This window comes from Siminovitchia fortis (assembly GCF_003605365.2).
Lineage (GTDB): Bacteria > Bacillota > Bacilli > Bacillales > Bacillaceae_C > Siminovitchia > Siminovitchia fortis.
This window is the reverse complement of sequence record NZ_QYTU02000007.1, coordinates 57,672-99,799: the sequence shown is the minus strand read 5'-3', so window position 1 is coordinate 99,799 and position 42,128 is coordinate 57,672. Positions and strand designations below refer to the sequence as shown.

The following is a 42,128-nucleotide window of genomic DNA, read 5'->3' as shown; positions in this document are numbered from 1 at the left end:
TTCTTTTGAAGTTGTAGAAAGACTTTTTTTCATTGCGGCCAACAACAATATACCACTCGTTAGGCTCTTTAGTTTTACTCCTTATTGCGCAGCATCCAATGTACAGTTATTCGAAGTAATTCTGAGAAAATATCCATTCGGATCTACAATCTTAAACCTCCCCTCATATCCCAAGGATATTTTTCCACATCAACTACGATTGGATAATTATTATCAAGACATCTCTGATACACTTTTTCTAAATAATAAACTCAAAACCGTTTCAAATCTATGATACAAATCCGCTCATTATAAATTTTTGAACGGTCAAAAATAAGCCCCAAACAACGATTCCAAATAAAATCGCTATTGCTAAATGAACGGAATGTTTTATTCCTATGTAAACCGCCAGCAGCATGGCAGCGGCCGCCGGAAAACCAGCTAGAACCCCAACGGTAAACCGGGCGATACTCTGAGTGGATTCACCTTGAATGGTCAGCCATATAATACTTAAAATACTGATTAACGGCAGGGCAGCTATGATGCCTCCGTATAAGGGGAATCGCCTGGCTAATTCAGTGACAAGGCCGATAATGGCTGCGGAACTGATAATTTTTATGAACAAATACATTATTTTGATGCCTCGCTTAATAGCTCCAATGCTTTAACTACCTGTTTTCTTTCATTGATTGTTAATCTATCAAGTGCAGCCTGCAGCTTTTCTTCATCTAACTCTGTATTCTTTTTTAAAATCGTTGAACCGGCATCTGTTAAATGTAAATACACTTTGCGTTGATCCTCTTCAGACCTTTCTTTATACACCCATCCTTTATCCACTAATTTTTTCACATGTTCGGAAGCTGTGTTGTGTGAAACTGATAATCGCTCGGCAATATCACGGATCATGACATATTTTCTTTTTTGAACCATTTGTAAAATACGGACACTTTGATGTGAAATGCTTTCCTCTTGTGATTGATGCAGATTGAAATAAATATCAGTATAGTATTGATTAATTTCTTGAATCATTTAATAAACCCTCCAAATACATCGGTTAATTTGATTATATCGTATTACACGATACACATTCAACGAATGTGTTGAGAGTTCTGTTAAAAAGAAAACGAATACGCAATGCGCAACACTTCATAAATCATTTAAAAGATTGTAAGATTAAGTGATAAACAATTGGAAATGCCCTCTTACGGTAAAACGGAAAACAGGGCCGGAGCACTGTTCGGGAGTTTAAAGATAAATGCGACAGTGCTGCCGGAAATTTTTTTCACATTTTTACGGACATAACCGAGGAGGGAGATGCCAATACCATCTTTATTAGGACGGCTCCGGATTTTGCCGGAGCAGCAGACAAGGAGAGTATTTGATGAATAAGTTTGGATTATTATCATTACTGATGGTTGCCATCAATGTTGCGTTGTTTTTTATTTTAAGAGGCCCCAATGCAAATTTGACTTTAGGGGTAATCCTATTTGGTTCGCTTTCGATCATTGGGGTCATTTTTGCCATCATGTCCAGGAAAGCTTGGTCCATTACAGCAGGCCTCATCCTTAATGGCTGTGTAATTGTTTTTGCCCTTCTCCTGTGGACAGCAATGGGAATTAGTGAACCATAAGGTTAAGTGAACAAGGCCGGCTGGAAATGATTTCTGCCGGCTTTTAATTTTTAAAAAAAGTTTGCCTCCGGCAAACACTCTTTCCACCTCCTTACAATGAAGGCTTCTCCCAACAAGGTTGCTGTAGACCCACTCGCCTTTGGATTGATATCATGGATGTACAGAGCTTAGTGGAGGGACATCAATGGTACAATCAAAGGTCAATGATCTGAAAATGGGGGAACGCGGAGCGATTCTCAGCATTTTTGCCTATATATTTTTATCGGCTTTGAAACTGGTGATTGCCGACATGACAAATTCAGCAGCCTTAAAGGCGGACGGCATGAACAATGCAACTGATATTGTGGCTTCGATCGCTGTTCTGATCGGTCTCAGGTTTTCACAAAAACCGGCAGATAAAAATCATCCATACGGCCATTGGAAAGCCGAAACGATTGCAGCTTTGGTTGCATCCTTCATCATGATGGCTGTCGGTCTTCAGGTATTGTATGAAGCTGTGTTATCCGTCTTTGAAGCAGAACAAGAGTCTCCTGATATGATCTCCGCGTTGACCGCTATTTTTTCCGCGGGAGTCATGTACCTGGTTTACAGATATAATCGGAGTTTGGGCAGAAAAATTAATAGCCAGGCTGTAACGGCGGCGGCTAAAGATAACCTGTCCGACGCATGGGTGAGCATCGGGGCGGCGGTTGGTATCGCTGGTTCCCAATTTGGCCTTCCTTGGCTGGATCCGGTGACAGCAGTAATAGTAGGCATACTTATATGCAAAACGGCGTGGGGTATATTTAGGGAATCATCTCTCGATCTGACTGACGGTTATGATGAAGAAAAGTTGGCACTTTATAAGGAGTCGATTCTGGGTATATCCGGAGTGAAAGGCATCAAGGATATCAGGGCAAGAAGATATGGGAGCAATTCCGTGGTCGATGTTGTCATCCTAGTAAATTCCACGCTGGGTATCCAGGCCGCCCATCAGATATCGGATCGCGTAGAAGAGGTTTTAATGGAAGAATATCGAGTGTTTGATGTGCATGTCCATGTGGAGCCGAATTGATGGGCAAAGCCTGTCAAAATTCTTCAGTTTCATCAATGTCGTAGACAGCCCTCTGATTAAAAAATAAGGTTTACTGGTCTTGGTGGGGTTTAGGCACAGAATTGTGTTATTAAACCGCTCAATTTGATGTTTAAACCAATCTGCGAAAAAGTTTTATGATTGTCTAAAGGCCGGGGGAAACTTCCTCTTTTCACACGGAATTATGAAATAAAAGAAGGATTATAGCAAACTTTAGCGAATAATATCACCTAAATATGTAAGAAAGGTGATGATGTTATTGAAGGTTCAGCATCCAAATTATGACCATTTGTGGAAGGATGTGATTACCGAACTGTTTGAAGAGTTTCTCCTGTTTTTCTCACCTGAGCTGTTTGAGCTTGTAGACTTTGCCACCCCACCTGAGTTCCTCGAACAAGAATAGAAAAGCGCAGGGCGACGTTTAGCGACGTACAGACTGGAGCGACTCCGACGAGATAAAGGAAACACGGCGACGAAGGAGCCGATGTTGACTTATCGTAGGAGGAGGAGTGAAGTCTGCTAGTCGCTGGAGCCTGGAGCTAGCCAGCTTCAAACGATTTTACCCGAATCCGAGAGCAACAAGCGTGTCGCCGACAAACTCGTTAAGCTTCAATTAAAAAATGGGAGCGAACAATGGGTGTACGTCCATATCGAAGTGCAGGGCGATCACGAAAAGGTTTTTCCAAAGCGGATGTTCCAGTCCTTTTACCGGATTTTGGATCTGTTTGATCAAAGGATCTATGCGCTTGCCTTGTTTACAAGCGAAGACGCCAAGTACAACGCCAATCAATTCCACTATGAATTTTTAGGCACAGAACTGACCTACCATTATAACACCTACCGAATTGCTTCCCAGTCGGAATCCACACTTATAGAATCACAAAATCCCTTTGCGTTGGCTGTTTTGGCCGGACTATATGTCATAAAAGTAAAAAAGATGTTGATATTAAGTACCAATACAAGCGGAAATTGATGAGATTGCTTTTCCAGGATAAAATGATAAGCAAAGAGATGAAGAGAAAATATATTCAGAAGCTGTTTGTATTCATCGACCATATTCTTCGTCTGCCGGAGGATGCGGACTCGCGATTAATCAGGGACATGAAACCAATTTTGGAAAAGGAGGCAGTAATGATGGGGTTGTCTTTAAAGGATACATCGTTTGCAAGGTATTATTTGGAAGAAGGGAAGAAGGAAGGGAAGAAAGAAGGATTAAAAGAGGGAATAAAAGAAGGAATTAAAGAAGGAATAAAAGAGGGAAAGACTGAAATTGCATTCAGGCTCCTGGAAAAAGGACATTCGATAGAAGATGTGGCAGAAATTACAGGTTTCTCAATCCAGGAGATAAAAGGGCTTAAGGAAAGAAAGCCATAAAGGAAACGATATGCCCATTGCAATAAGGCTGCCCGGAAAGCCAGTTTCCTCTAATTTTTACTAGGCAGCCTTTTGATTTGAATATTGTTGGATAGTTTGTTTAATCATCTCAATCGAAAGACTCCCCGTGACTGGTCGCCTCCAATTGTAATGAAAATATCCGATATTGGCTGCAAAAATGGCGGCGGCATAAGTATCTGTCCCACAATTGAAATAATCCCTCCCGCCATATCGATTATTTTTTCAAATGAATGATCTGTATACGCTCGTTAAAAAGAGATGGATATGATAGAAATCCGAGCATGACGCTTGATATGGCTGCGGTTGTCAATAATAGAAACACGATCAGCAGTTGGAACATGACGGCCTGGATTGGATCTGCGCCTGCAATGATCTGCCCGCTCATCATGCCCGGCAATTGGACAAGCCCCATTGTTTTCTGGCTTTCGATTGTCGGGATCATGCTTGCCTTAATGGACGAGATCAATTGTGTATGAATCGCCTGCTTCGGAGTTCCGCCGAGTGAAAGGATCAGTTCCGTTTCATCTTCGTGTGCTTCTATTTCTGCCGTGAAACGGTTCAAAAACAAAATGGACAGAACCATTGCGTTTCCAATGACCATCCCGCTGATTGGAATGATGTATTGTGCGGTTGGAGGCGTGATGTTCAGCCCGATCAAAATTCCCTGCGTGAGAATCTCGATAAAGATGATGGTCGCTCCCACTTTCCATGTAATTCCTTTGATAAACAATCCTTTTTTACGGACGTTTTCGACAGCTGCTCCAATCATTAGCAGGACCATCAGCAAAATATAGACGGGATGCTCCGCCTCAAAGACGAATTTTAAAATATACCCGACAATCATCAGTTGGATGATGGACCTTACAGTAGCGATGATTGTGTCTTTTTCAAGTCCAAGGCTGAGCGTTTTCGATAATATAAGCGGAAGGAGGACGAATATAAGCGTCATTGCCAATGCTGTAAAACTCATGCAAATCCCCCCTCGACGAAGCGCCTTACTTCATCAGTTTTTGGTGATTCGAGCAGGCTGCTTTCTCCTGTTTCTGCCACTTTGCCTTTAATCATCACCCATGTGTAATGACCGATTGTCCGGGCTTGTTCAAGATTGTGTGTAATCCACACCATTGTGACATTGTAGCGCTGGTTGATTTTTACAATGAGCTGTTCAATCTCCTTGGATGAAGTCTGGTCCAGCGAAGCGGTGATTTCATCAAGCAATAATATGCGCGGGCGGTTTACAAGCGTCCTGGCAATGGACACTTTCTGTTTTTGTCCGCCTGACAGCTCTTTGCTGTCCCTTTGTAAAAATGACTCTTCCAAACCGACATCTTCCAGAAATGTAACGGCTTCCTCCTTGGTGAGCTTTTTTCCGGCAAGCTCCAATGGCAGAGACAAATTGCGGTAAACACTGCCCTTTACCATCGGTGCGTTTTGCAGGGCAATGCCGACCGTGCGGCGTAATTCCACAGGTTCATATTCACGGATATGCCTGCCGTGAATATAAATGTCGCCTCTAGTTGGTGAAATGAGACCATTGCATAACTTGAGCAAGGTTGTTTTCCCGGCCCCGGAAGGTCCGGCCAATGTTGTGATTTTTCCATCCGGAAAAGAGCCGGTCACCCCTTTTAAAATGGTCGTTTCGTCAATTGAATAATCAACACCGCTGAAATGGATAGCAGGTTTGTATTGTAAATCAGTTGTAATCGCTGATACACTTCCTTTGTGATTTGTTCAATGAACATTATAGTACAAAAGTGGAAACATAGTTTGAAAATTTGTTGTCGTTTAATTGGACTTTTTCAAGGGAAATTTAATAAATAATTTCACAAGGGAGGGATTATGATGAATGCGGCTTATGAAGAATGTATAAAGGCTTGTCTGGAATGTATGGAAGCCTGTAATCATTGCTTTGATGCCTGCTTGAAAGAAACGGATGTTCAAATGATGGCGGAATGTATCCGTCTTGATCGTGAGTGCGCCGATATGTGCGCATTTGCCGCCAAAGCGATGCAGGCAGACAGCCCGTTTGTCAAGAAGATTTGCCAATTATGTGCGGACATTTGCGAAGCGTGCGGCAATGAGTGTAAAAAGCACGACCACGATCATTGCCAAAAATGTGCTGAAGCCTGCTTAAAATGTGCAGAGATCTGCAGAAGCATGGCGGCGTAGAAAGCTTAAAACAGCCTGTGGGCTGTTTAGGCTTTCTTTTTGTTGCGATGGCGGCATGCTTTTTCATCACCGCCTTTTCAAAAAATTGATGGGCCATGAGTTCCATGGCCCTGTTATCAATTCCCCGACCCTGAGCTCGTAGCGGCTGCAGATGCTGCTATAGACGCTGTCATGGTCGCTTGCTGCGCCTGCAGAATGGTTTCGATCGTTGTATACAGGCTCGTTTCTATCAAAGCGGACTGTTCCAATTTGTCTTTGACATAAAAGCTGGCGGCAAGGGTTGCGTTCAAATCCTTTTGCCACTTGAATTGCTTTGTCTGATTCAGGTGTACGTATGCCTGATAAACTTCCTGCATATTCAATTCCGCAGGGGGGATCATGGCGAGCATTCCCATGACCGGGTAATTTAGCGTTTTTTGTTTCATACCGGCCTCTTTGAATTTATCAAACACTTGAATCGCCCGGTTTACCAACACTTCGGGGCTCTCCACTTCATCGAGCGTCAATATATGGCTCAACATTTGCAAATGGTTCCCTTTTCTAAAACCGTTCCGGTTCAGGTCATCGTAAAAGCGCTCGTTGCGTTCAATGACATCATCTGCTCCTCTCGCGGCGAGCAGCATTGCAAGGGGGTAATCTTCAGTGGATGTTAAAAAGAGATGTTCTTTTTTCATACCGTCGTATATTTCTTTTGCTCTTGTAATGACTGGACGATAATCGTTTTGGTCAGACCCGGAATTTTTGATTAATACAGAAGCAGCGATATAAGTAAATATTCCTTTTCTGAATTTAGCGCCGGTCAATTCATCGTAGGCGGCGAACAATGCAGGGATTTGCTTTTCGGGATGTTCGAAGCCGACATCCAGCATGGCCGCGGCGATATAACGGGATTCCGATCTGATGGAAGAGAAAATGCCGGCCTGTTTTTTGATTCCCTCCGCAATCATCAGATAAGACTCCATTTCAAACGGTTTTTGATTCATTGCATAAAAGGATGCAATCGTCATTAATATTTTATTATCCGTCACTTTCCACTTCATCTTTTTCCTGAGTTCCTCATAGACTTCAATATACTTGTTTATGTATTGCTGCACGTCAATGCCCCCTTCCTGAACTTGCCTTTATCTTTTCATACGGCTTTCACAAAATAAATGTTTCATTTTTTTGTTTGCGTCCATATATTCGGTAAAATGGCACAGTTCTTTCACAATCAAGCCGATTGTTTTTGATAAGGTGGATGTATATGATATAAAATGAGGCTGGTGATCAAAAAATGCAGCAAATAAACATATTTCTTGCTTTTGGAGCGGGGTTTTTATCTTTCATATCGCCTTGTGCGCTTCCTTTATATCCGGCATTCCTGTCTTACATCACTGGAATGACTGTGAATGAGATGAAGGAAGAGCGGGGGATATTTAGAAAGAAAGCCTTTATACATACGATCCTGTTTTTAGTTGGGTTTTCCATCATCTTTTTGGCCCTGGGTTTAACGTCCACTATCTTTGAAGAGATTTTTCTCAAGTATCAAGACCTTCTTAGACAAGTAGGGGCCATCGTATTGGTATTTTTCGGATTGGTATTGACGGGTATCTTAGGTTTTAATTTTTTGAATATGGAAAAGAAGATTCAGTTTCAAAGCAGGCCGACAGGTTATTTGGGATCTGTCCTGATTGGAATTGCGTTTGCCGCTGGCTGGACCCCGTGCACAGGACCTATTTTAGTGGGGGTGGCCACGATGGTCGCTCAGAATCCTGGAAAGGGACTCATTTACATGGGAGCCTATGTGCTTGGCTTTTCCATTCCATTTCTCCTGATGTCCTTATTCTTGGACAAAATGACGTTCCTGAAGAAAAACGGGCAGCGCTTTATGAAGATTGGCGGTTACTTGATGATTATCATAGGAATTTTGTTGTTTTTTGATTGGATGCAACTGATTATCTCGATTTTGCAACCTTTATTCGGCGATTTTAAAGGGTTTTAAATAAGTCACGAATTTTCCAATATTTAAAGCAAGTCCCGCAAACGTGCGGGGCTTTTTCTATGGTACGATAAAAGAAAAAGGGGTGCTTCTGATGACTGCTATTCAGAGAGACCGCCGATTTTATTTTCTGCTGTTTTTGCTTTTTCTCGTTCTTGGCTCCAACACGTTATTGTACCGCTCACCTCTGAGCCCGCTCGTTCTCCCCGCTGATGCAAATTGGGTTGTCGTCGGCTCATTGATTGACTTGGCCGTCGTGGCACCGCTCCTTATTTTGTTTTTGAAGCGCGGGAAAAAGATTACGGTAAAATCATTCATTGGCTGGATGGTTTCCGGACTTGTATTTGCAAGGTTCCTTATTCCGAGTGCTTATTTCGAGCCGTTTACTTACGTTCCGCTTGCAGCTATCGGTGTTGAGGTTCTCATTCTTTTGGCTGAGCTGGGCTTGGTTGTATTACTCGTCTGGCGCCTGCCCGGTATCATCCGCTGGATCAAATCACATAACGAAAGCCTATTGTTTTCACTTCCGTCCGCTGTGGAGAAGCGGGTGGGAAATCACATTCTTCTGCGAATTCTTGCCGCGGAGTTTGTGATGTTCTATTATGCATTCGCTTCCTGGAAGAAGAAAGCGCCAGCAGGAGAACCTTATTTTTCACTGCATCAAAAAACAAGCCTCATTGCATTTTACATCATGCTCATCCATGCCATCATCATAGAAACGGCGGCCATCCATTGGCTCATACATGAAAAGTCGGTTATTGTTTCGTTAATCATGCTTCTTTTAAATATATACACCGTCATATTTTTTATCGGGGATATTCAGGCAATAAGATTAAGCCCTCTGTGTGTCCGGCAAGATAAGATTTATGTTTCTCTTGGGCTCGCCAAACGGATGGTCATTCCGATGGAAGAAATCAAAGAGATAAAGTGGGGCCGGGAAGCGGAGGAAGAGAAAATCAATTCCAAAGAGACGATTGAGTTCATCGCAAAGGACTTTGAAACACTCCCGCCGCATTGCATCATCGAATTCAAACGCCCTCTTGCCGCAAGTCTATTTTTAGGCTTTAAGAAAAATTACATGAAAACGGCGATCCGTCTGGATGAACCGGACCGGTTCCGTGCGCTGCTCGATAAAGAACGCTGATTGTCTGTTAACGTATTTCAGCTCACTCTGTACCTTGATAAACACCACACTCTGTTTTTCCCATAAACGTAATCATCCCAGCCAATCTAATGGATTGACCGGGATGATCATTTTTTAATATCAGTAAAAGCATACAGCTCCAATGATGATAAGCAGGATGAACAGTACTACGATCAGCGCAAAACCGCCGCCGTATCCAAAACCGCCGCCATATCCGCAGCCGCCAAAGCCGCCATATCCAAACAAATGACTCACCTCTTTCCCTCAATGTCCCGTAAGCAAGGCATTTAGGATCAACCTTTGCTGGGCCTCACCATAAAATATGCATTTGTTCCGCTTGTGGAAGGGTATTCACCCATTTTTCATTTTTTACTGCGATTATTTTAACGGGTATCTAATGAACTACTCCGCTTCACTGCTGCTCTCTTCCTGTGCGGGTACCGGACGCGGTCTTCCCATAAGGAATTCCCATGGATCCCTTTCAAGTGGCTCTCTTTCTCTTTGGCGCTCCCGAATGAAATCGACATTTTGGGCATGGATCACCAAATTCTCTACCTTAATGACCTTTTCTTTTTTTTCTTTAGACATCGCTATCCTCCTCTCTGCCAGCTGGGTGATTCTTTTTTATTCTATTCAGATGGTTTTTTTGTGTATAGGCGGAAGAAAAAAATTACTCAACAAAAAAACGCCCGAACAATTGGACGCTTCCATTAACATGCTCAGGCTGAGAAGGCAGCTTCCGAACAGGAGACTGCTGATATTTTCATTGTTAAAACAAACCTGCTTCTAGTGCTGCATCAAAGCTTTTGCGGGTAAACTGGAAAGGATTGCCGACATTTTCCCAGTGCATGTACATCAAACGGGGCCGGTCAAACAACCAGTGGTTGTGAACGGCTGTTACAATCAATCCTCTTTTTCTCAAGGCTGTCATAAATCTGTTGATTTCGCTTTGAAGGATGACCGTTTCACCAAGATTCAAAGTCTGTCCGCCCTGGTTATTTTCAAAAGAGAGTGCAAAGGGAAGTGCTAATGGTGATCGTGTCTTTCGATTCAAAATGGAGGCGTTAATGTTTCTTAGCCTTTGTACGACGCAGACCGGTGCTGCTGTGATGACCTCTCCGCCGATAATATCCGCCAAGCGCTGACAAGTTGACATCTTTTCTTCCTCCCTTCGATTTGTTGCTGCATTATATGCGAAGGAGGAAGAGCTTGTATAGATTTCAAACTAATAGAGAAGCAAGTTGGATGATTGAAACAAAAAACAGGGGCGAAAAGTGATTGTCACTTTCGTCCCCTGATTTTTATTGGAATATTATCTGTTAGCGTAAAACTCCTTCGCTTTTTCCATGTATATATTATCCTCCGGAAGCAATTCTTCTTCATGGTAGATTGCTTCTACAGGACAAACGGCCTGGCACGCGCCGCAGTCAATGCAAATGTCCGGATCAATGAAGAACATTTCTTCTCCTTCTTCGATACAATCCACAGGACATACATCGACACATTCGCCGAATTTTTCACCGATACAAGGAGCTGTAATTACATAAGCCATTTAATAACCACCCTTTACTAATGTATGAAAAAATATAGGCATATGCGCCAATACTTCAGTTAAAAATCAAACTACTGCTAATATAGCAGAGATGGACATCAGTTTCAATGTATCAAGACCGATTGCCACAAAGTATTCGATGGGAATTTTATGAAAGAGGGAGCAGATTGGGTGCTTTCGCTTGACAAATGCTGAGTTATTCCATACATTAAAATTAATACATGAGCATATGATCATATAAAGAACGGAAGTGGGAAAAACCTATGGATAATGATTTGAAAAATGACTATCCTGGTGAATTGGATGAAGAAACATTATTGACTGTTTCGCAAATTTTCAAAGCGTTGGGGGATCCGACAAGGATCCGGATTTTGCATCTGCTGTCAGAACGGGAATTTTCGGTAAGCGAAATTGCTGAAAGCTTGAGTTTGCAGCAGTCTACGGTCTCTCACCAGCTTCGGACGTTGAAAAATTTGCGGCTTGTGAAATATAGAAGGGAAGGTACGAGCATTTATTATTCCCATGATGATGAACATGTCATGAATATACTGGAGCAGACAATCAATCACGCAAAGCATTGAGCATCTCGGATGGAGGTTTTGAAAATGGCTGAATACCGGCTGCAGGGGCTTTCATGCGCGAATTGTGCGAGGGAGCTTGAAGAGGAAATACAGAAATTGAATCATGGGGAGGATGCAAAAGTCCTGTTCAATTCAAGTAAATTGGTTGTGTCAGAGGAGATTGAATTAAATAAGGTTGAAAAGATTTTGGCGGGAGACGGGGCCTCGATTGTAAAAGAAGAAGAGCATGACCACGATCAGGGAACCGGACGCAAGCTGTTATTTTTGATCGGCACTTCTGCTATTTTGTATTTTGCAGCCATGATTTTTGAAAAAGCATTGCCGGGGTGGCCGGCTGTCGTCCTTTATGTGGCTGCGGCGGCATTGAGCGGATACTCGACGTTTTTAAAAGGATTGAAAAATCTTTTTAAGTTCAAATTCAATATCGATACACTCATGACGATCGCATTGATCGGGGCGTTTGGAATCGGCGAGTGGAAAGAAGGGACCCTTGTTGCGATTCTGTTCGGGATCAATGAATACTTGGAAGGCCTTGGAATGGAAAAGGCCCGAAAATCAATGGAAACACTTCTGGATGCAGCGCCGAAGGAAGCGATTGTCCTTATAGGGGGACAAGAAAAAGTATTGCCTGTAGCAGAATTGAAAACAGATGATATCGTTCTTGTGAAATCGGGCCAAAAAATTCCATCGGACGGAGTTGTCATTGACGGAAGCAGCTCTGTCAATGAAGCTGCCATAACAGGAGAGTCCATGCCTGTCGATAAAGCAGCAGGGGAGCCTGTTTTTGGCGGAAGCATCAACAACGAGGGCGTTTTGAAAGTGAGAATTACTAAATCTTACGAGGATTCTTCGCTTGCGAAAATTCTCCATCTGGTGGAAGAAGCACAAGAAACGAAAACCCCGACAGAGCAGTTCATCAACAAGTTCGCCAAATACTATACCCCTTTGATCATGGTGGTCGCGGCTGGCGTCATGGCGGTTCCTCCGCTATTTGGCGGTGACTGGGGAAGCTGGTTTTACCAAGGACTTGCCGTATTGATTGTCGGATGTCCATGCGCTTTGATCATTTCTTCTCCGATTGCGATCATCTCGGGGATTACACGCAATGCCCGAAATGGAATTTTAGTGAAGGGCGGAGTCTTTTTAGAGCAGCTCGGACAAATTGAAACAATCGCTTTCGATAAGACAGGGACTTTGACTAAAGGCGAGCCTCATGTGGAAAAAGTGATTGCTTATCACGAAGAGGAATTTTTTAAAGTGGCGGGTTCCATTGAAAGATCCTCTTCTCATCCTTTGGCTAAAGCAGTCATGAAAGAAGTGGAAAAACATGATATTTCGTTGGAAGAGCCTGACAATATCACGACGATTGCCGGGCAGGGAGTCGAAGCCTTCGTATCGGGCAAACTATATCGTCTTGGCAATGAAGCGAGCATTCCTTCCGGTGCAGTCAACGGTGAAATTCGTGCGGATATCGACCAGTTGAAAAATGCAGGATATACGCTTGTAGCCGTTTCAGATGATTCACGTGTTCTCGGATTGTTTGGGATCGCAGATGAAATACGCCCCGAGAGCAGAGACGTAATCCAGCAATTGTATCAAGCGGGTGTACAGAAGACGGTTATGTTGACAGGAGATCATGAAAAAACGGCAAAAAAAGTGGCTGACGCCGTCGGATTAACCGACTTTTACGCCAATTTGCTGCCCGATCAGAAAGTGGAGAAAATCAACGATCTGATCCATGAAAGGAAAACAGCGATGGTTGGGGATGGCATCAACGACGCTCCTGCTTTGGCTGTCGCCGATCTTGGAATTGCGATGGGCAAAGGGACCGACAGCGCTATTGAAACTGCTGATATCGTATTAATGCAGGATCACTTGAGCAAGCTGCCGAGCGCCATCAAAATTGCCAAACGGGTAAATTCCATTATCAAGTTGAATATTTCTTTGGCTCTTGGCTTGAAGCTTATCGCCCTGCTGTTGACCATTCCAGGCCTCCTCACATTATGGATCGCCATCCTTTCGGATATGGGCGCCACGATCATTGTCACGCTGATCAGCCTGACGATTTTGATTGACAAGACAGGCGGCAGCGTGCACTCTAAATCAGGAGGCTTGTGAAAATGGAACGAATTCTAGTTGTGGAAGATGAGCCGTCAATTGTGACATTGCTTCAATATAACCTGGAAAAGGCAGGTTTCTCCGTGCTGACGGCTTCGGACGGCAATGAAGGGTTGAAAAAAGCCATGGAAGAGCAGCCGGATCTGATGATTTTGGATTTGATGCTTCCTGGAATGGACGGAATGGATATATGCAAAACCCTTCGCCAGGAAAAAGTGGATACCCCTATTTTAATGCTCACAGCCCGTGGCGATGAATTTGATAAAGTGCTCGGGCTCGAGCTCGGGGCGGATGATTATTTGACAAAACCTTTCAGTCCGCGTGAAGTCGTCGCACGGGTGAAAGCTATTTTGCGAAGGACCAAAACATTCGAAGAAGGCAGCGCAGCATCGGACAAGGATCCCGAACCAGTGGTGGAATTGGGACAGGTTACGATTTACCCTGAAAGGTACGAAGCATTGCTGGATGGGGAAAGACTGGAGCTGACTCCAAAGGAGTTTGAGCTTTTATTGTATCTTGCTTCAAATGAAGGGAAAGTATTGAGCAGAACGCAGCTTTTGGATGCCATCTGGAATTACGACTTTGTAGGGGATTCCAGAATCGTCGATGTCCATATCAGCAATTTGCGGGAAAAAATCGAAGAAGATACACGGCGTCCTCGCTATATTAAAACAATCCGTGGATTCGGCTATAAAATGGAGAGGCCTTAAGAATGCATAAGCTTTGGGTGCGCATTACGTTCTCTTTTTTGCTGCTCATGTTTTTCGCCTTGCTCGGATCCGGCCTCTTTTTGGCCAACACAATGAAAAATACATACATGGATTTGAAAGAGAGCCAGCTCAAACAAACAGCCCATCTTATTTTACAGGCATTGGAGCTGGAAGGAATTGAGCAGGAAGGCCTGCAGTCAAAAGTTAAGGAATTATCCGCACCGGTGACATCACGGGTGACGGTCATCGACCGTAATGGAAAAGTATTGGCTGACTCGGAAGACGACCCTGCGTCCATGGAAAATCACTTGGACCGTCCTGAAGTCAAGCAAGTCATAGACAAGGGGAAGGAATCCGGCATATCAACGAGATACAGCCACACCCTCGGTTACAGTATGATGTATGCGGCCATTCCCGTGGAAATCAATGGAGAGGTTGAAGGCGTTGTAAGGGTGGCCCTTTCTCTCGAAAACATTGAAAAAGCAATCAGGCATTTAAGGAACACATTGACAATCGTTCTTTTAGCCGCACTGCTGCTGACAGCATTGATTGGAATCAGAATCGCCAAAGGCATCGCAAAGCCCATTGAAGAAATGATGCTTGTATCCGAAAAGTTGAAAGACAAGGATTACACCGCGAGGGTCAGGATGCAGCCCAAAGGGGAATTGGGGCAGCTTGCCAATGCCATCAACGTACTTGCTGCCAGTCTGAAAAGCCAAATGGAAAAAATCCAGGAAAACGAGCAGCAGCTTTCAGGAGTTTTACGGAATATGATGAGCGGCGTGCTTCTTGTGGACAAGAACGGAAAAATTTTATTGGCTAATCGGGCGATTGGCTGCATGCTTAATGCGGATCCATTAGCATTTACAGGAAAGCAGCATGTGGAAATCGTCAAAAATGCAGGCCTGAGCCGGCTGATCGATCGCTGCCTGAATGAACAATCGGAAATCAGGGATGAAATACAATTTTATTATCCGGACGAACGGATACTGGATGCGCACCTTGCGCCATATGTTGGAGAAAACGGCGAGCTAAAGGGGATTGTGGCGGTACTTCATGACATAACAGACATCCGCCGCCTTGAAAAAATGAGAAGCGAATTTATCGCTAATGTTTCCCACGAATTGAAAACGCCGATTACTTCCGTCAAAGGTTTTACAGAAACATTGCTTGACGGCGCAATGGAGGATGAAGAGGCGCTGCACCATTTCCTCGGCATCATTCATAAAGAAAGTGAGCGGCTCCATCGTCTGATCAATGATATCCTTCATCTGTCGAAGATCGAACAGCATATGATCCCGCTGGAGATGGAAAATGTCAATGTGGCGGAAGTTGTGGATCGTGTCGCTGATACAGTCAGAAAAGATATCGAGAAAAAAGGATTGGAACTTCTATTGCCGGCAGAACGCGAGATTTGGGTCGAGGGGCAAAAGGACCGGATTCAGCAAATCATTCTGAACCTGGTCTCAAACGCAGTCTCCTATACTCCGGCTGGCGGGAAAATTACTGTTTCGATTACTGACAGGGGAGACCGGATTGCAATCAGCGTCAAAGATACAGGAATCGGAATCGCCAAAAAAGATTTGCCGCGGTTGTTTGAGCGTTTTTACAGAGTGGACAAGGGGAGATCCCGGAATTCGGGAGGAACCGGCCTAGGCCTGGCGATTGTGAAACATCTGGTGGAATCACATAACGGAAAAATTGAAGTCGAAAGTGAAGAAGGCAGCGGAACGGAATTTACTGTTATCCTGCCGAAGAAACAATGATCCTCGCACCCGGAAAGGGAGCGGGGTTTTTTGTCAGGAACATGCATGGAATCTGAAGGAATGAGGGAATGCATGGGATTCCGGGAAGTCTACTAAATATTCACCCCCATTTTTAAAATCATCTTTACATAATCTTTACATTGCATTAATCGAAAGTTGATATAGGGAGAGTAATATATTCATTGAAATCGAACAAAGAATATTAGGGGGAAAATGACGAATGAAATGGAAATCCGCGTTTGCGACAGTCGCCTTATCTTCAGCTCTATTATTTGCCGGTTGTGGAAATGGTGACGGCAGTGCTAAAGGAAATGAGAACAATACTTCGAAAGTGGAAGAGACATCCAATGATAAGTTGACGGGTTCCGTCGGCATTGATGGATCTTCGACTGTTTTCCCGATCATGGAAGCAGTATCTGAGGAATTTGCTGCGGAGCAGCCGGATGTCAAGGCGCCGGTGGGAGTTTCAGGAACCGGAGGCGGATTTAAGAAATTCATTGCAGGAGAAACGGATATAAGCAATGCCTCACGTCCGATAAAAGATGAAGAGGAGAAGCTGCTGGAAGAAGCGGGCATTGATTATACAGAATTCGAAATCGCCTATGACGGTATATCTGTCGTAGTAAACAAAGATAACGACTTTGTCGATCAGCTGACTATTGATGAATTGAAAAAAATGTGGCTGGAAGACGGTAATGTGAAAACATGGGCAGATGTCCGTGACGGTTGGCCAAAAGAGCCGGTGACTTTCTTCAGTCCAGGTACAGACTCCGGTACGTATGATTACTGGAATGAAGTGATCCTCGAAGATGGGCAGATGAGAAAAGACGCTACATTATCTGAAGATGACAATGTGCTTGTACAAGGTGTAATGGGAGACAAAGGCGGAATCGGATTTTTCGGCTTCTCGTATTATGTTGAAAATAAGGACAACCTAAAGGTTGTGCCGATCGTCAACAGTAAAGGAGAGGCAGTCACTCCTGACCATGACACGATCATGAATGGCGTATATGAGCCGCTTTCCCGTCCGCTATACTTCTATGTTAGCAACGAAGCATTAACAGGGAAACCGCAAGTTTACGAGTATGTGAAATTTGCCCTTGAAAATGCCGGAACCCTGGCTGAAGAAGTTGGATACATCAGCCTTAAAGACGATGAATATAAGGCCGCACTTGAAAAATTGGAAGAAGTTTCAAAGTAATATGATCAGGCGAGGGGGAGTCCCCTCTCCCTTTACTATGAAAATAGTGAGGAGTTTTCCTTATGGAGTTAAAAGCGGAAAGAAAATCAGTTTCCGTACTCATTGAAGAAAATAAAAGAAAATCCAGGTTTAAGCAAGGGATGATTGAAAAATGCGTTCCTATTTTTCTTTTTATAATGGCAGCTATTTCCATTTTAACTACGATTGGGATTGTCATTACATTACTGGTGGAAACCATTACGTTTTTTGAACGTGTTCACATAATAGAATTTCTTACCAGCAAAGAATGGTTCCCGTTTTTCGAAGCTGATCCTCAATATGGTATAGCGCCACTGATTTCAGGTACCTTGCTTGTTGCTGTCATAGCCATGGTTGTTGCGGTTCCGATCGGTCTTGCGACAGCCGTTTATTTAAGTGAGTATGCCAGTGATCGGGTCAGGAAAATCGTTAAGCCCATTTTGGAAGTCCTCGCCGGAATTCCAACCATCGTATATGGTTTTTTTGCTTTGACCTTTGTCACGCCTCTTTTACAAAAAATTATACCGGACTTGCAATTTTTCAATGCATTAAGTCCGGGAATTGTTATGGGCATCATGATCATTCCGATGATTGCATCCCTTTCCGAAGATGCGATGAGCTCAGTTCCGCGATCCATAAGGGAAGGCGCGTTGGCGCTGGGGTCAACCAAATTGGAAGTGTCGCTAAAAGTGGTCTTGCCTGCTGCATTATCCGGAATTGTCGCTTCGTGTGTATTGGGGATCTCCCGTGCGATCGGTGAAACGATGATCGTCACAATTGCAGGCGGTTCTAAACCGAACCTGACCTTTGATCCGACGGAAACGATTCAGACGATGACGGCCTATATTGTGCAGGTGAGTCTGGGGGATGCCTCATATGGCTCCACCATTTACTACAGCATTTATGCGGTCGGAATGGCGCTGTTCATTTTTACCCTCGTCATGAACATCATAGCCCAATGGATCTCCAAGCGCTTTAGGGAGGAATACTGATGGAATGGATAAATGATGAAAAGATAGCGAAAAGGACCGGCTTCCGCCTTATGAAAAACCGATTGTCAAAGTGGCTGTTCATGCTTGCCGCATCGGTCGGATTGCTTGTATTGGGAATATTGATTTACCGGATATTTTCCCAAGGATACAGCTATTTGGATCTTGATTTCTTTACTAGCTTTGCTTCACGCAGGCCTGAAGAAGCGGGCATCAAAGCTGCTATTTTTGGAACGATTTGGCTGATGGCCATTACAGGTCCTGTTTCTATCGTGTTAGGCGTTGGGTGCGCCATCTATCTCGAGCTGTATGCGAAGAAAAGCAGGTTTACCCGCTTTATTCAAATGAATATCTCCAATTTGGCAGGTGTTCCGTCCATCGTTTTCGGTTTGTTGGGATTGACTGTATTTGTCCGGATGATGGAAATGGGAAGGAGCGTTCTTGCCGGTGGATTGACCATGAGCCTTTTGATTCTTCCCATTATTGTCGTAGCTTCGCAAGAAGCAATCCGCGCTGTCCCTAAAGAATTGCAGGAGGCGTCATACGGAATGGGAGCTACAAAATGGCAAACGGTCCGCCATGTCATTTTACCGGCGGCGATTCCAGGCATATTGACAGGAGGAATATTGGCATTATCACGTGCAGTCGGGGAAACGGCTCCGCTCATTATGATCGGGGCTTTGACGTTTGTTGCCTTTATACCCGAAAGTATTTGGTCAGGGTTTACCGTTATGCCTATTCAAATTTTCAACTGGACCAGCAGGCCTCAGGCAGCATTTCATGATGTAGCGGCAGCCGGAATCATCGTACTGCTTCTCATGCTGCTTTTGATGAATTCCATAGCCATTATCATAAGAAATAAATTTTCCAAGCGTTATTAATAGGAGGGATGATTTTGATTACAACATTGGCCAGGGAAGAACAAACAGTCAAACCGGATATCCAGGTCCAGAAGAATCATGTTTTTCAAGCGGAAAATTTTAACCTCTGGTACGGAGAAAAGCAAGCCTTGAAAAATATTGATTTTGACATTGCGGAGAATGAGGTTACAGCTATCATCGGACCATCCGGATGTGGAAAATCAACATTCATCAAAGCCCTTAACCGGATGGTAGAGCTTGTTCCTTCTGTGAAAATGTCCGGCAGGCTGCTGTATAGAGGCAGCAATATTCTGGACAATCAGTTCGGAGTCGAAGAATTGAGGACAAAAGTGGGGATGGTGTTTCAAAAACCAAATCCGTTTCCAAAATCCATTTATGAGAACGTTGTTTATGGCCCTCGGATCCATGGTATACGGGACAAGAAAATCTTAAATGAAATTGTGGAAAAAAGCTTGCAGGGCGCTGCGCTTTGGGATGAAGTGAAAGACCGGCTGAATGAAAATGCCTACGGACTTTCCGGGGGACAGCAGCAGCGGCTTTGTATCGCAAGATGCCTTGCGATTGAACCGGATGTCATTTTGATGGATGAACCGACTTCGGCTCTTGACCCGATCTCCACTTTAAAAGTGGAAGAGCTTGTGCAGGAATTGAAGGAAAACTTCAGCATCATTATTGTAACGCATAACATGCAGCAGGCGGCACGCATCTCGGATAAGACCGCCTTTTTCTTAAATGGGGAACTGGTTGAGTTCAACAAGACATCGGCCATGTTCTCCAATCCGGATGACAAAAGGACGGAAGACTATATAACAGGCCGATTTGGATAGATCAATATAAAAAGGAGGCTGGCAGATGGCAGTCAGAAACCAATTTGATGAGCAGTTGCAAAACCTGCACCATCAGCTGCTTACAATGGGAATGCTGGTGGAAGAGGCCCTTCATCAAGGGGTGAAGGCATTGGTTGATAAAAATGTAGAGCTTGCTCAAGAAGTGATCGACGGCGACAGGGAAATCAATGATGCGGAAATGGACATCGAAAGAAAATGCTTTACATTGATTGCTTTGCAGCAGCCGGTGGGAAGCGACCTCCGAAGGATTGCGACCACTCTTAAGGTGTCAACAGACCTTGAACGGATAGCGGACCATGCTGTGAGCATCGCCAAAACGACCGTAAGGCTGCAGGGAGAAGCTTACGCAAAACCACTTATCGATATTCCGAAAATGGGGAAACTGGTTCAGGAAATGGTCCGTGACGCGTTGGACGCCTACATCCGGATGGATAAGGATGAGGCAAAAATCATTGCGAACCGGGATGACCAGGTGGATGCTCTGTATAAAAAGATTTTTACAGACCTTGTTGGACTGATGACGCACGATCAGTCACTGATCAATCAAGCAACGCACCTTCTGCTTACTGCACAATATTTGGAACGGATCGGCGATTATGTCACCAATATTTGTGAGTGGATCGTGTACATGGAATCGGGCAATAAAGTGGAGTTGAATCAATAGCATTGAAGGGCTTTTTCCGATGGGAAAAGTCCTTTTGATTTTAAATGCGAATGCCTTCATGATACAATCTTTCGAAATAAGAAAGCAGCAGGTGATTCAAATGGGGATCCATCATTATTTTAAAAGTTTGTCTGATTTGGAGAAAATCTACCGTTGCCCCGGAAAGTTCAAATTTCAGGAACATTCCGTGGCCAGCCATTCATTCAAAGTGACGAAAATCGCCCAGTTTTTGGGAACTGTCGAAGAAATGGACGGCCAGACAGTTGATTGGCGGCTTTTATACGAAAAAGCGCTGAATCATGATTATGCCGAACTTTTTACCGGCGACATCAAAACACCGGTTAAATATGCCTCCAAAGAATTGAAGCGCCTTTTCAATGAAGTGGAGGAAGAAATGACAAGAAAGTTCGTGGAGAAGGAATTTCCGCCGGAATTCCAGAAAATTTATTTGGGACGCTTCAAGGAAGGGAAAGATGATACGCTGGAAGGGCGGATTTTGGCGGTTGCAGATAAAATCGACCTTTTGTATGAATCGTTCGGAGAGATCCAGAAAGAAAACCCGGAGCCGCTGTTTATGGAAATTTACGAAGAGGCATTAAGCACAATTCTCTTATTCAAAGATATGACGTGCGTCCAATATTTCCTTGATGAGATCTTGCCGGAAATGCTCCGTGAACGTTTCATTGAGCAAAGTGAATTGACGGCCATCACCGAAAGAATGATTGAAGAAAGCAGGAATCAATGAAAAAGGGACTTGCACTTTTCGGCATTTTCGGAAAAACTAATAGATAAGACTCGGAGTTTATACATGGGGGATCGCCATGATAGATAAAATCTTATCCGCAATATTTTTGCCGGCTCTAATGATGATTTTCTTCGTACGGATAACTTACAGCCGCCTTGTTTCCTTTCTTTTGGTCGTCGCGTTGATCATCGTTTCGGCATACAACGGATACTTGCATAAATGGTGGCTGATCATCATTGAGGCGGCTTCTCTCACATTAGGACTGTTTATCGTCAATCAAATGAAAGAAAAAAGAAGAAAGAATGACACTTCATGACCTGGCGTGCAGCTGGAAATGGGAGTGTCTTTTTTTCTGAGTAAGAAAGCATAAGATGTTTTAGCTTTAAAATTTTGAACAAAGCCATTTGTTGTCTAGCTCCAGCGCCTATCGACTAGCAGACTTCGCACCTCCTCCTACGATAAGTCAACATCGGCTCGTTCCTCGCCGTGTTTCCTTTATCTCGTCGGAGGCACTCCAGTCTGTACGTCGATGGGCAAGGCGCTTGCGCTTTTCTTAATGGGGGATTGCGGAAGCTTGTGTGGAAAATAAATTTCTTTGAATCTATATCAATGTCCAACCATTTCATATTATAATGTAAATGTTTTGATATTTCGATTTTCGAAGCAAGTGACTGGGGGGAGGCTCGTGAGGCCAATTTTGTTAGGTGTGGTAGCTGCATTCTTTTTTGCTTTCACTTTTATTTTTAACCGTGCAATGGATTTATCGGGCGGGAGTTGGATTTGGAGTGCCTCGCTTCGTTATATATTCATGGTTCCTTTTTTATTGGTGATTGTAATGGTCAGGGGCAACTTTCGCAGGCTGATCCAGGAGATGAAGGCGAACCCGGGGGAATGGCTTCTTTGGAGCACGGTAGGATTCGGCTTGTTTTATGCTCCACTCACATTTGCGGCAGGATATGGGCCGGGATGGCTGATTGCGAGCACGTTTCAAATAACAATCATCTCGGGATCGCTGTTGGCACCGCTTTTTTACGAGACCATTCAGACTTCTTCCGGCCGGATTTCTGTCAGAGGAAAAATCCCCTATAGGGGGCTGGCCATGTCGCTGATTATTTTAGTTGGGATTGCTATGATGCAATTGGAGCATATGAACGGACTATCACTAAAAAATGTATTATTTTGTGTCATTCCGATTATAGTGGCTTCCTTTGCATACCCGCTCGGAAACCGAAAAATGATGGGGGTTTGCGGCGGCCGTCTGGATACATATCAGCGGGTTTTGGGCATGACGCTTGGAAGCATGCCATTTTGGCTGGTCCTTGCCGGCTGGGAACTTGCAACGGGTTCCCTTCCTTCACAGGAGCAGACGTTTCAGTCTCTTCTTGTCGCCATTTCTTCCGGGGTAATCGCTACTGTCTTATTTTTCAAAGCGACAGATTCCGTCAAAGACAATATGGGAAAACTCGCGGCTGTCGAAGCTACGCAATCACTGGAAGTGCCTTATGCTTTGTTGGGGGAAATTGTTGTGTTGAGCGCACCTATGCCTGATCCAGCCTCCTTAATCGGTATGATGCTTGTTGTGGCGGGGATGGTGCTTCACAGTTATGTTTCCCGTGCAAAAGAAATGAGAAGTGCCACCCAGTAATGTTTTGAGAAAATGAGGGGTTTAATGATGGAAGCAGTCGTTTTTGATTTTGATGGTTTAATCGTAGATACCGAGTCGGTCTGGTATGATGCTTTTCGCCAAGTTTTCCGTAATTTGGATTATGGTTTGACGATAGATGAATTTGCACTCTGTATCGGAACTTCCGATGATGTGTTGTTTGAGCACCTGAAAAAGAACGTTTCTTTTACAAAAGAAGCTGTTATAAAAGAAGCCGAGTCAATATATAAAGATCGATTACAAGGTTTGAAGCTGAGAGATGGAGTCTTGGAATATATCAGTTCAGCGAAAAAGCTCGGACTTAAAATAGGCCTGGCCTCGAGCTCCAACAGGAATTGGGTGGAGGGCTTTTTGGAGCGCTTTGAAATTAAGGACTATTTCGATGTTATTAAAACAGCGGATGATGTGGTTAATATCAAGCCGGATCCCGAGTTATATTTAGCGGCCATCAAAGATTTGGGGGCTGCTCCTGAGAGGATAATAGCCTTTGAAGATTCGCAAAATGGTTTGAGGGCGGCTTTGGCTGCCGGCCTGAATGTGGTAGTTGTTCCTAATAAAGTGACAGGCCACTTGAACTTTGAAGGCCATAAATTGCGCTTGAATTCAATGGCGGATCTGCCGTTAGAAGATCTGATTCTGTCTATCTCTTCTTCCGGAGAAAAATTAATTCGTGGATAGTGAACCTTTCTGCCTCGCCGTTTGTATTACTTAACGAAGAGACAGGAAGGGAAGTGTTTTATATGCCGGTGACAGGATGGGTGGTCAGCAGTATAGTGGTCGCAGTGCTTGGCTCCGTTTTTGCTGGAGTTATTGCTTCGATGAACAAGAAGGTTGTCCGTGATAAATGGGGGAAAATTGATTTTACGAAGACGGATTTCTATTTTTATTGGACCCGCTGGGATACAATTATTTTGATAGCTGCCATTTATACTTTTTTAAACATAACAGGGCTGCTGGTATTCCTGTTAAGAGGGGATAATATCAACAGCCCGATCATCCAATATTTCATTCATCAGACGGTTGTGTTCAGCCTGATTACATTTCTTTGGATGATTACAAAGCTGGTGTATGTTTTCAAAGGAATCAAAGAGCGGTGGCCAAATGAGTTTAAGTAGGAAAATCCAATTGGAAGACGGATCCTCGGAAACGGTTGAAACGCTTTATGAGATATACAGGGAGCCGCTTTACAAGTTTGTTTTCAGATACAGCGGCGATCAGCAGTTGAGTATTGATACGGTTCAGGATACGTTTGAAAAATTGCTTAAAAACCAACGATATTCACCCGAAAAAGGAAAGTTCAGAACGTACCTTTTTCAAATTGCGTACAACACGATGGTTACAAAGTTGAAAAGAAGGAAAAAATTCTGGACGTTGCTGCCATTTGTGGCGGCCGACAGGACAACGGACATTACAATGGAAGAAAGGCTGTCCGTCCAGAAAGCAGTGCAGCAATTGCCTGAACTCCAAAGGGCAGTCGTATTGCTGACTTATTATCATGATTTGACGCAAACGGAAACGGCGGATATTTTGGGGATCCCGGTTGGGACGGTTAAATCAAGGCTGCACAATGCCATGAAAAAATTGAAGGATGATTTGGAGGTGGACGGAGATGAAAAATAAAAGCGATGAAAAACTGTTTCAAAAGCTGGATGAATTTGTTGTGGAAGTGCCCGATTTTCCCATGGAAAAGTCATGGATGGAAAGGGCGGCGAACTGGCTATTCGATTCAGTCCGCCTTCCGGAAGTTGAATTTACTGAAAGAGGAATGGCACTCTTACTATTTCTGCCGGTTTTGATTTCAGCCATCTCCGGCATCCCGTTCATATTTTTATAAAGGAGCCAAACCATGTTAATGCCTAAGCTTTCCTTAGAGAAAAAAAGAAAAATGATCCAGGAAATCCAGGAATTTTTCCTGAAAGAACGCGGCGAGGAAATCGGTGAATTCGCTGCCGAAATCTGTTTTGAATTTATTAAAGACAGGCTCGGTCCCGTTTTTTACAACGAAGGCATCCGTGACGCGAGAGAAGTGGCGGAACAAAGGATGCAGTTGCTGGAAGAAGATTTATATGCGTTGGAAAAAAGGTTATCAGACTGAAAAGCCGTCTGTATTCATACACGAATACAGACGGCTTTGTTTATTTTTTATTAAAACCTATTTACAGATTTATTTATCTGATATACTATTATGACAGACAAAGTAATATTATATGTATAATAATCGGCCTGACATTGGGTGGTGAGAAAGTGAAAGGGAAATTATCTTCTGATTTATTGCGGGGACATACGGATACGATCGTGTTGAGTATTTTACAAAAAGGAGACAGTTATGGTTATGAAATCTATAAGACGATTTTGGAAAAGACGGATGATCAATATGAGCTGAAAGAAGCCACACTGTACTCCAGTTATCGAAGGCTGGAAAAGGAAGGTCTTATTGTCGCCTATTGGGGGGACGAATCTCAAGGGGGGAGACGAAAGTATTACCGGATTACCGAAAAAGGGAAAACACAATATTATCAAAATAAGTTAGATTGGCAGTTTACCCAGGAAATATTAAATCGACTGCTTGAGGGGTGATAAAATGAACAAGAAAGTAAAAACGTATGTGGAAGATTTATTCAGGGGATATGAGGAAACGGCTGAGTTGCAGGATTTCAAAGAAGAAATCATTTCCAATTTGCTTGAACGGATCAAAGACTTTGAAACTGAAGGCATGGATTATGATGCCGCTTTTACAAAGGCCATTGGAGAATTAGGCGATATTACGGCAATTGCGGATGATATCAGCCGCCAAAAACGAAATGAAGTGATTGGACAGATGTATTTTCAGCACAAAGTTGAGGTAGGTTTAAAACATGCTATCGGGTACGTCATCGCGGGAATTTTATTTTTGTTTGGGCTGACAGTCGGATTCATCACATATTTTTCAACGGATGTAATATCTGAAGGCATTTCATCCTCGCTTCCATTTATTGTGATTTCCGGAGCCGCTTTTGTCTTTCTCGGTTTGACGCAAGAGACGGCCAGTGACTATCCGATGTCTTGGGGCCGCGCCCTCATTTATGCCATTGCTGCAGGCGGAATCCTTTTCGGCTTGATCACCGCCGCATCCTTGTACTTCATGGACAATATGGGGATTCATGCCGTTCTCGGAACATTGCTTCCATTTGTCATTCCGGGGGTTGGAATATTGGCCTTTTTACTTTTAACTGAAAAAAGCCGCCACAAGCCATGGGTCATTGAGGAGCAAAAAATTTGGACGGAGCGCTACATGAAGAAGGATCCTCAGCGAATGGCCCAAGGAGGCTTGCTGTCCGGCGCGTTATGGGTTTTTGCCATTGCCATGGTCATCCTTGCGGGATTTAAGCTCGGGATCATCTATGCCGTCGTTGTATTTTTAACGGCAATTGCCCTCCAGCTGTTCATTGAGTTTTGGGTACAGGGGAAAAGTTATGATTGAAGGGGGTCAGACCCCATTATTCAGGCTGTCGGGAAGGAACCTCTCGGCAGTCTTTTAATTATTTAGAATTCTTTAATTTTACACCGCGCTCATTTGTTATAGTACAATAACAATGCATGGTGGTGATAAATAAATTTTTTGTGGTAAAGTAACAAAAAAGGAGGTCTTTATTTCGGTCTGAATAGAGGCAAATAAAATAAATAGAAATTTTGTTTAGATAATGTAATCGCTTCACTAAGCGGGATAGCTGAAATGTTTTTGCATCCGGGATACTTGAACAATTTCACGAATCCTAAACAGTTAGAGAGGTAATTTTCATGCAACAAGAAAATCTATCAAGGGGTTTAAAAAACAGGCACGTACAATTAATTGCCATAGGTGGGGCGATCGGAACGGGATTGTTTCTCGGAGCGGGGAAATCCATCCATCTGGCAGGGCCGTCTATTTTATTTGCATACCTGATTACAGGCGTCATTGGCTTTTTAATCATGCGCTCGCTGGGAGAAATCCTGCTGAGCAATTTAAACTATCATTCTTTTGTAGACTTCGTCCAAGACTATTTTGGTGATACGGCAGCCTTTATCACCGGATGGACTTACTGGTTCTGCTGGGTCACAATCGCAATGGCCGACTTGACGGCGGTAGGGATCTATACACAATATTGGTTCCCAAGCATCCCCCAGTGGGTACCTGGCTTCATCGCTTTGATTTTATTGTTGTTGATCAACCTTGCTGCCGTAAAATATTTTGGAGAAATGGAATTTTGGTTTGCCCTGATTAAAGTCATCGCCATCTTAGCGTTAATTTTAGTCGGGATAATTATGATTTTGAAAGGTTTTTCCACAGATGCAGGCCCTTCCAGCTTCAAGAACCTATGGAGTCATGGCGGCATGTTTCCGAATGGGATGACCGGTTTCATCCTTTCCTTTCAAATGGTCATGTTTGCGTTTGCAGGAATTGAGCTTGTGGGACTCACTGCTGGTGAAACAGAAGACCCGGAAAAGGTGATCCCGAGAGCAATCAATAATATTCCCATCCGTATTATCATTTTTTACATCGGTGCACTGCTGGTGATCATGAGCATCTATCCTTGGACAGCGGTTAAGCCGAATGAAAGCCCGTTTGTCCAAGTCTTTGCAGCGGTCGGTATTTCAGCCGCGGCCGGCATTGTCAACTTTGTCGTCCTGACGTCAGCAGCATCGGCTTGCAACAGCGGTATTTTTAGTACAAGCCGGATGGTCTACTCGCTTGCAAAAAATGGACAGGCGCCAAACAAATTTAAAAAGCTGACATCTCACCGTGTGCCTTCCGCTGCTTTGTACTTTTCAGCTGTTATTATATTGATTGGTGTTGTTCTGAACTATATTATGCCGGAAGGAGTATTTACGCTTGTATCAAGTATTGCTACTTTCTGTTTTATCTTTATTTGGGGGATTACAGTTCTTGCCCATTTGAAATATCGTAAAACAAGGCCTGAATTGGCCAAAAAGAGCAAGTTTAAGATGCCGCTCTTCCCGTATACCAATTACTTAATCCTTGCTTTCTTCGGATTTATTTTGGTAGTGCTTGCACTCGGGGAAGACACACGTATTGCGTTGTTCGTAACTCCTGTGTGGTTTATTCTTCTGTTTGTCATATATAAAATCAGGGCAATGAAAAATGAAGGATGAGAAACAGGCGTAACTGCAAACTGGCCGGTTGTATGAAAGTACAGCCGGTCTATTTCATTTTAATCTGTGGATTATTCTTTTTTAGTATCTCGATAAATCTATCTGTATCTTTGGGAGAAATTGAAATAGTTTCGTATTTTCCATAGTTAATTTCGATTTTATGTATGGACAGGGCAGGGGACGTGAATGGATTCTTCGCAAAACGAATGGATTTGATGCTTTGAATGACTATCGTTTTTTTTATAGGGCCAAAATGTATATTGAGCATGCCCCCTTCAATTTTGTATTTGGTATTAAACCATATCGATCCTGAAAAACAAATCATACTTGCTGCAATCACCAGCCCTAAAATATCAAATTTCACGAAAAGTGATTGATAGAATATCCAAACGAAGGCACCGATACAACCCCAAATAATCACACCCATCCACAGATCTTTTCTTGATGAAAACTCCATTTGATCAACTCCATGACTTTTATACGGATAAACGCCTCCAATTGTTTCATGAATTTTGCACAATGTCGAAAATACGTTCGCATATTTCTGGTTATGAAAGGGCCGTTTGTGGTAAAATGACTGTATGGCTATTTTAATAAAATGATGGAAAAACATAGATATAGTAAGAAAAACGGGAGGATGCCGGTGTGAAAAACCAGTTTGAAGTAGTTTCGAAATATAAGCCTGCTGGCGACCAGCCAAAGGCGATCGAGCGTCTTGTTAAAGGTTTCCAATCAGGAAAGAAGTATCAGACGCTATTGGGAGCGACAGGTACCGGTAAGACGTTCACTGTTTCAAACATGATCAAGGAAGTGAACAAGCCGACGCTTGTCATTGCCCACAACAAGACGCTTGCAGGACAGTTGTACAGTGAATTCAAAGAGTTTTTTCCGAACAATGCCGTCGAATATTTTGTCAGCTTCTATGATTATTATCAGCCGGAAGCGTATGTACCGCAGACGGATACGTTCATTGAGAAAGATTCCAGCGTAAATGACGAAATCAACCGGCTCAGGCACTCGGCGACTTCCGCTTTGTTTGAGCGGAATGATGTCATCATCATTGCCAGTGTCTCCTGCATTTACGGCCTTGGTTCCCCGGAAGAATACCGGGATCACGTTCTGTCACTCCGCACGGGGATGGAAATAGAAAGGAATCAGCTTTTACGCAGGCTTGTCGATCTGCAATATGCACGCAATGACATCGAATTTACGAATGGAACGTTCCGCGTTCGCGGGGATGTCGTGGAGATTTTCCCTGTAGCCCGTGAAGAACAATGCATCCGGGTGGAATTTTTCGGCGATGAAATCGACCGCATCCGGGTAGTAGACGCTTTAACCGGGGAGATTGTCGGTGACCGCGAGCATGCGGCCATCTTCCCTGCTTCCCACTATGTGACGGGTGAGGAGAAGCTGAGGATCGCTATTCAAAATATTGAGCTTGAATTGGAAGAACGGCTGGCCGAATTGCGGGCGGAGGAAAAACTGCTGGAAGCCCAGCGGCTCGAACAACGAACGAGATATGACCTGGAAATGATGAGGGAAATGGGCTTCTGTGCAGGGATTGAGAATTACTCCCGCCATTTGACCTTAAGGCCGCCGGGCGCCACTCCTTTTACGCTGCTGGATTATTTTCCCGACGATTTCCAAATCGTCGTCGATGAGTCGCACGTCACACTTCCGCAAATCCGCGGAATGTACAATGGTGACCAGGCGAGGAAGCAGGTGCTGGTCGATCACGGTTTCCGCCTGCCGTCAGCACTTGATAACCGGCCGCTCATGTTCGAAGAATTTGAGAAACATATTAAACAGATTGTGTTTGTATCTGCGACTCCCGGACCGTACGAACTGGAAAAAACACCGGAAATGGTCGAGCAGATCATCCGTCCGACAGGATTGCTTGATCCAACGATCGATGTCCGGCCCATTGAAGGGCAAATTGATGACCTGCTTGGTGAAATCAATGATCGGATTGAAAGAAACGAGCGTGTCCTTGTGACGACACTCACGAAAAAAATGTCGGAAGATCTAACGGACTATTTAAAAGATGTCGGGGTAAAGGTTCAGTATCTGCACTCTGAAATCAAAACCTTGGAAAGGATTGAAATCATCCGCGATTTAAGGCTCGGAAAGTATGATGTCCTTGTAGGAATCAACCTTCTCCGGGAAGGGCTGGACATACCGGAAGTGTCCCTGGTGGCCATTCTCGATGCGGATAAAGAAGGTTTCTTGCGTTCCGAACGGTCGCTCATCCAGACAATTGGCCGGGCAGCGCGAAACGCAAACGGGCATGTCATCATGTATGCCGATAAAATCACCGATTCCATGGATATGGCCATCAAAGAAACGAAGCGGAGACGCTCGATCCAGGAAGAATATAACAAAAAGCATGGCATTACGCCGACAACAATCCAAAAGGATGTCCGCGACGTCATCCGTGCGACGGTTGCAGCGGAGGAAACAGAAGAATACACTTATGAAAATACGAAAAAATTAACGAAAAAGGAAAAAGACAAGCTGATCACTTCAATGGAGAAGGAAATGAAAGAAGCGGCAAAAGCGCTTGATTTTGAACGGGCGGCGCAGCTTCGCGATGCCATTTTGGAGTTGAAAGCGGAAGGATGAAACAGCGATGGCACTAGAAAAAATCATTGTTAAAGGCGCACGTGCCCATAACCTAAAAGATATCGATGTCACGATTCCAAGGGACCAGCTCGTTGTGGTCACGGGGCTTTCCGGTTCCGGAAAGTCTTCGTTGGCGTTCGACACCATTTATGCGGAAGGCCAGCGGCGCTACGTTGAGTCGCTGTCAGCATATGCCAGACAATTTTTAGGGCAGATGGATAAACCGGACGTTGATGCAATTGAAGGGCTGTCTCCGGCGATATCAATCGATCAGAAAACGACAAGCAGAAATCCCCGTTCGACTGTCGGAACGGTGACGGAAATCTATGACTATCTGCGCTTGCTGTTTGCCAGGGTGGGCCGGCCGATTTGTCCTGTCCACGGGATTGAAATCACGTCCCAGACGATCGAGCAAATGGTCGATCGGATCATGGATTACCCGGAAAGAACGAGGATCCAGGTTCTTGCACCTGTCATTTCCGGAAGGAAGGGCGCCCATGTCAAGGTGCTTGAGGACATTAAGAAGCAAGGCTTCGTCCGCGTTCGGGTGGATGGTGAGATCCTTGATCTCGGCGAAGACATCCAGCTTGAAAAAAATAAAAAGCATTCCATCGAGGTTGTCGTTGACCGGATTGTGATCAAAGAGGATATAGAAACACGATTGGCGGATTCGCTCGAAACAGCGCTTGGCCTCGGTGAAGGAAAAGTCATGATCGATGTAATCGGCGAAGAGGAGCTGCTGTTCAGCGAACATCATGCGTGTCCGGAATGCGGTTTTTCCATCGATAAATTGGAACCGCGGATGTTCTCGTTCAACAGCCCGTTTGGTGCCTGCCAGGAGTGTGACGGCCTCGGTTCGAAGCTGGAAGTGGATAAGGATCTAGTCATTCCTGATGATTCCCTGGCATTGAGTGAAGGGGCGATTGTTCCTTGGATTCCTGTCAGTTCGCAATATTACCCGCAGCTTTTAAAAACCGTGTGCAAACATTATGGCATCAGCATGGATGTTCCGGTGAAGGATTTGCCGAAGGAGCATTTGGATAAAATTTTATACGGCTCGGGGGCGGATCTGATCCGCTTCCGCTATCAAAATGATTTTGGCCAGGTGAGGGAAAGCAGCATCAGATTTGAGGGTGTTCTCCGGAATGTGGAGCGCCGCTATCATGAAACAAGCTCCGATTATATAAGGGAGCAAATGGAAAAATACATGGCGGAACAGCCGTGCCCGCGCTGCAGCGGGTACAGGCTGAAAGAAGAAAGCTTGGCCGTCAAAATCGAAAACAAGCATATCGGCCAGGTGACAGAGCTGTCTATCCAGGATGCTGCACAGTTTTTCAAAACCATTCACTTAACAGAAAAAGAGATGCAGATCGCGCACATGATTTTAAAAGAGATTGATGAGAGGCTGAGTTTCCTTGTTAATGTCGGCCTGGATTATTTGACATTGAGCCGCGCGGCGGGGACGCTTTCCGGAGGGGAAGCCCAGCGGATCAGGCTCGCCACGCAAATCGGCTCTCGCCTGACAGGGGTATTGTATGTACTCGATGAACCTTCCATCGGGCTTCATCAGCGGGATAACGACCGCCTGATTGGGACGCTGAAAAATATGCGTGACATCGGCAATACGCTCATTGTTGTGGAGCATGACGAAGATACGATCCTGGCAGCGGATTATTTGATTGATATCGGTCCCGGGGCAGGCGTGCACGGCGGGGAAGTTGTCGCCTGCGGTACGCCGAAAGAAGTGATGAAGCAGCATGATTCATTGACAGGGCAATATTTGTCAGGGAAAAAATTCATTCCGCTTCCGCCGGAGCGCCGTATTTCTGACGGAAGGTTCATCGAAATAAAAGGTGCGAAGGAAAACAATCTTAAAAATGTGAATGTCAAAATTCCGCTCGGTGTATTTATTGCTGTAACAGGTGTTTCGGGTTCGGGAAAAAGTACATTGATCAATGAAATTTTACACAAATCCCTTGCGATGAAACTTCACAGGGCCAAAGCAAAACCCGGCGCCCATAAGGAAATTAAGGGCTTGGATCACCTGGAAAAAGTGATTGATATCGACCAGTCACCGATCGGCCGGACGCCGCGTTCCAACCCGGCCACGTATACCGGCGTGTTTGATGATATCCGTGACGTGTTTGCTTCCACCAACGAGGCAAAGGTCCGCGGTTATAAAAAAGGCCGCTTCAGCTTCAACGTCAAAGGCGGAAGATGCGAAGCATGCCGAGGTGACGGGATCATCAAGATTGAGATGCACTTTTTACCCGATGTGTATGTACCCTGTGAAGTGTGCCACGGCAAAAGGTATAATCGGGAAACGCTGGAAGTAAAATATAAAGGGAAAAATATTGCAGATGTTCTGGATATGACCATTGAGGATGGATTGGAGTTTTTCGAAAACATCCCGAAAATCAAACGAAAGCTGCAGACGATTGCCGATGTGGGGCTTGGCTATATGAAGCTGGGACAGCCGGCAACAACACTTTCCGGAGGAGAAGCACAAAGGGTGAAGCTCGCATCCGAGCTTCACAGGCGTTCAAACGGCCGCTCGATCTATATTCTGGATGAACCGACAACAGGACTGCATGCTGATGATATTGCACGCCTGTTAAACGTTTTGCAGCGGTTAGTCGATAATGGAAACACAGTTCTCGTCATTGAACATAATCTGGATGTGATCAAGACAACCGATTATATCATCGATCTTGGACCTGAAGGCGGTAATAAGGGAGGAACGATTGTTGCAACGGGCACGCCCGAAAAAATCGCGGATTCCCCCGAATCCCATACGGGCCGATATTTGAAGCCGATTTTAGAGCGGGATAAAGCCCGCATGAAACGGTTGATCACCCTGAAGGAAACGAAAGAAGAAGCCATTGCCAAGTAATTTTTTCCGAGAGTGAAACATTTTTCCCGTTCATCTCGTATTACATGACAGATGAAAAATAGGAGGATTGACCATGAACCAGGATCGAAAACGAATACTTGAAATGGTGCAAGAAGGAAAGCTGTCGGCTCAGGAAGCAATCATTTTGCTTGATGCATTGGAAGGCGGGGATGCCGAAGGTACAGCAGCAGAGCCTTCCAGCCCGGAAACTTCTTCAAAGGCCGGGTCAAAAGCGGAGTCCACTGCGGGATCAAGCGGTGATTCAACATGGAACAAGCAGAGCCAATCGAAGGAATCGGGTTCAGGCGATGATACTTTCTATTCGCAGATTGAGCAGGCCGGCGAGCGGATTTTCGATTTCGTCAACACGGCGCTTCGGAAAATCAAGGATATCGATTGGCAGATTACCCAGTCAGTCGAAGTCCCGCATGTGTTCCAGCAGGCGGATGAACAAATTGAGCGGATCGACATTGATATCGCCAATGGGCCTGTCCGCCTCATTGCTTGGGACCAGCAGGAAGTCCGCGTAGAATGCCAGGCGAAAGTTTACCGGGTGGAAGACCGCGATGAAGGCCGCAGCTATTTCCTTGATAATACGGTTTTTTCCCAGGAAAACGGGCTCCTTTGTTTCGCGACGAAATCCAAATGGATGCGTGTGGAGACAACGGCTTATATTCCAAGAAAAATTTATAAAAAGATGGCGGTTCGTGTTTTTAACGGAGAAATGACAGGGGAACTGCTTGAAACCGAGCATCTGATCGTGAAAACAACGAACGGAAAAGTCGACTTGACCGGCATTTCCGGCAAGAAGCTTGATATCGATACGGTGAACGGCCAAATAAAAGTGATCGATTTGAATACCGACAGCATTGAGGCTGAAACGGTCAACGGAGCGATTGACGTGTCAGGGTTCTCCAGAAAGGCTGAGTTGAAGTCCTTCAACGGGAATATCCATTGCACGCTGGAACATTCCGGTACAGAAATGTTCGAAGCCAAAGCTGTAACAGGAAATATTTATGTAAATGTTCCGGATACTGCGACAATCGACGGGGAAATCCGATCCAATCTTGGAAGCTATAAGCTGGATTTGGAAGGCATCAATGTTCTCCATGAAAAGAAGGAAGTCATCCAAAAGCAAATGAAGTTCAAGCGCAGCGGAACGGATGATCAGACCCTGTATCTTGAAGCGGACACAAAAACCGGATCCGTGTTCATTAGAAAAGCAAACCAAAAAGGAGAATAAAGCATGAGATGGTTGATTGGAATTCTAATCAACGCAGTTCTTTTCATCGCGTTTGCCGGTTACTTTGAAGGAGTCCATGTCTCAAGCTTTGGAGCGGCCGTTGCAGCAAGTATTGTACTGTCAATATTGAACGTTTTGGTGAGGCCGCTTCTCATCCTTTTGACATTGCCTATCACCTTGCTGACGCTTGGATTCTTTTTGCTGGTAATCAACGCCATCACATTATCGATGACTGACGCCCTCATGGGCACCAAATTCGAAATCGATGGATTCGGGCTGACCTTCCTGATTGCAGTGATCATGGTACTGGTCAATATAATCATTCAAAAAACAATTTTGAATCCTGATCGGAACAAATAACCCGGACAGCCTTGGCTGGACCGGGTTATTTGGCATATACCCGCGGATAGAGGAAAATCCGCGTCTAACCTTCCCGCCTCGGGGTCATCTCCAAGCACAAAATTTCTTGAATGGTGGAGTTTATTAAGCAGAAAGTGCTAAAATAGACAGGGTGAAGTTTTTTTTGTGCAGAAACCGAAGTTTACAGCAAGAGGTTTCGATAAGGGAGGGATTCCGATGGCGAAAGTTCGTACGGAAGATATCATCAAGGAATTCGATCTGGAACTGGTCAGCGGCGAGGAAGGGATTCACAGACCGATTACGACTAGTGATATTTCCCGGCCCGGATTGGAGATTGCCGGCTTTTTTCATTACTATCCGGCCGAGCGTGTCCAGCTTTTGGGACGGACAGAAGTAAAATTCACAGAAATGCTCATGAGAGGCGAAAGAAAATACCGAATGGAGCAGCTTTGCACCGATGCGACCCCGTGCATCATTATCACGGGCGGCATGGATGTGCCTGAAGAATTGATTGAAGTATCTGAAATACATTCGGTTCCTGTTTTGCGGACACCGATGAAGACGACCGGTTTTTCAAGCCGTCTCACCTATTATTTGGAAAATAAGCTGGCACCCACAACTGCTGTTCACGGAGTGCTTGTAGAGATATTTGGAGTTGGCGTCCTCATCACCGGCCAAAGCGGCGTTGGGAAAAGCGAAACGGCGCTAGCCCTTATCGAAAGAGGCCACAGGCTTGTTGCGGATGACTGCGTTGAAATCCGCCAAGTCGATATGGACAGGCTTGTGGGAACTGCCCCGGAATTGCTCGAACATCTGCTGGAAATTCGCGGGTTGGGCATCATCAATGTGATGACGTTGTTTGGAGCGGGAGCTGTCCGCCCGTATAAAAGAATTACCCTGACGATCCATCTTGAATTCTGGGACGGGGATAAGCAATACGACAGGCTTGGACTCGACGAAGAGACCGTTAAAATTTTTGATACAGAAATTACAAAGCTGACAATTCCGGTACGCCCCGGCCGGAACCTGGCCGTCATTATCGAAGTGGCAGCGATGAATTTCCGTTTGAAAAGAATGGGAATGAATGCGGCCGAGCAGTTTGCCGACAGGCTGTCCGACGTGATGACAGAGGAAGAAAGCCAATTCGACTAAAAAACTACTTTTCATGGAGTTGAAATTATGGACCCGGATTTTCAACCACTGAACCCGATTGCCATACAAATTGGCCCGTTTGCCGTTCATTGGTACGGTATCATCATCGGCCTGGGAATTGCACTGGCATTATATTTTGCGATGCGGGAAGGGACCAAACATCATCTCGATAAAGAAACTTTTCCTGATCTGCTCATATGGGCGATCCCCATTTCTATCATTTGCGCCCGCATATATTACGTCATATTCCAGTGGGATTATTATTCTCAGAATCCCGCCGATATTGTAAAAGTTTGGGAAGGCGGCATTGCAATTCACGGTGCGCTCATCGGAGCGGTTGCCACGGCTGTCGTCTTTTCCAAATTCAAAGGAATTTCATTTTGGAAGATTGCGGACATTGCTGCGCCGAGCCTCATTCTTGGACAGGCGATCGGCCGCTGGGGAAATTTTATGAACCAGGAAGCGTATGGACGAGAGGTAAGCCGCGCTTTCCTTGAAAACATGCACCTTCCCGATTTTATCATCAACCAGATGTACATAGAAGGCGCCTACCACCATCCTACGTTTCTCTATGAATCCATTTGGAATATCATCGGATTTGTCCTGCTCATTTTATTGAGAAAAGTGAACTTGCACCGCGGCGAGCTTTTTCTCTCCTACGTGATTTACTATTCGATCGGCCGCTTCTTTGTGGAAGGAATGAGGACGGACAGCCTGATGCTGACGAGCAGCTTAAGGATGGCGCAGGTCATTTCCCTTGTTTTGATTGCCGGGGCTGTTATCTTTTGGGTGTATCGGAGAAAAGCAGGCCTGGCAAAAGCCCGCTATTATGAATGAAGATCTTGTTAAATGGGAGAGAATGATGAATGTATAAAACGTCAGTGTTGCCAAAACGGCCTGGGCATTCATCAGGATGCTCGGAATGAAGGAAAACACATCGAAAGGGAAAGTTGTATAGTGACTGATAAAATTAACACATTGTTATTTGATTTGGACGGAACGCTTCTTGATACGAATGAATTGATTATCACTTCCTACTTGCACGTCTTTGAAAAGTTTTATCCGGGGCGCTTCACTCGCAAGGATGTTCTGCCGTTTCTTGGACCGCCGCTGATCGATGCATTTGTAAGTGTGGATCCGGAAAAAGCGGAGGAAATGGTTGATGTCTATCGCAAGTTCAACGCGGAGAAGCATGATTTGCTTGTACACGAATTTGAAGGAGTCTATGAGACGATCCGGTCACTGCATGAAAATAACTTTAAAATGGCGATCGTATCGACGAAAATCAGGAAGACTGTTTTAAAAGGGCTGGCCCTTGCGAATTTGGACAAGTTTTTTGATGTCGTCGTAACGCTGGATGAGGTGGAGAAAGCGAAACCTGATCCCGAGCCGCTTGAAAAGGCGCTGGCCGCACTTGAATCCAAGCCCGGCGAAGCGATGATGATCGGCGACAACTATCATGATATTTTAGGCGGAAAAAATGCCGGCACCTACACATGCGGAGTAGCCTGGTCCGTGAAAGGAGCGGACTATCTAAAACAGTACGAGCCGGATTTTATGCTTGATAGGATGTCCGATCTTCTCGGTATTGTCGGAGTGGGCGTCAGATGAGAAGAACGGAGCGGTTCCCTGTAGAGGGTGCCAATTCTTTATGGCATATATACAAAACCGTCCCGTTCTGGAAGGTGATGCGGAATTTCATCGTCATCCAGGCTGCGAGGTACACTCCTTTTTTAGCCTTGAAAAATTGGATGTACCGTGTATTCCTGAACATGTCGGTCGGGGAAAAGACATCCTTCGCGCTGATGGTCATGCCGGATATTATGTTTCCGGAAAAAATCACTGTCGGAACGAATACGGTCATCGGCTATAATACGACGATCCTTGCCCACGAGTACTTAATTAAGGAATACAGACTGGGGCCTGTCGTTATTGGCGATAACGTTCTGATCGGTGCGAATACGACCATTCTCCCCGGAGTCGAAATTGGGGATGAAGCGGTCGTTTCGGCGGGCACCCTGGTACATAAAGATGTTCCGGCAGGGGCATTTGCCGGCGGAAATCCGATGAAAATTATTTATACAAAAGAAGAAATGGATGAACGCCGGAAGGCGGATACTTCAAATAGAGCTGATGATCCTTTTTAAAAAGGAAAGAAAGAAAAAATTTTTTCAAAGATATTCGTATAAAATTATTGTGCTTTGTCCAGCTCCAGCGCCCAGCGACTAGCAAACTTCGCACTCCTCCACTACGATAAGTCAACATCGGCTCCTTCGTCGCCGTGTTTCCTTTATCTCATTGTGGAGTGCTCCAGTTTGTACGTCGCTAAACGGGCGCTTTCGCTTTTCTTTACGGGTCATTTTTTGTTTGAAAAATGTTTTAGAGGTTAAAATGAAATACAATCGTTCTATTGGGTCCTTGTTCGGCGTATGAATTTGATAGTTTCCTTTTTTGGCGATTTAAAGAGACAATTTTGTATGTTATACTACAAAAAGCGACAAAGGACGATAGCAACGGAGGAAATACGATGTCCAGATACTCGAAAAAGAAAAGAAATCAAGCGAAAATCTATAGTTTTTTGCCGACAGGAGATTACTATTTTCATAAAGGGCTCCAGTCATATGATCGCTTTGATTTTACAAATGCCAAAAAGTATTTGCAGAGAGCATTGGAGCTGGAACCGTTGGAACCGATGATTGCCTGCCAGCTTGCTCTTGTCCATACCGAAACAGGAGATTATGAAAAGTCCAATCAGCTTCTGCTTATGACATTGAATGAACTGGATGAACGGATGACGGAGTGCTACTACTTTTTGGCAAATAATTATGCTCATCTGGGGCTTTTTACGGAGGCCTGCCGATATGCAAGGCTTTATCTGGAAAAAGATGAAGTGGGAGAATTTGCGGACGAAGCGGAGGAGCTGCTCGAGTGGATAGGGATCGACGATGATGATAATATGGCTTTGATGAAAGAGCAGGAGGAGCTTCTTCAATTGCAGGAAGAGTCAAAATCCCTGCTGGAAGATGGAAAATATTCAGAAGCCGTGCAAATGCTTGAGAAAATGGTAAAAGCCTACCCTGAATTCTGGCCTGCCTATAATAATTTGGCATTGGCTTATTTTTACGAAGGGGAAACGAGCAAAGCCTTTTCGATGACGGAAAAAGTGATCGCCCATAATCCGGGCAACCTGCATGCGTTGTGCAATTTGGCTGTATTTTATTATTACGAAGACCAAACGGAAGACCTGGATCGCTTGTTGGAAGCATTGGAAAAAATCAAACCGCTTATTCCGGAACACCGCTATAAATTGGGAGCGACATTTGCGCTGGCCAAACAATACGACTTGGCTTACTTTTGGCTGCGCCAGCTCCAAAAATCAGGTTATCCGGGAAATGCAGGATTTTATTATTGGCTAGCCAAAGCAGCTTATTTTACCGGAAATGAGAAAGCCGCAAAAGCTGCCTGGGACCGGCTTGTTTTACTGGAACCTGAAAAGTCGGGTAACGCGCCATGGGACGAATCTATCGAAGAAGCCGATAAAAGAAACGAAGGGGACCAAGCCCTTTTGAAGCTGCTGCGAAGCGAAAAAATTGCGGAACGGCTATGCGCGATTTTCTTTATTTCGATTTCCGACAGACAGCCGGCGCTGTTGACTCACCCTTCCTTTAAATCGATTGAGGAATTCAGCTATCCGGAAAAGCTATATCTGGCAACGATTCTCCAGGTTGAAAAAAGACAGGAGCTTCGTGGTGGAATGAGGATTGATAAGGCGCATGAAACAGCAATCGAATTATATGAAAGGCACAAAGACCGCCCGGCTGATGTCTTTGATCTGCTCAAAATCTGGTTTGATTTTTTTCAAAAGGCCATTGAGACCGGAGAAAAATTTGCAAATCCTGCAGCTTATGCCGCCGCTGCGGAATATGTTTGGAGCATGGAGAAAAACGAGGCGAAAACGCAGCGCGAAATCGCAAAAAAATACGGGATTTCCCCAGCCACACTTCGGAAATATATCATAAAAATAGAACGATACCTTTAATTGAGCATATGTTTGGACGTATAGCAAATACTTTAATACGATATCAAATAAGGAACTAATTAAAAAGATTATAAAGTGAAAATTGTTCTTTTGTCGGAATTTCTTTCGATAGGACAACGAAGGAGTGTATGAGCGATGTCAGAAGACAAAATTTATGATGTGATCATTGCGGGAGCAGGGCCCGCCGGAATGACCGCTGCCGTCTATACATCCCGCGCCAACCTGTCCACCCTCATGATTGAACGCGGAGTCCCGGGCGGCCAGATGGCCGATACGGCAGACGTGGAGAACTACCCTGGATTTGATCATATCCTGGGGCCGGACCTTTCCACAAAAATGTTTGAACATGCGAAAAAATTTGGCGCGGAGTATGCCTATGGCGACATTAAGGAAATAGTTGACGGAGACCCGTATAAGGTTGTCAAGGCAGGAGGCAAAGAGTACAGGGCGTATGCTGTTATTGTTGCTACAGGTGCCGAGTACCGGAAGCTCGGGGTTCCAGGGGAATCCGAATTGACAGGACGGGGCGTATCCTATTGTGCTGTGTGTGATGGTGCATTTTTTAAAGACAAAGAGCTGGTCGTCATCGGAGGCGGAGATTCTGCCGTTGAAGAAGGTGCCTACTTGACGCGCTTTGCCTCAAAAGTGACCATTATTCACCGCCGAGATGAGCTGCGGGCCCAAAAAATCCTTCAAGATCGTGCGTTTGCCAATGATAAGATCGACTTTATCTGGAGCCATACTGTGAAGCAAGTGAACGAGAAAGATGGAAAAGTAGGTTCCGTCACTCTCGTTTCGACAAAAGACGGTTCCGAAAGAGAGTTTAAGACGGACGGTATGTTCGTTTACGTTGGAATGAATCCGTTGACTCAATCCGTGGCAAATCTCGGGATCACAAATGCAGCGGGCTATATTGAAACAAATGAGAACATGGCGACAAGTGTTCCCGGTATTTTTGCTGCGGGGGATGTCCGTGACAAACTATTGAGACAGATCGTAACGGCCACAGGTGACGGAAGCATCGCTGCACAAAGTGCTCAAATTTATATTGAACGTTTGAAAGATGGGCAGCTTGCCAAACAGTAATCGCCATTTAATCTGTTTGTAACAGTGCTGCAATGTAATTTGTGTATATTTATATATGAGATATTGACCCCCTTTTTATACAATATCCCTTTTGATGCACAGGATGATTCCTGTGCTTTTTTTGATGTTAATGAATATGGTTTTTGCGAACTCCCTAATCATCCGATTTCCGCTTTTGTACTATTTTAGCCGGGGAAACTTCTTCATCACGCTGTCCTTCTTGGAAGGAAAATAGTATAATATGAAGAACACCGTCTTTTTTCTACAAGTGTATTTTATAATTACATAATAACGAGGAGCGTACAGGCTGCTGTCGCATATATATATATGTAAAATCCCTGGTTTCAGATTAGAGAGGGTGAATTCCATGAATAACGGATCCATGGAGGATATTCAGTTAGTTATCATTACAGGCATGTCAGGGGCAGGAAAAACGGTTGCCATCCACAGCTTTGAGGATCTGGGTTTCTTTTGCGTGGACAATTTACCGCCGGCATTGA

49 protein-coding genes (1 of these 49 only partly in view) are annotated in these 42,128 nt (G+C 44.6%); 39 read left to right on the top strand and 10 right to left on the bottom strand.

The window, feature by feature from the left end:
- Nucleotides 1–268 precede the first annotated feature (268 nt).
- The gene (locus tag D4N35_RS05470) at nucleotides 269–610 is read right to left on the bottom strand and encodes a DUF3147 family protein (RefSeq protein WP_120071225.1); all 342 of its coding nucleotides are present in this window, start codon (nucleotides 608–610) and stop codon (nucleotides 269–271) included.
- Nucleotides 610–1,008, bottom strand: a complete 399-nt coding sequence (locus tag D4N35_RS05465; protein WP_120071222.1) for a MarR family winged helix-turn-helix transcriptional regulator — start codon at nucleotides 1,006–1,008, stop codon at nucleotides 610–612. The genes D4N35_RS05470 and D4N35_RS05465 overlap by 1 nt, the downstream gene beginning before the upstream one ends.
- 352 nt (nucleotides 1,009–1,360) lie before the next feature.
- Between D4N35_RS05465 and D4N35_RS05460 the strand changes: the two genes are divergently transcribed.
- The 5 genes from D4N35_RS05460 to D4N35_RS05445 all read left to right on the top strand — a co-directional run bounded on the left by D4N35_RS05460 (nucleotide 1,361) and on the right by D4N35_RS05445 (nucleotide 4,055).
- Nucleotides 1,361–1,609 (top strand): hypothetical protein, encoded by a 249-nt coding sequence (locus tag D4N35_RS05460; protein WP_120071220.1) that lies wholly within the window; start codon nucleotides 1,361–1,363, stop codon nucleotides 1,607–1,609.
- 184 nt (nucleotides 1,610–1,793) lie between these two features.
- Complete coding sequence (locus D4N35_RS05455) at nucleotides 1,794–2,663, top strand: cation diffusion facilitator family transporter (protein ID WP_120071218.1); 870 nt, start codon at nucleotides 1,794–1,796, stop codon at nucleotides 2,661–2,663.
- 277 nt (nucleotides 2,664–2,940) lie between these two features.
- Nucleotides 2,941–3,084: a hypothetical protein gene (locus D4N35_RS18060; RefSeq protein WP_164876292.1), complete on the top strand. Its 144-nt coding sequence runs from the start codon at nucleotides 2,941–2,943 to the stop codon at nucleotides 3,082–3,084.
- Between the two features lie 234 nt (nucleotides 3,085–3,318).
- The gene (locus D4N35_RS05450; protein ID WP_120071216.1) at nucleotides 3,319–3,654 is read left to right on the top strand and encodes an RpnC/YadD family protein; all 336 of its coding nucleotides are present in this window, start codon (nucleotides 3,319–3,321) and stop codon (nucleotides 3,652–3,654) included.
- The gene (locus D4N35_RS05445) at nucleotides 3,654–4,055 is read left to right on the top strand and encodes a hypothetical protein (protein ID WP_120071214.1); all 402 of its coding nucleotides are present in this window, start codon (nucleotides 3,654–3,656) and stop codon (nucleotides 4,053–4,055) included. The genes D4N35_RS05450 and D4N35_RS05445 overlap by 1 nt, the downstream gene beginning before the upstream one ends.
- Nucleotides 4,056–4,290: 235 nt before the next feature.
- Here D4N35_RS05445 and D4N35_RS05440 read toward each other — a convergent pair whose 3' ends face one another.
- Both D4N35_RS05440 and D4N35_RS05435 read right to left on the bottom strand, forming a co-directional pair.
- Nucleotides 4,291–5,046 (bottom strand): ABC transporter permease, encoded by a 756-nt coding sequence (locus tag D4N35_RS05440; RefSeq protein WP_120071212.1) that lies wholly within the window; start codon nucleotides 5,044–5,046, stop codon nucleotides 4,291–4,293.
- The gene (locus tag D4N35_RS05435; protein ID WP_120071210.1) at nucleotides 5,043–5,780 is read right to left on the bottom strand and encodes an ABC transporter ATP-binding protein; all 738 of its coding nucleotides are present in this window, start codon (nucleotides 5,778–5,780) and stop codon (nucleotides 5,043–5,045) included. Before D4N35_RS05435 ends, D4N35_RS05440 begins: the two co-directional genes overlap by 4 nt.
- A 138-nt stretch (nucleotides 5,781–5,918) precedes the next feature.
- Between D4N35_RS05435 and D4N35_RS05430 the strand changes: the two genes are divergently transcribed.
- Nucleotides 5,919–6,245, top strand: coding sequence for a four-helix bundle copper-binding protein (locus D4N35_RS05430; protein WP_208646272.1), 327 nt, complete (start codon nucleotides 5,919–5,921; stop codon nucleotides 6,243–6,245).
- A gap of 116 nt (nucleotides 6,246–6,361) precedes the next feature.
- Here D4N35_RS05430 and D4N35_RS05425 read toward each other — a convergent pair whose 3' ends face one another.
- Nucleotides 6,362–7,339: a DUF4003 family protein gene (locus D4N35_RS05425; protein ID WP_120071206.1), complete on the bottom strand. Its 978-nt coding sequence runs from the start codon at nucleotides 7,337–7,339 to the stop codon at nucleotides 6,362–6,364.
- Nucleotides 7,340–7,518: 179 nt separating this feature from the next.
- On the opposite strand from D4N35_RS05425, the gene D4N35_RS05420 reads away from it, so the two are divergent.
- Nucleotides 7,519–8,226, top strand: a complete 708-nt coding sequence (locus tag D4N35_RS05420) for a cytochrome c biogenesis CcdA family protein (RefSeq protein ID WP_120071204.1) — start codon at nucleotides 7,519–7,521, stop codon at nucleotides 8,224–8,226.
- Nucleotides 8,227–8,317: 91 nt separating this feature from the next.
- Nucleotides 8,318–9,367 carry a beta-carotene 15,15'-monooxygenase gene (locus tag D4N35_RS05415; RefSeq protein ID WP_120071202.1) on the top strand — a complete coding sequence of 350 codons (1,050 nt, stop codon included), beginning with the start codon at nucleotides 8,318–8,320 and terminating at the stop codon, nucleotides 9,365–9,367.
- Nucleotides 9,368–9,487: 120 nt separating this feature from the next.
- Here D4N35_RS05415 and D4N35_RS05410 read toward each other — a convergent pair whose 3' ends face one another.
- The 4 genes from D4N35_RS05410 to fdxA form a co-directional block, all read right to left on the bottom strand.
- Entirely contained in the window at nucleotides 9,488–9,613 is a 126-nt protein-coding gene (locus tag D4N35_RS05410) for a YjcZ family sporulation protein (protein WP_120071199.1), read from the bottom strand.
- A gap of 156 nt (nucleotides 9,614–9,769) precedes the next feature.
- Nucleotides 9,770–9,955 (bottom strand): hypothetical protein, encoded by a 186-nt coding sequence (locus tag D4N35_RS05405; protein ID WP_120071197.1) that lies wholly within the window; start codon nucleotides 9,953–9,955, stop codon nucleotides 9,770–9,772.
- A gap of 181 nt (nucleotides 9,956–10,136) precedes the next feature.
- The gene (locus D4N35_RS05400) at nucleotides 10,137–10,523 is read right to left on the bottom strand and encodes a DUF1259 domain-containing protein (protein WP_120071195.1); all 387 of its coding nucleotides are present in this window, start codon (nucleotides 10,521–10,523) and stop codon (nucleotides 10,137–10,139) included.
- A 156-nt stretch (nucleotides 10,524–10,679) separates the two neighbouring features.
- Nucleotides 10,680–10,919 carry a 4Fe-4S ferredoxin gene (gene fdxA / locus D4N35_RS05395; RefSeq protein ID WP_120071193.1) on the bottom strand — a complete coding sequence of 80 codons (240 nt, stop codon included), beginning with the start codon at nucleotides 10,917–10,919 and terminating at the stop codon, nucleotides 10,680–10,682.
- Nucleotides 10,920–11,182: 263 nt separating this feature from the next.
- Here fdxA and D4N35_RS05390 point away from each other — a divergent pair, with 263 nt between their 5' ends.
- The 20 genes from D4N35_RS05390 (at nucleotide 11,183) to D4N35_RS05295 (ending at nucleotide 28,233) form a co-directional block, all read left to right on the top strand.
- Nucleotides 11,183–11,500: an ArsR/SmtB family transcription factor gene (locus D4N35_RS05390; protein WP_120071191.1), complete on the top strand. Its 318-nt coding sequence runs from the start codon at nucleotides 11,183–11,185 to the stop codon at nucleotides 11,498–11,500.
- A gap of 24 nt (nucleotides 11,501–11,524) precedes the next feature.
- Nucleotides 11,525–13,618, top strand: coding sequence for a heavy metal translocating P-type ATPase (locus D4N35_RS05385; RefSeq protein WP_120071189.1), 2,094 nt, complete (start codon nucleotides 11,525–11,527; stop codon nucleotides 13,616–13,618).
- 2 nt (nucleotides 13,619–13,620) lie between these two features.
- Entirely contained in the window at nucleotides 13,621–14,328 is a 708-nt protein-coding gene (locus tag D4N35_RS05380; RefSeq protein WP_120071187.1) for a response regulator transcription factor, read from the top strand.
- A 2-nt stretch (nucleotides 14,329–14,330) separates the two neighbouring features.
- A complete protein-coding gene (gene pnpS / locus D4N35_RS05375) occupies nucleotides 14,331–16,094 on the top strand; it encodes a two-component system histidine kinase PnpS (RefSeq protein WP_120071185.1) in 1,764 nt (587 codons plus the stop codon).
- A 220-nt stretch (nucleotides 16,095–16,314) separates the two neighbouring features.
- The gene (locus tag D4N35_RS05370; protein WP_120071183.1) at nucleotides 16,315–17,295 is read left to right on the top strand and encodes a PstS family phosphate ABC transporter substrate-binding protein; all 981 of its coding nucleotides are present in this window, start codon (nucleotides 16,315–16,317) and stop codon (nucleotides 17,293–17,295) included.
- A 62-nt stretch (nucleotides 17,296–17,357) separates the two neighbouring features.
- Complete coding sequence (gene pstC, locus D4N35_RS05365) at nucleotides 17,358–18,305, top strand: phosphate ABC transporter permease subunit PstC (protein ID WP_120071181.1); 948 nt, start codon at nucleotides 17,358–17,360, stop codon at nucleotides 18,303–18,305.
- Complete coding sequence (pstA, locus tag D4N35_RS05360; protein WP_208646271.1) at nucleotides 18,305–19,183, top strand: phosphate ABC transporter permease PstA; 879 nt, start codon at nucleotides 18,305–18,307, stop codon at nucleotides 19,181–19,183. Before pstC ends, pstA begins: the two co-directional genes overlap by 1 nt.
- A gap of 8 nt (nucleotides 19,184–19,191) precedes the next feature.
- A complete protein-coding gene (gene pstB / locus D4N35_RS05355) occupies nucleotides 19,192–20,010 on the top strand; it encodes a phosphate ABC transporter ATP-binding protein PstB (protein ID WP_120071175.1) in 819 nt (272 codons plus the stop codon).
- A 25-nt stretch (nucleotides 20,011–20,035) separates the two neighbouring features.
- Entirely contained in the window at nucleotides 20,036–20,695 is a 660-nt protein-coding gene (phoU, locus tag D4N35_RS05350; RefSeq protein ID WP_120071172.1) for a phosphate signaling complex protein PhoU, read from the top strand.
- Between the two features lie 100 nt (nucleotides 20,696–20,795).
- On the top strand, nucleotides 20,796–21,440 hold the full coding sequence (locus D4N35_RS05345; RefSeq protein WP_120071232.1) for an HD domain-containing protein: 645 nt from the start codon (nucleotides 20,796–20,798) through the stop codon (nucleotides 21,438–21,440).
- 76 nt (nucleotides 21,441–21,516) lie between these two features.
- On the top strand, nucleotides 21,517–21,756 hold the full coding sequence (locus tag D4N35_RS05340) for a DUF2198 family protein (RefSeq protein WP_120071169.1): 240 nt from the start codon (nucleotides 21,517–21,519) through the stop codon (nucleotides 21,754–21,756).
- A 369-nt stretch (nucleotides 21,757–22,125) separates the two neighbouring features.
- Entirely contained in the window at nucleotides 22,126–23,085 is a 960-nt protein-coding gene (locus D4N35_RS05335; RefSeq protein WP_120071166.1) for a DMT family transporter, read from the top strand.
- A gap of 27 nt (nucleotides 23,086–23,112) precedes the next feature.
- Nucleotides 23,113–23,781 carry an HAD family hydrolase gene (locus D4N35_RS05330; RefSeq protein WP_120071163.1) on the top strand — a complete coding sequence of 223 codons (669 nt, stop codon included), beginning with the start codon at nucleotides 23,113–23,115 and terminating at the stop codon, nucleotides 23,779–23,781.
- 62 nt (nucleotides 23,782–23,843) lie between these two features.
- Entirely contained in the window at nucleotides 23,844–24,218 is a 375-nt protein-coding gene (locus D4N35_RS05325) for a hypothetical protein (RefSeq protein WP_120071161.1), read from the top strand.
- Nucleotides 24,205–24,723, top strand: coding sequence for an RNA polymerase sigma factor (locus D4N35_RS05320; RefSeq protein WP_120071158.1), 519 nt, complete (start codon nucleotides 24,205–24,207; stop codon nucleotides 24,721–24,723). The genes D4N35_RS05325 and D4N35_RS05320 overlap by 14 nt, the downstream gene beginning before the upstream one ends.
- Nucleotides 24,713–24,937 carry a hypothetical protein gene (locus tag D4N35_RS05315; protein ID WP_120071155.1) on the top strand — a complete coding sequence of 75 codons (225 nt, stop codon included), beginning with the start codon at nucleotides 24,713–24,715 and terminating at the stop codon, nucleotides 24,935–24,937. Before D4N35_RS05320 ends, D4N35_RS05315 begins: the two co-directional genes overlap by 11 nt.
- A gap of 18 nt (nucleotides 24,938–24,955) precedes the next feature.
- The gene (locus tag D4N35_RS05310; protein WP_120071229.1) at nucleotides 24,956–25,198 is read left to right on the top strand and encodes a DUF2164 domain-containing protein; all 243 of its coding nucleotides are present in this window, start codon (nucleotides 24,956–24,958) and stop codon (nucleotides 25,196–25,198) included.
- A 149-nt stretch (nucleotides 25,199–25,347) separates the two neighbouring features.
- On the top strand, nucleotides 25,348–25,680 hold the full coding sequence (locus D4N35_RS05305; RefSeq protein ID WP_120071153.1) for a PadR family transcriptional regulator: 333 nt from the start codon (nucleotides 25,348–25,350) through the stop codon (nucleotides 25,678–25,680).
- A 4-nt stretch (nucleotides 25,681–25,684) separates the two neighbouring features.
- Complete coding sequence (locus tag D4N35_RS05300; RefSeq protein WP_120071150.1) at nucleotides 25,685–26,563, top strand: permease prefix domain 1-containing protein; 879 nt, start codon at nucleotides 25,685–25,687, stop codon at nucleotides 26,561–26,563.
- A gap of 317 nt (nucleotides 26,564–26,880) precedes the next feature.
- The gene (locus D4N35_RS05295; protein ID WP_120071147.1) at nucleotides 26,881–28,233 is read left to right on the top strand and encodes an amino acid permease; all 1,353 of its coding nucleotides are present in this window, start codon (nucleotides 26,881–26,883) and stop codon (nucleotides 28,231–28,233) included.
- 49 nt (nucleotides 28,234–28,282) lie between these two features.
- Here D4N35_RS05295 and D4N35_RS05290 read toward each other — a convergent pair whose 3' ends face one another.
- Entirely contained in the window at nucleotides 28,283–28,690 is a 408-nt protein-coding gene (locus tag D4N35_RS05290; RefSeq protein ID WP_120071145.1) for a PH domain-containing protein, read from the bottom strand.
- A gap of 188 nt (nucleotides 28,691–28,878) precedes the next feature.
- Between D4N35_RS05290 and uvrB the strand changes: the two genes are divergently transcribed.
- From uvrB to rapZ, 11 genes are all read left to right on the top strand, one after another.
- On the top strand, nucleotides 28,879–30,855 hold the full coding sequence (uvrB, locus tag D4N35_RS05285) for an excinuclease ABC subunit UvrB (protein ID WP_120071141.1): 1,977 nt from the start codon (nucleotides 28,879–28,881) through the stop codon (nucleotides 30,853–30,855).
- A gap of 7 nt (nucleotides 30,856–30,862) precedes the next feature.
- Entirely contained in the window at nucleotides 30,863–33,748 is a 2,886-nt protein-coding gene (uvrA, locus tag D4N35_RS05280) for an excinuclease ABC subunit UvrA (RefSeq protein ID WP_120071138.1), read from the top strand.
- Nucleotides 33,749–33,821: 73 nt separating this feature from the next.
- Complete coding sequence (locus D4N35_RS05275; RefSeq protein ID WP_120071134.1) at nucleotides 33,822–34,991, top strand: DUF4097 family beta strand repeat-containing protein; 1,170 nt, start codon at nucleotides 33,822–33,824, stop codon at nucleotides 34,989–34,991.
- 3 nt (nucleotides 34,992–34,994) lie between these two features.
- Nucleotides 34,995–35,351 carry a phage holin family protein gene (locus D4N35_RS05270; protein ID WP_120071130.1) on the top strand — a complete coding sequence of 119 codons (357 nt, stop codon included), beginning with the start codon at nucleotides 34,995–34,997 and terminating at the stop codon, nucleotides 35,349–35,351.
- A gap of 216 nt (nucleotides 35,352–35,567) precedes the next feature.
- On the top strand, nucleotides 35,568–36,503 hold the full coding sequence (gene hprK / locus D4N35_RS05265; RefSeq protein WP_120071128.1) for an HPr(Ser) kinase/phosphatase: 936 nt from the start codon (nucleotides 35,568–35,570) through the stop codon (nucleotides 36,501–36,503).
- Between the two features lie 27 nt (nucleotides 36,504–36,530).
- Entirely contained in the window at nucleotides 36,531–37,340 is an 810-nt protein-coding gene (lgt, locus tag D4N35_RS05260; protein WP_120071112.1) for a prolipoprotein diacylglyceryl transferase, read from the top strand.
- Between the two features lie 117 nt (nucleotides 37,341–37,457).
- Nucleotides 37,458–38,114: a pyrophosphatase PpaX gene (ppaX, locus tag D4N35_RS05255; RefSeq protein ID WP_390615143.1), complete on the top strand. Its 657-nt coding sequence runs from the start codon at nucleotides 37,458–37,460 to the stop codon at nucleotides 38,112–38,114.
- Nucleotides 38,111–38,650 (top strand): acyltransferase, encoded by a 540-nt coding sequence (locus D4N35_RS05250; protein WP_120071106.1) that lies wholly within the window; start codon nucleotides 38,111–38,113, stop codon nucleotides 38,648–38,650. Before ppaX ends, D4N35_RS05250 begins: the two co-directional genes overlap by 4 nt.
- A 380-nt stretch (nucleotides 38,651–39,030) precedes the next feature.
- Entirely contained in the window at nucleotides 39,031–40,542 is a 1,512-nt protein-coding gene (locus D4N35_RS05245; protein ID WP_120071103.1) for a tetratricopeptide repeat protein, read from the top strand.
- Between the two features lie 135 nt (nucleotides 40,543–40,677).
- Nucleotides 40,678–41,628, top strand: a complete 951-nt coding sequence (gene trxB / locus D4N35_RS05240) for a thioredoxin-disulfide reductase (protein ID WP_120071100.1) — start codon at nucleotides 40,678–40,680, stop codon at nucleotides 41,626–41,628.
- Nucleotides 41,629–41,995: 367 nt separating this feature from the next.
- Nucleotides 41,996–42,128 carry the 5' portion of an RNase adapter RapZ gene (gene rapZ / locus D4N35_RS05235; RefSeq protein WP_120071098.1) on the top strand. 761 nt of this gene lie beyond the right edge of the window, so the window shows 133 of its 894 coding nt (coding positions 1–133); it begins with the start codon at nucleotides 41,996–41,998; its stop codon lies beyond the right edge, outside the window.

Coding starts and splice junctions, on each gene's coding strand:
- D4N35_RS05330 (WP_120071163.1), top strand. CDS start 23,113: ATGGAAGCAGTCGTTTTTGATTTTGATGGTTTAATCGTAGATACCGAG.
- D4N35_RS05245 (WP_120071103.1), top strand. CDS start 39,031: ATGTCCAGATACTCGAAAAAGAAAAGAAATCAAGCGAAAATCTATAGT.
- hprK (WP_120071128.1), top strand. CDS start 35,568: ATGGCGAAAGTTCGTACGGAAGATATCATCAAGGAATTCGATCTGGAA.
- D4N35_RS05430 (WP_208646272.1), top strand. CDS start 5,919: ATGAATGCGGCTTATGAAGAATGTATAAAGGCTTGTCTGGAATGTATG.
- pstA (WP_208646271.1), top strand. CDS start 18,305: ATGGAATGGATAAATGATGAAAAGATAGCGAAAAGGACCGGCTTCCGC.
- fdxA (WP_120071193.1), bottom strand. CDS start 10,919: ATGGCTTATGTAATTACAGCTCCTTGTATCGGTGAAAAATTCGGCGAA.
- trxB (WP_120071100.1), top strand. CDS start 40,678: ATGTCAGAAGACAAAATTTATGATGTGATCATTGCGGGAGCAGGGCCC.
- D4N35_RS05440 (WP_120071212.1), bottom strand. CDS start 5,046: ATGAGTTTTACAGCATTGGCAATGACGCTTATATTCGTCCTCCTTCCG.
- D4N35_RS05460 (WP_120071220.1), top strand. CDS start 1,361: ATGAATAAGTTTGGATTATTATCATTACTGATGGTTGCCATCAATGTT.
- D4N35_RS05415 (WP_120071202.1), top strand. CDS start 8,318: ATGACTGCTATTCAGAGAGACCGCCGATTTTATTTTCTGCTGTTTTTG.
- D4N35_RS05250 (WP_120071106.1), top strand. CDS start 38,111: ATGAGAAGAACGGAGCGGTTCCCTGTAGAGGGTGCCAATTCTTTATGG.
- D4N35_RS05290 (WP_120071145.1), bottom strand. CDS start 28,690: ATGGAGTTTTCATCAAGAAAAGATCTGTGGATGGGTGTGATTATTTGG.
- D4N35_RS05295 (WP_120071147.1), top strand. CDS start 26,881: ATGCAACAAGAAAATCTATCAAGGGGTTTAAAAAACAGGCACGTACAA.
- D4N35_RS05370 (WP_120071183.1), top strand. CDS start 16,315: ATGAAATGGAAATCCGCGTTTGCGACAGTCGCCTTATCTTCAGCTCTA.
- D4N35_RS05345 (WP_120071232.1), top strand. CDS start 20,796: ATGGGGATCCATCATTATTTTAAAAGTTTGTCTGATTTGGAGAAAATC.
- D4N35_RS05310 (WP_120071229.1), top strand. CDS start 24,956: ATGCCTAAGCTTTCCTTAGAGAAAAAAAGAAAAATGATCCAGGAAATC.
- pnpS (WP_120071185.1), top strand. CDS start 14,331: ATGCATAAGCTTTGGGTGCGCATTACGTTCTCTTTTTTGCTGCTCATG.
- pstB (WP_120071175.1), top strand. CDS start 19,192: ATGATTTTGATTACAACATTGGCCAGGGAAGAACAAACAGTCAAACCG.
- D4N35_RS05320 (WP_120071158.1), top strand. CDS start 24,205: ATGAGTTTAAGTAGGAAAATCCAATTGGAAGACGGATCCTCGGAAACG.
- lgt (WP_120071112.1), top strand. CDS start 36,531: ATGGACCCGGATTTTCAACCACTGAACCCGATTGCCATACAAATTGGC.
- D4N35_RS05270 (WP_120071130.1), top strand. CDS start 34,995: ATGAGATGGTTGATTGGAATTCTAATCAACGCAGTTCTTTTCATCGCG.
- D4N35_RS05325 (WP_120071161.1), top strand. CDS start 23,844: ATGCCGGTGACAGGATGGGTGGTCAGCAGTATAGTGGTCGCAGTGCTT.
- D4N35_RS05275 (WP_120071134.1), top strand. CDS start 33,822: ATGAACCAGGATCGAAAACGAATACTTGAAATGGTGCAAGAAGGAAAG.
- D4N35_RS05385 (WP_120071189.1), top strand. CDS start 11,525: ATGGCTGAATACCGGCTGCAGGGGCTTTCATGCGCGAATTGTGCGAGG.
- D4N35_RS05420 (WP_120071204.1), top strand. CDS start 7,519: ATGCAGCAAATAAACATATTTCTTGCTTTTGGAGCGGGGTTTTTATCT.
- D4N35_RS05340 (WP_120071169.1), top strand. CDS start 21,517: ATGATAGATAAAATCTTATCCGCAATATTTTTGCCGGCTCTAATGATG.
- D4N35_RS05465 (WP_120071222.1), bottom strand. CDS start 1,008: ATGATTCAAGAAATTAATCAATACTATACTGATATTTATTTCAATCTG.
- uvrA (WP_120071138.1), top strand. CDS start 30,863: ATGGCACTAGAAAAAATCATTGTTAAAGGCGCACGTGCCCATAACCTA.
- D4N35_RS05380 (WP_120071187.1), top strand. CDS start 13,621: ATGGAACGAATTCTAGTTGTGGAAGATGAGCCGTCAATTGTGACATTG.
- D4N35_RS05470 (WP_120071225.1), bottom strand. CDS start 610: ATGTATTTGTTCATAAAAATTATCAGTTCCGCAGCCATTATCGGCCTT.
- D4N35_RS05405 (WP_120071197.1), bottom strand. CDS start 9,955: ATGTCTAAAGAAAAAAAAGAAAAGGTCATTAAGGTAGAGAATTTGGTG.
- pstC (WP_120071181.1), top strand. CDS start 17,358: ATGGAGTTAAAAGCGGAAAGAAAATCAGTTTCCGTACTCATTGAAGAA.
- phoU (WP_120071172.1), top strand. CDS start 20,036: ATGGCAGTCAGAAACCAATTTGATGAGCAGTTGCAAAACCTGCACCAT.
- D4N35_RS05390 (WP_120071191.1), top strand. CDS start 11,183: ATGGATAATGATTTGAAAAATGACTATCCTGGTGAATTGGATGAAGAA.
- D4N35_RS05445 (WP_120071214.1), top strand. CDS start 3,654: ATGAGATTGCTTTTCCAGGATAAAATGATAAGCAAAGAGATGAAGAGA.
- D4N35_RS05300 (WP_120071150.1), top strand. CDS start 25,685: ATGAACAAGAAAGTAAAAACGTATGTGGAAGATTTATTCAGGGGATAT.
- D4N35_RS05400 (WP_120071195.1), bottom strand. CDS start 10,523: ATGTCAACTTGTCAGCGCTTGGCGGATATTATCGGCGGAGAGGTCATC.
- D4N35_RS05315 (WP_120071155.1), top strand. CDS start 24,713: ATGAAAAATAAAAGCGATGAAAAACTGTTTCAAAAGCTGGATGAATTT.
- D4N35_RS05455 (WP_120071218.1), top strand. CDS start 1,794: ATGGTACAATCAAAGGTCAATGATCTGAAAATGGGGGAACGCGGAGCG.